Origin of the sequence: Solimonas fluminis, from assembly GCF_002930645.1 — a bacterium.
Lineage (GTDB): Bacteria > Pseudomonadota > Gammaproteobacteria > Nevskiales > Nevskiaceae > Solimonas_A > Solimonas_A fluminis.
Genome location: NZ_PSNW01000008.1, coordinates 167,662 through 225,332 on the forward strand (window position 1 = coordinate 167,662; position 57,671 = coordinate 225,332).

47 protein-coding genes (2 of these 47 only partly in view) are annotated in these 57,671 nt (G+C 68.7%); 27 read left to right on the forward strand and 20 right to left on the reverse strand.

Features of this window, described 5'->3' with window-relative positions:
- The 7 genes in view from C3942_RS15165 to gspG are tightly spaced (at most 21 nt apart) and all read right to left on the reverse strand, a layout consistent with a single transcriptional unit that may run on beyond the window.
- Positions 1 to 147, reverse strand: partial view of a type II secretion system protein M gene (locus C3942_RS15165; protein ID WP_104231196.1) — the beginning only. The gene continues 345 nt to the left of window position 1, outside the view; only the first 147 of its 492 coding nucleotides appear in the window; it begins with the start codon at positions 145 to 147; its stop codon lies beyond the left edge, outside the window.
- Entirely contained in the window at positions 144 to 1,352 is a 1,209-nt protein-coding gene (gspL, locus tag C3942_RS15170; protein WP_104231197.1) for a type II secretion system protein GspL, read from the reverse strand. The genes C3942_RS15165 and gspL overlap by 4 nt, the downstream gene beginning before the upstream one ends.
- 21 nt (positions 1,353 to 1,373) lie before the next feature.
- Entirely contained in the window at positions 1,374 to 2,318 is a 945-nt protein-coding gene (gspK, locus tag C3942_RS15175) for a type II secretion system minor pseudopilin GspK (RefSeq protein WP_165797469.1), read from the reverse strand.
- Positions 2,315 to 3,022, reverse strand: a complete 708-nt coding sequence (gspJ, locus tag C3942_RS15180; RefSeq protein WP_104231199.1) for a type II secretion system minor pseudopilin GspJ — start codon at positions 3,020 to 3,022, stop codon at positions 2,315 to 2,317. The genes gspK and gspJ overlap by 4 nt, the downstream gene beginning before the upstream one ends.
- Entirely contained in the window at positions 3,019 to 3,396 is a 378-nt protein-coding gene (gspI, locus tag C3942_RS15185; protein ID WP_104231200.1) for a type II secretion system minor pseudopilin GspI, read from the reverse strand. The genes gspJ and gspI overlap by 4 nt, the downstream gene beginning before the upstream one ends.
- The gene (gene gspH, locus C3942_RS15190) at positions 3,393 to 3,962 is read right to left on the reverse strand and encodes a type II secretion system minor pseudopilin GspH (RefSeq protein WP_104231201.1); all 570 of its coding nucleotides are present in this window, start codon (positions 3,960 to 3,962) and stop codon (positions 3,393 to 3,395) included. The genes gspI and gspH overlap by 4 nt, the downstream gene beginning before the upstream one ends.
- Before the next feature lie 11 nt (positions 3,963 to 3,973).
- Positions 3,974 to 4,426 carry a type II secretion system major pseudopilin GspG gene (gene gspG, locus C3942_RS15195; RefSeq protein WP_104231202.1) on the reverse strand — a complete coding sequence of 151 codons (453 nt, stop codon included), beginning with the start codon at positions 4,424 to 4,426 and terminating at the stop codon, positions 3,974 to 3,976.
- Between the two features lie 63 nt (positions 4,427 to 4,489).
- Here gspG and rrtA point away from each other — a divergent pair, with 63 nt between their 5' ends.
- The 11 genes from rrtA (at position 4,490) to C3942_RS15250 (ending at position 13,748) form a co-directional block, all read left to right on the forward strand.
- Complete coding sequence (gene rrtA / locus C3942_RS15200) at positions 4,490 to 5,074, forward strand: rhombosortase (RefSeq protein ID WP_243393623.1); 585 nt, start codon at positions 4,490 to 4,492, stop codon at positions 5,072 to 5,074.
- Positions 5,075 to 5,119: 45 nt separating this feature from the next.
- Complete coding sequence (gene fabD, locus C3942_RS15205) at positions 5,120 to 6,082, forward strand: ACP S-malonyltransferase (RefSeq protein ID WP_104231264.1); 963 nt, start codon at positions 5,120 to 5,122, stop codon at positions 6,080 to 6,082.
- Positions 6,083 to 6,159: 77 nt separating this feature from the next.
- A complete protein-coding gene (gene fabG, locus C3942_RS15210; RefSeq protein WP_104231204.1) occupies positions 6,160 to 6,885 on the forward strand; it encodes a 3-oxoacyl-ACP reductase FabG in 726 nt (241 codons plus the stop codon).
- A 109-nt stretch (positions 6,886 to 6,994) separates the two neighbouring features.
- Positions 6,995 to 7,237: an acyl carrier protein gene (gene acpP / locus C3942_RS15215; protein ID WP_104231205.1), complete on the forward strand. Its 243-nt coding sequence runs from the start codon at positions 6,995 to 6,997 to the stop codon at positions 7,235 to 7,237.
- Positions 7,238 to 7,285: 48 nt separating this feature from the next.
- Entirely contained in the window at positions 7,286 to 8,527 is a 1,242-nt protein-coding gene (fabF, locus tag C3942_RS15220) for a beta-ketoacyl-ACP synthase II (RefSeq protein WP_104231206.1), read from the forward strand.
- Between the two features lie 31 nt (positions 8,528 to 8,558).
- Entirely contained in the window at positions 8,559 to 9,887 is a 1,329-nt protein-coding gene (locus C3942_RS15225; RefSeq protein ID WP_104231207.1) for an aminodeoxychorismate synthase component I, read from the forward strand.
- Positions 9,884 to 10,702 carry an aminodeoxychorismate lyase gene (pabC, locus tag C3942_RS15230; protein WP_104231208.1) on the forward strand — a complete coding sequence of 273 codons (819 nt, stop codon included), beginning with the start codon at positions 9,884 to 9,886 and terminating at the stop codon, positions 10,700 to 10,702. The genes C3942_RS15225 and pabC overlap by 4 nt, the downstream gene beginning before the upstream one ends.
- Positions 10,702 to 11,703, forward strand: a complete 1,002-nt coding sequence (gene mltG / locus C3942_RS15235; RefSeq protein ID WP_104231209.1) for an endolytic transglycosylase MltG — start codon at positions 10,702 to 10,704, stop codon at positions 11,701 to 11,703. Before pabC ends, mltG begins: the two co-directional genes overlap by 1 nt.
- Positions 11,700 to 12,320 carry a dTMP kinase gene (gene tmk / locus C3942_RS15240; protein ID WP_104231210.1) on the forward strand — a complete coding sequence of 207 codons (621 nt, stop codon included), beginning with the start codon at positions 11,700 to 11,702 and terminating at the stop codon, positions 12,318 to 12,320. Before mltG ends, tmk begins: the two co-directional genes overlap by 4 nt.
- Before the next feature lie 5 nt (positions 12,321 to 12,325).
- Positions 12,326 to 13,333: a DNA polymerase III subunit delta' gene (gene holB, locus C3942_RS15245; protein WP_104231211.1), complete on the forward strand. Its 1,008-nt coding sequence runs from the start codon at positions 12,326 to 12,328 to the stop codon at positions 13,331 to 13,333.
- Between the two features lie 49 nt (positions 13,334 to 13,382).
- Positions 13,383 to 13,748, forward strand: coding sequence for a PilZ domain-containing protein (locus C3942_RS15250; protein ID WP_104231212.1), 366 nt, complete (start codon positions 13,383 to 13,385; stop codon positions 13,746 to 13,748).
- Between the two features lie 71 nt (positions 13,749 to 13,819).
- Here C3942_RS15250 and C3942_RS15255 read toward each other — a convergent pair whose 3' ends face one another.
- The 10 genes from C3942_RS15255 to C3942_RS15300 all read right to left on the reverse strand — a co-directional run bounded on the left by C3942_RS15255 (position 13,820) and on the right by C3942_RS15300 (position 32,448).
- Entirely contained in the window at positions 13,820 to 14,875 is a 1,056-nt protein-coding gene (locus C3942_RS15255; protein WP_104231213.1) for a cyclic nucleotide-binding domain-containing protein, read from the reverse strand.
- Between the two features lie 89 nt (positions 14,876 to 14,964).
- On the reverse strand, positions 14,965 to 17,661 hold the full coding sequence (treY, locus tag C3942_RS15260; protein WP_104231214.1) for a malto-oligosyltrehalose synthase: 2,697 nt from the start codon (positions 17,659 to 17,661) through the stop codon (positions 14,965 to 14,967).
- Positions 17,658 to 19,745, reverse strand: a complete 2,088-nt coding sequence (gene malQ, locus C3942_RS15265) for a 4-alpha-glucanotransferase (protein ID WP_104231215.1) — start codon at positions 19,743 to 19,745, stop codon at positions 17,658 to 17,660. Before malQ ends, treY begins: the two co-directional genes overlap by 4 nt.
- Entirely contained in the window at positions 19,742 to 21,514 is a 1,773-nt protein-coding gene (gene treZ, locus C3942_RS15270; protein ID WP_104231216.1) for a malto-oligosyltrehalose trehalohydrolase, read from the reverse strand. The genes malQ and treZ overlap by 4 nt, the downstream gene beginning before the upstream one ends.
- Complete coding sequence (gene glgX / locus C3942_RS15275) at positions 21,511 to 23,625, reverse strand: glycogen debranching protein GlgX (RefSeq protein ID WP_104231217.1); 2,115 nt, start codon at positions 23,623 to 23,625, stop codon at positions 21,511 to 21,513. The genes treZ and glgX overlap by 4 nt, the downstream gene beginning before the upstream one ends.
- On the reverse strand, positions 23,618 to 25,822 hold the full coding sequence (gene glgB / locus C3942_RS15280) for a 1,4-alpha-glucan branching protein GlgB (RefSeq protein ID WP_104231218.1): 2,205 nt from the start codon (positions 25,820 to 25,822) through the stop codon (positions 23,618 to 23,620). Before glgB ends, glgX begins: the two co-directional genes overlap by 8 nt.
- On the reverse strand, positions 25,819 to 29,091 hold the full coding sequence (gene treS, locus C3942_RS15285; RefSeq protein WP_104231219.1) for a maltose alpha-D-glucosyltransferase: 3,273 nt from the start codon (positions 29,089 to 29,091) through the stop codon (positions 25,819 to 25,821). Before treS ends, glgB begins: the two co-directional genes overlap by 4 nt.
- A 12-nt stretch (positions 29,092 to 29,103) precedes the next feature.
- Positions 29,104 to 31,050 carry an alpha-1,4-glucan--maltose-1-phosphate maltosyltransferase gene (locus tag C3942_RS15290; protein WP_104231220.1) on the reverse strand — a complete coding sequence of 649 codons (1,947 nt, stop codon included), beginning with the start codon at positions 31,048 to 31,050 and terminating at the stop codon, positions 29,104 to 29,106.
- Positions 31,051 to 31,241: 191 nt separating this feature from the next.
- Positions 31,242 to 31,532 (reverse strand): hypothetical protein, encoded by a 291-nt coding sequence (locus C3942_RS15295; protein ID WP_104231221.1) that lies wholly within the window; start codon positions 31,530 to 31,532, stop codon positions 31,242 to 31,244.
- Between the two features lie 232 nt (positions 31,533 to 31,764).
- Positions 31,765 to 32,448: a TetR/AcrR family transcriptional regulator gene (locus C3942_RS15300; protein WP_165797470.1), complete on the reverse strand. Its 684-nt coding sequence runs from the start codon at positions 32,446 to 32,448 to the stop codon at positions 31,765 to 31,767.
- Between the two features lie 139 nt (positions 32,449 to 32,587).
- On the opposite strand from C3942_RS15300, the gene C3942_RS15305 reads away from it, so the two are divergent.
- From C3942_RS15305 to C3942_RS15355, 11 genes are all read left to right on the forward strand, one after another.
- Positions 32,588 to 33,760 carry an acyl-CoA dehydrogenase family protein gene (locus C3942_RS15305; protein ID WP_366516627.1) on the forward strand — a complete coding sequence of 391 codons (1,173 nt, stop codon included), beginning with the start codon at positions 32,588 to 32,590 and terminating at the stop codon, positions 33,758 to 33,760.
- A gap of 87 nt (positions 33,761 to 33,847) precedes the next feature.
- Positions 33,848 to 36,862 carry a peroxisomal multifunctional enzyme type 2 gene (locus C3942_RS15310; protein WP_104231223.1) on the forward strand — a complete coding sequence of 1,005 codons (3,015 nt, stop codon included), beginning with the start codon at positions 33,848 to 33,850 and terminating at the stop codon, positions 36,860 to 36,862.
- Positions 36,863 to 36,893: 31 nt separating this feature from the next.
- On the forward strand, positions 36,894 to 38,075 hold the full coding sequence (locus tag C3942_RS15315) for a lipid-transfer protein (protein WP_104231224.1): 1,182 nt from the start codon (positions 36,894 to 36,896) through the stop codon (positions 38,073 to 38,075).
- Between the two features lie 116 nt (positions 38,076 to 38,191).
- Complete coding sequence (locus C3942_RS15320) at positions 38,192 to 38,509, forward strand: SCP2 sterol-binding domain-containing protein (protein ID WP_104231225.1); 318 nt, start codon at positions 38,192 to 38,194, stop codon at positions 38,507 to 38,509.
- The gene (locus tag C3942_RS15325; RefSeq protein WP_104231226.1) at positions 38,509 to 39,687 is read left to right on the forward strand and encodes an alpha/beta hydrolase family protein; all 1,179 of its coding nucleotides are present in this window, start codon (positions 38,509 to 38,511) and stop codon (positions 39,685 to 39,687) included. Before C3942_RS15320 ends, C3942_RS15325 begins: the two co-directional genes overlap by 1 nt.
- Before the next feature lie 13 nt (positions 39,688 to 39,700).
- Positions 39,701 to 40,021 (forward strand): DUF1330 domain-containing protein, encoded by a 321-nt coding sequence (locus C3942_RS15330; RefSeq protein WP_104231227.1) that lies wholly within the window; start codon positions 39,701 to 39,703, stop codon positions 40,019 to 40,021.
- Between the two features lie 62 nt (positions 40,022 to 40,083).
- Positions 40,084 to 41,178 carry a CaiB/BaiF CoA transferase family protein gene (locus tag C3942_RS15335; protein ID WP_104231228.1) on the forward strand — a complete coding sequence of 365 codons (1,095 nt, stop codon included), beginning with the start codon at positions 40,084 to 40,086 and terminating at the stop codon, positions 41,176 to 41,178.
- Between the two features lie 225 nt (positions 41,179 to 41,403).
- A complete protein-coding gene (locus C3942_RS15340) occupies positions 41,404 to 44,871 on the forward strand; it encodes a pyruvate carboxylase (RefSeq protein ID WP_104231229.1) in 3,468 nt (1,155 codons plus the stop codon).
- A 21-nt stretch (positions 44,872 to 44,892) separates the two neighbouring features.
- A complete protein-coding gene (locus tag C3942_RS15345) occupies positions 44,893 to 45,960 on the forward strand; it encodes a DUF72 domain-containing protein (RefSeq protein WP_104231230.1) in 1,068 nt (355 codons plus the stop codon).
- Between the two features lie 85 nt (positions 45,961 to 46,045).
- Positions 46,046 to 48,229, forward strand: a complete 2,184-nt coding sequence (locus tag C3942_RS15350; RefSeq protein WP_133164318.1) for a peptidase M19 — start codon at positions 46,046 to 46,048, stop codon at positions 48,227 to 48,229.
- 7 nt (positions 48,230 to 48,236) lie between these two features.
- Positions 48,237 to 49,706 (forward strand): hypothetical protein, encoded by a 1,470-nt coding sequence (locus C3942_RS15355; RefSeq protein ID WP_104231232.1) that lies wholly within the window; start codon positions 48,237 to 48,239, stop codon positions 49,704 to 49,706.
- On the opposite strand, the gene C3942_RS15360 is transcribed toward C3942_RS15355, so the two are convergent.
- On the reverse strand, positions 49,695 to 50,726 hold the full coding sequence (locus C3942_RS15360; protein ID WP_104231233.1) for an AraC family transcriptional regulator: 1,032 nt from the start codon (positions 50,724 to 50,726) through the stop codon (positions 49,695 to 49,697). The genes C3942_RS15355 and C3942_RS15360 overlap by 12 nt on opposite strands.
- 99 nt (positions 50,727 to 50,825) lie before the next feature.
- On the opposite strand from C3942_RS15360, the gene C3942_RS15365 reads away from it, so the two are divergent.
- The 3 genes from C3942_RS15365 to C3942_RS15375 all read left to right on the forward strand — a co-directional run bounded on the left by C3942_RS15365 (position 50,826) and on the right by C3942_RS15375 (position 53,235).
- On the forward strand, positions 50,826 to 51,611 hold the full coding sequence (locus tag C3942_RS15365; protein ID WP_104231234.1) for a phosphatidylethanolamine N-methyltransferase family domain-containing protein: 786 nt from the start codon (positions 50,826 to 50,828) through the stop codon (positions 51,609 to 51,611).
- 85 nt (positions 51,612 to 51,696) lie between these two features.
- Entirely contained in the window at positions 51,697 to 52,827 is a 1,131-nt protein-coding gene (locus C3942_RS15370) for an aminotransferase class V-fold PLP-dependent enzyme (RefSeq protein ID WP_104231235.1), read from the forward strand.
- 87 nt (positions 52,828 to 52,914) lie between these two features.
- Positions 52,915 to 53,235 carry an antibiotic biosynthesis monooxygenase gene (locus tag C3942_RS15375; RefSeq protein WP_104231236.1) on the forward strand — a complete coding sequence of 107 codons (321 nt, stop codon included), beginning with the start codon at positions 52,915 to 52,917 and terminating at the stop codon, positions 53,233 to 53,235.
- Here C3942_RS15375 and C3942_RS15380 read toward each other — a convergent pair.
- On the reverse strand, positions 53,220 to 54,230 hold the full coding sequence (locus C3942_RS15380; protein ID WP_104231237.1) for an AraC family transcriptional regulator: 1,011 nt from the start codon (positions 54,228 to 54,230) through the stop codon (positions 53,220 to 53,222). The two genes, C3942_RS15375 and C3942_RS15380, sit on opposite strands and share 16 nt — an antisense overlap.
- A gap of 130 nt (positions 54,231 to 54,360) precedes the next feature.
- Between C3942_RS15380 and C3942_RS15385 the strand changes: the two genes are divergently transcribed.
- Both C3942_RS15385 and C3942_RS15390 read left to right on the forward strand, forming a co-directional pair.
- The gene (locus tag C3942_RS15385) at positions 54,361 to 56,046 is read left to right on the forward strand and encodes a GMC family oxidoreductase (RefSeq protein ID WP_104231238.1); all 1,686 of its coding nucleotides are present in this window, start codon (positions 54,361 to 54,363) and stop codon (positions 56,044 to 56,046) included.
- Between the two features lie 10 nt (positions 56,047 to 56,056).
- Positions 56,057 to 56,728 carry a nitroreductase gene (locus C3942_RS15390; RefSeq protein WP_104231239.1) on the forward strand — a complete coding sequence of 224 codons (672 nt, stop codon included), beginning with the start codon at positions 56,057 to 56,059 and terminating at the stop codon, positions 56,726 to 56,728.
- Between the two features lie 53 nt (positions 56,729 to 56,781).
- Here the strand turns inward: C3942_RS15390 and C3942_RS15395 are convergent, their stop codons facing one another.
- Positions 56,782 to 57,671: the 3' portion of a putative bifunctional diguanylate cyclase/phosphodiesterase gene (locus tag C3942_RS15395; RefSeq protein ID WP_104231240.1), read on the reverse strand. It continues 808 nt past the right edge of the window; 890 of the gene's 1,698 nt are visible here — the last part of the coding sequence; its start codon lies beyond the right edge, outside the window; its stop codon occupies positions 56,782 to 56,784.

The window sequence follows — 57,671 nt, forward strand, 5'->3', positions numbered from 1 at the left end:
CTGCTTCTGGGCCTTGACCAGCGGCTGCCAGATGCCGCCGTAGAGCACGGCGACGGTGACGACGACGGCGCAGAGCAGCACCATCCAGCGCTCGCGCGGGGCGAGCTGGGCGAACCATTCCTTGAGGCGGGCGAGGGCGGCGTTCATGGCGCGGGGCTCAGCTTGATGCGGACCTGCGCGCCTTCGGCGCCGGAGTTGGCGGACTGCACCTCCAGGCTGGCGGCGCGCGGCTGGGCGAACCAGGCACGCAACCCCTCCAGCGGCTGCAGGCTGCTGCCGCCAAGTGCGGCATAGAGCGCCCCCTCCCGGTACTGCACGCTCTGCAGCGTCATGCCGGGGGCCGCCGCCAGGGCATCCGCCAGCACCTGCATCAGCGGCAGCAGGCCGCCGCCGCCCTTGCCGGCCTTGAGCGCGGCGAACTGCTGCTCGACCTGGGCCGGCAGGTCGACGATGCGCGTCTCGGCGGGGAACAGCTGCTGGTAGCGCTGGACATTGGCGTCTTCCTGCTGCCGCAGCTGCTGGCGCAGCTGCCAGCCGGACACGCCGTGCAGCACGGCCGCAAAGCCGATCCACAGGGCCAGCAGCGCCGCGGTGATCTTCCAGGGCTGCCACAGACGCAGCAGGTCCTCGCGCTGCGAATAGCGTCCCTGCAGCAGGTTGATGCCGTTTTCCGGACGCTGGCTCTGCAGCAGGGCTTCCAGCGGCGAAATGAAGCCGGGCAGCAGTTCCACCGGCCAGGCCAGGCGGGTGAAGTCCGGCGAGATGTCGCGCGGCACGACGATGCGCAGCACCGCCTTGCGATCGGGGTCGGCCAGCTGCAGCATCAGTTCCAGGTCGTCCGGGCTGCAGGCGAAGGCGGAGAAGGCGGCGTTGCGGACCAGTACCTGGTCGCGTTCCGCCAGGGCGCTCCAGCGCTCGCCGTCGGCCGGCGCCAGGCACAGGGCGTCGGGCAGCATCAGGTCCGGGACCAGTCCGCGCTCGGTGAAGGGACGCAGCCAGTCGTCCATCTTCGCGCGGGCCACCACCGCGACCGGCCAGCGGCCGTCCTTCTGCTTCGGTCCGAGGGCGAAATGCAGGGTGTCGACATCGTCCGCCAGCTGGTCTTCCAGCGCGTAGGGCGCGGCCTGCAGCACCTTGGCGGCCTGCCGGGCCGGTACCTCCACCGAGGCCAGGCGCACGTCGGCAGCGGGGACCAGCACCACCAGGCGGTGGCCGGCGGCCTTCAGCAGGATCGTCTCCAGCGGCGCATGCTGCACCGGGAACGAGGCCACGGCCTGCGGCGACGCGATGCAATAGGCCGTGTCGGTGCCGGGGTCGGTGGCACGCAGGCGGATGTAGAGCGTGTTGCGCAAGTTGGCCTGGACTGAGTGCTTTTATTCGGTATCGATGCTGCGCGCGTACACGTAGGGCGCGGCGCCCTGGGCGGGCCGATAGTAGAAACTATACAGGGCCAGCCGGCCGCTGCCTACGAAGATCTCGGCCTGCAGCATGAAGTAGCTGCTACTGGTCGCCAGCATGGTCGTATCGGCATCACCGGCCCCGAAGACGGCGTTGGCGCCCCCCGTCAACTCACCGATGTTCTTGGCCGGTTTCCTGACCCGCTCCTCCAGGAACGTCTTCTGCAGCGGCCCCGGCTCCCGGGCCAGCGCGAACAGCACCGGCTCCGGCGCGGTGTTGGCGTTGATGGGCGTGCCGACCTGGGGCAGGGCCGTGACGTAGGGACGCAGCTTCACGTACAGCTCGCGCGTCACGCCCTTGACCGCCAGCAGCTCGGTGGGGCTTTCCATCAGCCGGTTGGGCACGCGGTAGGGCGGATTGAAGCCCAGGTACTCGGCATCCTCGCCGCCGTCGTAGCCGGTGGGGCTGGTGTCGGTGTCGATCCAGTCGCGGATCGCGGACGCCAGGCCCTGGGCCTGGAAGCTGTCGATCTCCAGGTAGCGCAGCAGGCGCAGGAACACGGCCTGCTGCCGGTCGAAGGCCTGCTTGTCCGGCACCGCGAGATTGTTGAGGTTGAAGCGCCCCTGCAGGTCCACCATCTGGCCGCGCGCGGCGCCCTCGTCGATGGGCAGGTAGTCCACCGGCTTGGCCCAGATATCCCCCAGGCCGTCGTACTGGTTGTCCTGGATGTCGCGCTCCAGGATGGTCAGCAGCCAGGACTCGATGCCGTCGGCGTACCACCAGGCGCGCTCCGAGTCCTGCAGGTTGGCGGCGCGGTGCACGGCGATGTTGGCCGAGGTCAGGATCGCGGTGGCCGCCACGGTGGCCAGCGCGACGACCAGGATGGCGGTGATCAGGGCGATGCCGCGCTGCCGCTTCACTGCGTAGTCTCCTCGGGAGCCGGATCCGGATTGGTTCCGGAACCCGCGCCGGAGCCGTTCGGCGTTGCACCACCGGCGGGCGCTCCCTGCGCTGGAGACACCTTCTTCAGGCCCAGGCGGAACAGGAACTGGAGTTCGCCCCAGCCTTCGCTGTCCAGCCGGATCTCCACCGCGATGGGAATCGGCGCATCGGCCCGGGCTCCGGTGCTGCTGGTCGGAGGCCAGCTCTCGTGCCACTCGCGGTTGTCGTCCAGGAAGCGCCAGCGCAGCTCGCGGACGTCGTCGAACAGCACCAGTTCCACCGGCTTGGAATCCTGCGCCTGGTCGAGCACCCGCCAGCTTTCGCGCTTGAGCTTCTTGCCGTCCAGGCGGTAGCTGACGCGCTCCAGTCCGGGACGCGGCAGCAGCAGCGGGTTGCGCCATCCGCCGCGGGTCAGCTCGACGCGGGCGTCGCGGGTGACGTGGATCGGCGGCTGCAGGTCGCCATAGGCATCGCGGGCAGGGCGGTTGCGCACCTGCTGGAAGTCCTCGCGCAGGCGGATGTAGGCCTTCTGCACGGCGGCGGTCTTTTCCATCGCCGCCTCGACGCCGGCACGGGTCTGCAGCACCGAGTCGAGTCCGCCGTAGGCCATCAGCGCGAACACCGCGAAGATCGCGATGACGACCAGCAGTTCCAGCAGGGTGAATCCGCGGACCGGCCTCATTGGCGCCCCGAGTCGGCGAGGAAGGCCGAGAGGCTGGCGACGGCGTCCTTGTTGCGCGCCTTGGACGGGCGCACGCTGATGTCGGCGCGGCGCAGGTGCGTATCGGGCGTGGCCTTGACCTCCACTTCCCATTTCCACTTCACGCCGGCCATCTCGACCTCGCCGTCGGACTTGCCGATGTCGGGCCAGGCCCGCTGCAGCGAGAGCTCGGTGAGGCGGTTGTGCGCCACCCACAGGGCCACGGTCTTCTCGCGCAGGCGGGCGGCGTTGTCGGCGTAGCGCGCCATGCCGGAGATGATCGCGCCCATCGCGATCGCCAGCACGGCCACCGCCACCAGCATCTCCAGCAGGGTGAAGCCGGCGGAACGCCTCATCGGCGCCTTGCCTTGGCTTCGCCGGATTCGAAGCTGAACTTGCCCAGCGCGTCGGACTCGACGGTATAGCGGGTCTGGCTGCCGTCGGCGCCCACCACCAGGCGGAAGGCGGTGACCTCGCCGCTAGGCAGCAGCAGGATCTGCGGCTTGGGCTCGGACTCCGCGTCGCCTTCCTCCACCTCCTGCGCCGGCGGCACCACGCGGTCCTCCACGCGCAGCTGCATGCCCAGCGGCGGCGCGAAGGGATGGGGGCGGAAGGGACCGCTGCCGGGGTAGGGTTCCCACTTGCCGTCCTTGCCCATGCCGAGGAATTCGTAGCGGTCGGGCAGGTAGCGGAAGCCGATCAGGATGCCCTTGATTTCGGCTTCCTCCAGCGCGAAGCGCAGCGTGCGGTCCAGCCGGCGCGCCTCGAACTCGATGCGGTCATCCACCGAGCGCCCGCCGAAGGGCAGCGTGGCGAACGTGAGCATCACGCCAATGATGACCATCACCACCAGCAGTTCGAGCAGGGTGAAGCCCCGCAGCGCGGCGGGGACGGCCGGACGGCCGGCGGGCCTGCGGCGCAAGGCGGCAGGACCTACTGGCGCGCGGCGTCCCAGTTGCCGACGTCGGCCGCCGAACCCTCGCCGCCCGGACGGTTGTCCGCCCCCAGCGAGAAGATGTCGAACTCGGCGTTCTTGGTACCGGGCGCGAGGTACTGGTAGGGGTTGCCCCAAGGGTCCTTGGGCAGCGACTTGATGTATCCGCCCGTCTTGTAGTTGCGCGGCTCCGGCTCGCCGGACGGCTTGGTCACCAGCGCCTCGAGACCCTGCTGCGTGCTGGGGTAGTAGAAGTTGTCGAGCTTGTACATGCTCAGCGCCGACTCCAGCGCGCGGATGTCCTGCTTCGCCTTGACGATGCGGGCCTCGTCCGGCTTGTCCATGATGTTGGGCACGACGAAGGCGGCGAGAATGCCGAGAATGACGACCACCACCATGATCTCGATCAGGGTGAAGCCGCCCTGGCGGCGCGCGGCGGAAGCTTGGTGCATGGGGATCGGAAGATGTCTGGAACAGGCCTGGATCGGCCGCAAAAAATGATAGCAGACTCGATTGTGCGTTCCGGTGAACGCTGGGCCGTCCCGGCCGGCGTCGCGCTGCTGTGCCTGCTGCTGGCCCTGGGCGGCGACCCCGTGCGCGACGCGCTGGCCTACCAGCGCGAGGCGGTTGCGGCGGGGCAGTGGTGGCGGCTGCTCGGCGCCAACTTCCTGCACCTGGGCTGGTATCACCTGCTGCTGAACCTGCTGGGCCTGTGGACCCTGCTGCTGCTGTGCCCCGAGCCGCTGCCCGCCAGGACCTGGCTGCTGCGCCTGCTGGTGCTGGGCCTGGCGGTGACGCTGGGGATCCATGTGCTGGCGCCGCAATGGCGCAGCTACGTCGGCTTCTCCGGCATCCTTCATGGCCTGTTCCTGCTGGGCCTGCTGCCGCAGGCGCTGCGGCGCGACGGCATCGCCCTGGCGGCCCTGGCCTGCCTGGCCGCCAAGCTTGCCTGGGAAGCCTTCAGCGGCACCCCGATTTCCGATGAACAGGCACTCGGTGGTAGGGTGGCGCAGGAGGCGCACTGGTTCGGCATCATCGCCGCCCTGTGCTACGCCGCCATCGCCGGCCTGCTCCGGCAAAGACGCCCCGCCGCGGCCTAGAGTCCGCGGTTGTTCCCACTCCGAAAAAAGAGCAAACCCCCAGGAATCATGCAATACGCAATCGTCTTCCCCGGCCAGGGCTCCCAGGCCGTCGGCATGCTGTCCGGCCATGCGGACCCCGTGATCGCCCAGACCTACGCCGAGGCTTCCTCCGTGCTGGGCTGGGATCTGGCCGCGCTGGTGGCCAACGGGCCGGCCGAAGAACTCAACCGCACCGAGCGTGCCCAGCCGGCCCTGCTGGCGGCCGGCATCGCCGCCTGGCGCCTGTGGCAGAAGCAGGGCCTGCCGCCCCCGGCCGCGCTGGCCGGCCACAGCCTGGGCGAATACAGTGCCCTGGTCGCGTCGGGCAGCCTGGACTTTGCCGATGCGCTGAAGCTGGTGGAACTGCGCGGCCAGCTGATGCAGGCCGCGGTGCCGGCCGGCACCGGCGGCATGATGGCCATCCTCGGGCTGGAGGACGAGCAGGTGGAGGCCGTATGCAGGGCCTACCCGGGCTCCGAGGTGCTGGAGCCGGTCAACTACAACTCCCCCGGCCAGGTCGTCGTGGCGGGCCAGAAGGCGGCGCTGGACTGGCTGGCGGCCAATGCCAAGGCGCAGGGGATCAAGCGCGCGCTGCCGCTGCCGGTTTCCGTCCCCTCGCACTGCTCCCTGATGCGCGGCGCGGCCGAGAAGCTGGCCGAGACGCTGGCCCTCACCACGGTCCGCGCCCCCTCGATTCCCGTGTTTCACAATTTTGACGCGCAGAGCCGTCAGGATGCCGGATCAATCCGCGAAGCACTTAAAGTACAGTTGTACTGCCCGGTGCGCTGGACCCAGACCATCCGGGGGCTTTCCGGACGGGGAATCGGGGTGTTCCTGGAGTGCGGTCCGGGCGAGGTGCTGGCGGGTTTGTGCAAGCGGATTGGCAAGGAGCTTGCAGCCGCTTCGCTGTCGGAGCCGGCGGGGCTGGAAAAGGCCCGCGGCCTGGCCTCCGGCGAAGCGGCGGTTTGCAGCCCGTCTGCCGCTTGATATATCATGCAAGTCATTGATCGCATTAGTAAAATAAACAGTCGTTCACGGATGGGCGGGATTTGGGAGTCAGGATCATGAAGTTGCAGGGCGAAACCGTCCTGGTCACCGGCGCCAGTCGCGGCATCGGCAAGGCCATCGCGGAACGGCTGGCGGCCGAGGGCGCCAAGGTCACCGGGACCGCCACCAGCGCCGCAGGCGCCGAGGCCATCCAGGCCTGGCTGGGGCCGCTGGGCGGGCAGGGCAAGGTGCTGGACGTGCGCGATGCCGCCGCCTGCGATGCCCTGATCGCGGAACTGGGCGCGGTGTCGGTGCTGGTCAACAATGCCGGCGTCACCCGCGACACCCTGCTGCTGCGCATGAAGAACGAGGACTGGGCGGACGTGCTGGAAACCGACCTCAGCTCGGTCTTCCGCCTGTCCCGTGCGGTGCTGCGCGGCATGATGAAGGCCCGCCACGGCCGCATCATCAGCGTGGGCTCGGTGGTCGGCACCATGGGCAACGCCGGCCAGGCCAACTATGCGGCCGCCAAGGCCGGCCTGATCGGCTTCTCCAAGTCGCTGGCCCGCGAGATCGGCTCCCGCGGCATCACGGTCAACGTGGTGGCCCCTGGATTCATCGACACCGACATGACGCAGAAACTGGGAGAAGATGCACGCACGGCGCTGCAGAACCAGATTCCGCTCGAACGACTCGGAAAACCGGAAGATATCGCCGCCGCGGTGGCCTTCCTGGCCTCGAAAGATGCCGGTTACATCACCGGCGAAACCCTGCATGTGAATGGTGGAATGCTGATGGCCTGACACGGGCTTTTCTGCAATGTCAACTGGCTTTGCAGGCTTGTGTTTTTGCCGCAACGCACCACTACAATACGCCGTCTCTCAAACAAACAGATTTACCCAGGAGTGATGCATGAGCACGTTGGAAGAGAAAGTAAAGAAGATCATCGCTGAGCAGCTGTCGGTCAGCGAAGATCAGATCACCCCCACCGCCTCTTTCGTCGAGGACCTGGGTGCCGACTCGCTGGACACCGTCGAGCTGGTGATGGCGCTGGAAGAAGAATTCGAAATCGACATCCCGGACGAGGAAGCCGAGAAGATCGTCACCTTCCAGGACGTCCTGAACTACATCAAGGCCCACACCCAGCAGGGTTGATGGCGCCGGGTACACCCCGCAAAAGAAACCCCCAAGCAGGAATCCTCTATGAGCCGCAGACGCGTCGTCGTCACCGGCCTGGGCATCGTCTCGCCCGTCGGCAACACGATTGATAGCGCATGGGAAGCGATCCTGGCCGGAAGGTCGGGCATCGGCCCCATCGAGTACTACGACGTGTCGGCCTATACGACCCGCTTCGGGGGCATGATCCGGAACTTTCGGGCCGAGGATTTCCTCGGCCCGAAGGAAGTCCGCCGCACCGACCCCTTCATCCACTACGGCGTCGCTGCCGCCAAGCAGGCCGTGAAGGACTCGGGGCTGGAGATCACGGATGCCAACCGTGAGCGGATCGGCATCTGCATCGGCTCGGGCATCGGCGGCATCGGCAGCATCGAGGCCGAGTGCGCCACGCTGCACAAGTCGGGGCCCAAGCGGGTCTCGCCGTTCTTCGTTCCCTCGTCGATCATCAACATGATCTCGGGGTATGTCTCGATCGACCTCGGCATCACCGGGCCGAACCTCGCCACGGTCACCGCCTGCACGACGGCGACCCACGCGATCGGCATCGGCGCCCGCCTGATCCAGGCCGGCGATGCCGATGTCTTCATCGTCGGCGCCGGCGAAGCCGGCTCCGCCCCCGCAGGCCTCGCCGGCTTCTGCCAGGCCCGCGCCCTGTCCACACGCAACGACGATCCGACCCGTGCCAGCCGGCCCTGGGACAAGGACCGCGACGGCTTCGTGCTCGGCGACGGTGCCGGCGTGCTGGTCCTGGAGGACCTGGAGCATGCCAAGGCCCGCGGCGCGAAGATCTATGCCGAGTTCATCGGCTTCGGCATGTCGGGCGACGCCTTCCACATCACGCTGCCGCCGGAAGACGGCAACGGCGCGCGCCGCTGCATGCAGGCCTGCCTGCGCAATGCCGGCCTGAACCCGGAAGACGTCCAGTACGTCAACGCCCACGGCACCTCGACCCCGGCCGGCGACATCGCCGAGACGCTGGCGGTGAAGGGCGCCTTCGGCGACCACGCCTACAAGCTGGCCGTGTCCTCGACCAAGTCGATGACCGGACACCTGCTGGGCGCCGCCGGCGGCATCGAGGCGATCTTCAGCGTGCTGGCCCTGCGCGACCAGGTCATCCCGCCGACGATCAACCTCGAGAATCCCAGCGAAGGTTGCGACCTGGATTACGTGCCGCACACGGCGCGTCAGGCCAAGCTGGAGGTGGCGATCTCCAATTCCTTCGGCTTCGGCGGTACCAACGGCACCGTGGCGTTCAGGCGTTTCGCCTGACGCGGAACGGGATGGCGTACACTCCGCGCGCATGAGTTTGCGCGCTGAAATCGCTGGTTCCATTGACCTTTTCGAAGTGCACCGGCAGGCGCCGGAGCGCTATCCCTTCCTGCTGCAGAGCGTCGCCGGGCACCCCCAGTCCGGCCGCTACGACATCCTCTTCGCCTTTCCCGGTCGCAGCCTCGCGGCCCAAGCCGCGGCGGGCGGCGATTTCTTCGGCGAACTGTCCCGATCGATCCGCGAGGAAGCCGCGTTTTCCGCGGCGCCCGAACTGCCGTTCTGCGGCGGCTGGTTCCTGCTGCTGGGCTACGAGGCGGCGCGCTTCGTGGAGCCCAGCCTGCGCCTGCCGGGCTCGCCGCACCGGCTGCCCGACGCGTTGGCCGTGCGCTGCACGGCGGCGGCCATCCACGATCGCGAGCGCGGTGTCACGACGCTGCTGGCCGAGCGCGACCCGGCACAGCTGGAGCAATTGCGCCGGGATGTGGATAAGTACTTTAACAATGATCTACAAGACATTGATTTAAAATTGATATCGTCTGTGGAAGAAGATCCGGAGGAGCGCTTCCTGGAGGGCGTCCGGCGCATCCTGGACTATCTCCAGGCCGGAGATATCTTCCAGGCCAACCTGTCCCGCGCCTGGCGTGCACAGCTGGCGCCCGGCCGCGGCTACGTGGACCTCTACCGCAGCCTGCGGCGCCGCAATCCGGCGCCCTTCGCGGGCCTGGCCTGCTGGGGCGGCAGCGCGGTGCTGAGCTCCTCGCCGGAGCGCCTGGTGCAGATCGACGCCGGCTGGGCGCAGACCCGGCCCATCGCCGGGACCCGGCCCCGCAGCGCCTCCGCCGCGGAGGACGAGCGGCTCAAGCAGGGCCTGATCGGCAACCTCAAGGAGCGCGCCGAGCATGTCATGCTGATCGACCTGGAGCGCAACGACCTGGGCCGTGTCTGCGAGCCCGGCAGTGTCGAGGTCAGCGAGCTGATGACGATCGAGAGCTACGCCCACGTGCACCATATCGTCTCCAACGTGCGCGGGCGGCTACGCGCCGGCCTGGGGCCGGCCGAGGTGCTGCGGGCGGTCTTTCCGGGCGGCACGATCACTGGCTGCCCCAAGGTGCGGGCCATGGAGATCATCGCGGAACTGGAAGGGGTGGGGCGCGGGCCCTACACCGGTGCGATGGGCTATCTCTCGCATGGCGGGCGGCTGGACACCAACATCCTGATCCGCAGCCTGGTCTGCGAGGGCGACCGCGTCAGCTTCCGCACCGGCGCCGGTATCGTCGCCGACTCGAAGCCGGAGGCGGAGCTGGCGGAAACACGCGCCAAGGCACGCGGTCTGCTGCTGGCTTTGGGAGCCGCGGCATGAACGGCGCCTTGTACAACGGCGCCGGCAGCAGCGACGAAGTGCTGCTGTCACGCGGCCTGCACTACGGCGACGGCGTGTTCCGCACCATGCTGCTGTGGCAGGGCGCGGTGCCGGACCTGCGGCGCCAGCTGGACGTCCTGGAGCGCGACGCGGCGCGCCTGGCCCTGTTGCCGCCGCCGCGGGAGGTGCTGGAGAAGGAGATCGCCTCGCTCTGCGCCGACGAGGAGGCCGGCGTGGTCAAGCTGATCCTCAGCCGCCGCGCCGGGGGGCGCGGCTACCGGCCCGCGGGCGACGGCTGCGACCGCCTGCTGCTGCGCCTGCCGGCGCCGAAGTATCCGGCCGCCCACTGGGAACAGGGCATTCGCTGCGGACTCAGCCCCGTGCGGCTCGCCGACCAGCCGCTGCTGGCGGGCATCAAGCACCTGAACCGCCTGGAGCAGGTCCTGGCCAGCCGCGACTGGCCGGAAGGTGCCGAAGAACTGTTCGTGTGCGATGCTCGGGGGCTGGTGGTCTCCGGCACCCGCAGCAACCTGTTCAGCATGTCGGAAGGATGCCTGCGGACCTCACCGCTGGAACGCTGCGGCATCCGCGGCATGATGCGCGAAAAGATCCTGGAGCTGGCCGAGCAACTGCAGATTCCCGTGTACTTCGATGAACCCACTCCCGACCTGCTGCGGCAGGCGGACGAAATCTTCGTCAGCAACAGCCTGATCGGCCTCTGGCCGGTGCGGGACTTCGACGGCACGGCGCTGGCGGCGCCGGGCCCGCTGACACGGCGGCTGGCTGCCGCCCTCAACCATCCGAAAATGCTCTGATGCGTACCTTCTTCGCGCTGCTGCTGCTGCTCCTGGCCGGTTCGGGAGCCGTCGGCTGGGACGCCAGCCGCCTGCTGCAGGCCCCGCTGCCGCTGTCGCGGACCGAATCGCTGGAGATCGCGCCGGGCAGTTCGCTGACCACGGCGCTGAACGGCTTGCAGGAGCGCGGCATCGTGCAGCCCCAGCGCCTGGCCCTGTACCTGCGGCTCTACGCCCGCTTCACCGGTGTCTCCGGCCAGATCAAGGCCGGCGAGTACGCGCTGCAGCCGGGCCTGAATCCGCTGGACCTGCTGGCGCTGATGGTGGAGGGCAAGACGCGCCTGCACGAACTGCGCCTGACCGAGGGCTGGACCTTCGCCCAGGCCGTGAAGCTGATGCGAGCGCATCCGGCGATCCGCCAGACGCGGCCCGAGGCCACGTCCGAGGAGCTGATGGCGGCGATCGGCCGCGCGGGGGTGCATCCGGAAGGCCGCCTGTTCCCGGACACCTATCGCTTCCCCAAGGGGACGACCGACATCGACTTCCTGCGCCGCGCCGCCGATGCGCTGGACAAGGCGCTGGCGCAGGAATGGGAGACGCGCGAAGCGGACCTGCCCTACGCCACGCCGGAAGAGGCGCTGACGATGGCCTCGATCATCGAGAAGGAAACCGGTGCCGCCTTCGAGCGCCCGCAGATCGGCGGGGTGTTCGTGCGCCGCCTGCGCATGGGCATACGCCTGCAGACCGATCCGACGATCATCTACGGGCTGGGCGAGGGCTTCGACGGCAACATCCGCAAGGCGGACCTGCTGGCCGACAATCCCTACAACAGCTATACCCGCGACGGCTTGCCGCCGTCGCCGATCTGCCTGCCCAGCCGCGCGGCGATCAATGCCGCGCTGCATCCGGCGCCGGGCACCGCCATCTTCTTCGTGTCCAAGGGCGATGGCACGCACCAGTTCTCCGACACGCTGGCCGAGCACGAGGCCGCGGTGCGCCGCTACCAGCTGGGGCGCCCATGAGCCGCGGCCGCTTCATCACGCTGGAAGGCGGCGAGGGTGCGGGCAAATCCACCCACGCCGCCGCCATCCGCGACTGGCTGCAGGCACGCGGCCGCGAGGTCGTGCTGACCCGCGAGCCCGGCGGCTCGCCGCTGGCCGAGGAGATCCGCCGCGTGGTGCTGCAGCCCTGGGCCGAGGGCGTGGGCGCCGAGAGCGAGGTGCTGCTGATGTTCGCGGCGCGCGCCGCGCACCTCAAGGCCACGGTGCTGCCGGCACTGGCGGCGGGCAGGGACGTGGTCTGCGACCGCTTCATCGACTCTTCCTACGCCTACCAGGGCGCCGGCAAGGGCCTGGGCGAGCAGCATATCGCCGCACTGGAAAGACTGGTCCTCGGGGACTTCCGCGCCGACCTGACCCTGGTGTTCGACCTGCCGCCGGAACAGGGCCTGGCACGCGCGCGCGGACGCGGCGAAGTCAACCGCTTCGAGGACGAGTCGCTGGCCTACATGGGACGCGTGCGCGAGTGCTTCCTGCGCCGCGCGGCGGCGGACCCTCGACGCTGCGTGGTGATCGATGCGGCACCGCCGCTCGAGCGGGTGCGCGAGTCGCTGCATGCCGTGCTGGAGGGCCGCCTGTGAGCGCGATGGCGCAGCCGCTGCCCTGGCAGAAGGAACTCTGGCTGGACGTCAGCGCCCTGGTGCTGCAGAACCGCCTGGCGCATGCGCTGCTGCTGACGGGGCCCCAGGGCGTGGGCCGCCGGACCTTCGCCCGCGCGCTGACCGCCTTCCTGCTCTGCGAGCAGCGTTCGGGCTATGCCTGCGGCCAGTGCCGCAGCTGCCAACAGCTCGCGGCGGGCAACCACCCCAACGCGCTGCTGCTGAGCCGGGAGGGCCTGCACGGCCTGGCCCTGACCCCCAGCGGCCGCCACGACCAGGGCCTGGCGCACTGGACTCCCGACAAGGACAGCAAGAAGCGCGACATCGCCGCCGACGCGGTACGCAAGATGATCGAGATGCTGTCGCTGTCCACGCACTACCACGGCTCGCGCGTGGTGGTGTTCGATCCCGCCGAGGCGCTCAACGAAGCCAGCCTCAACTCGTTGCTCAAGACCATCGAGGAGCCGCCGCCGGGAACGCACCTGCTGCTGGTCTCCGAGCGTCCGCAGGCCCTCAAGGCGACGCTGCGCAGCCGCTGCCAGCGCCTGCGCTTCGCCACGCCCGCGCAGGACCAGGCGCTGGAGTGGCTGCGTGCGCGCAAGCCCAAGGCCGATGCGGCGCTGTTGCAGGAGGCGCGCGGCGCGCCGCTGCGGGCGCTGGAACTGGACGAGTCCGACGAGCGCGCGCGGGCGCGCGACTGGTCGGAGCTGCTGGCCGGCGTGCTGCAGCTCAAGCAGGAGCCGATCGCCGCGGCGCAGCGCATCGGCAAGGACGACGCCGGTGCCTTCCTGGCCTGGCTGCTGGGCTGGCTGACCGGGGCGCTGAGGCAGGCCCTGGGCGGCAGCGGCCTGCTGCCGCCGCCGGAGCTGCACCGCCTGATCCAGGAGGCCACCGACGCCCGCCGGCGCCTGGAGGGCAACGCCAACCCGCAGATGCTGCTGGAAGCCCTGCTGGTGCTGGCCTCGCGCCAGGCCCGCGCGCAGCGGCGCACCTGACGGGCAAATCAGGTACATTGGCCGCATACCGACAACGAGGAGGGGGAGTGTGAGTACACCGGCACCACGTCCAGGCGGCGCCCAGCCCGGCATCCTGACCTTGAACATCAAGGACAAGTCGGCGCTGTACGTGGCGTACATGCCGTTCGTGAAGAACGGCGGGCTGTTCATTCCGACGAACAAGGAATACCGGCTCGGCGACGAGGTGTTCATCCTGCTGACGCTGATGGACGGCGCCGAGCGCCTGCCCGTTGCAGGCAAGGTGGTCTGGGTGACGCCGCGCGGCGCGCAGAACAAGCGCCTGCAGGGCATCGGCGTGCAGTTCAGCACGCAGGACGGAGGCACCACGCAGAAGAAGATCGAGACGCTGCTGGCAGGCGCCCTGGGGGCCGACCGCCCCACGCACACGATGTAGGGCCGCCCCCTGCCGCAACGCAAAAGCCCTCCGCGAAGGAGGGCTTTTTGCGTTGCGGCGACGGACGGGGCTCAGGCAGCGGCCGGCGGCGGAATGCCCTTGTCCAGCACGTAGGCGTCGTAGCCCTTCTGGGTCAGGATGAATACCGCCACCGAGCTGCGGCGGCCGGTGTCGCAGCAGACGATCCAGGTGGTCTTGGGATCGACCAGGGTCAGCTTCATGCGCAGCATGTACAGCGGCAGGTTGAGGCTGTCGGGCAGGCTGTGGGCCTGGAATTCGCTGGGCAGGCGCACATCCAGGTACTTGGCCTGGCCGCTGGCCACCAGCTTCTGCGCCTCCGCCAGGCTGATCTTGCGCGCCAGCGGCTCGTTCAGCAGCTTGCGGAAGTCGTCCTTGGACAGGCGCATCAGGCTGCCGCGGGTCAGGGCCGTAACCGTGGCGTTGCGCTTGGCGTCGGAGATCAGTGCCTCCTCGCCGAAGCAGGATCCGGTTTCCAGCTCCGCCAAGCGCACGGCCTTCTGGTTGGGCTGCTCGCGGGTCACCATGCAGCGGCCCGACATGATGACGTAGAAGAAGTCGCCGTCGTCGCCCTGCTTGACCACGACCTGGCCGGGCTCGACCTTGACCTCCTGCATGCGCATGAACATCGCCTGCAGGTTGGACGGCGGAATCATCTGGAACGTGCGCATCTGCAGCAGCTTGGCCATCCAGTCGTCGCCGGATGCGCTGTCGCCGGTCTGCAGCTCCCCGACCTCGAAGCTGCCGGTCTGGTCCCAGGTGAGCATCACGTCGAGCAGGCCGGCGTCCACGGTGAAGTACTGCACCGGTCCGTTGCAGCGGGCGGAGACCTTGCGCGGCGACTGGTGCGCCACGCGGTGGTGGGCGGTGGGATCGCCGGCGCGCAGGCGGGCGATCGGCTTGCCGCTGGCGTCTTCCAGGTGCAGCTCGCCGCTGATCAGGAAGATCGCGTTGGTGGCCGAATCGCCGATCTTGAACAGGTAATCGCCGGAACGGCCGGTGGTCACCACGGCCTTCTTGGCCAGGTCCGCGCGGCTCTCCGGCCGCAGTGCATTCAGCGGCACGTAGTTCGCGAAGACGGCGGGGTCGATGGCCGTGCCCGTACTCATGGACGTATCAGGATGGTCGGTTTTATGGGTCGTTATGGGGCAATGCTAGCACGCAGCCCCCCTGTGACAATGTTTTGACCGGGCGGCCGTCACAATCCCAGCAATGCCACGGGGGCCTGGGCGAACAGGCGCCCCGGCTGCAACCACGCCTCCAGCGGGGGCTCCGGAGTCCCCGCCAGCAGGTCGCGGACCGGGCGGCGCAACTCCGCCGGGATCCGGATGGCGGTGTCGCCCCAGTCCGCGCGCCGCAGGTCGGGCTGCGCCGGATCCGGAAGCAGGGGCAGGCTGCGCAGCGGCACGGCGACCAGTACCGCTTCCTCGCCGAATCGGCGGGCGAAGGCCAGCAGGCGGTCCGCATGCCGCCCCCGGACCTCCAGGGGCCGGTAGTCGCCCACGGCGAACAGCGCCGGCTGCCGCCGCCGCAATCCCAGCGCGGCATGCACCAGCCGCTGCTTGATGCGTCCATCGCGCCAGCCGCGCAGCAGCTCCGGGAGAGCCGCTTCGGCGCGCAGGCTGCCGGCCCTGGCGTCGAAGTCCACCGGGCGGCGATTGTCGGGATCCACCAGGCTGAAGTCCCAGCATTCCGTACCCTGGTACAGGTCCGGCACTCCGGGCGCGGTCATCCGCAGCAAGGCCTGCGACAGGCCGTTGACCGCCCCGGCCGCGGCGATGTCCTGGACCAGCGCATGCAGGCCGGCGACGAAGGCGGCGTCGCCCAGCAGGCGCTGCAGGAAGCCGCGGCAGTTGCCTTCGTAGGCCAGGTCGGGCTCCAGCCAGCTGCTGTGGCGCTTGGCTTCGCGCAGGGCCTTGAGCTGCCAGGCCGCGACGCGCTCCTCGAAGGCGCCGAGGCCTTCACGGTCGTCCGCGGACAGGTCCAGTGGCCAGGCACCGGCCAGGGTCTGGTAGAGCATGAGCTCGTCGGCGGCATCCGGACCGGTGCTGCCGTGGCGGGCAGCGTTGCGGGCGCGCCAGCTTCGCAGTACCGCTCCCCAGCGCTGCGGCAGCTCGCTGAGCACCGCCAGGCGCGCACGCAGGTCCTCGCCGCGCTTGTGGTCGTGCGTGGCCGTGGCCAGCATGGTCAGCGGATACCGCCGGTGGCGCTCGCGCGACAGGCGATGGAACGCGGCGGCATCCAGGGCGAAGCGCGAGGGGTCCGCGCCCACCTCGTTGCGCGAGAGCAGGCGGCCGTGCCGGTAGAACACGGTGTCTTCCACCGCCTTGGCGGCCAACGGAGCCGTCAGCTGCTGGAAGCGTGCGATGGCACGCAGCCGCAGGCGCCGCGCGGATGCGCCCCGCAGCTGCCGCGGGGGTTCGCCTCCGAGCCAGCGGTCGATCCGCTCCAGCAGGGGACGCTCGGAGGCCGGCAGCTTCGGCGCCGCGGCGGCGACCACGCCGCGCATGATCGCCTCGTCGGCCTTGCTGCGGCCGCGGCCGTCGGCATAGGTGCGATACACCGGGAACTGCACCAGCAGTTCGGACAGCACGCGCCGGATCGCCGGCAGGGTCCAGTCGCGGGTGCCGGGCTCGCTGCGGGCGATGCGGTGCAGGGCATGGGCGCATGCGTTGAAGTCGGCGGTGAACAGGTCCTGGGGGATGCTGCGTCGCGCGCGGGCTTCCTCGGCACCGTAGCTGCCCCGGCCCGAGAGTTCGCGCCAGAGCTCGCCCAGGGGCGCTTCGCCCGCCGGGTCGTGGAGCAAGGCGCCGACGTCGTTCATGAAGGCATAGCCGCTGCTGCCGTCCACCTGCCAGTCGCGCGCCAGTCTCTCGCCCGGGCCGAGGATCTTTTCCACCACGATGTAGGCATGATCTTCCCTCAGCTCCGCGGGGCGCTGCGCGGCCAGTTCCGCCAGCCTTGCCCGCAGGCGCCGGCAGTAGGCGCGCGGATCGGCCAGCCCATCGACATGGTCGATGCGCAGGCCGTCGATCAGGCCCTGGGCGTAGAGCCGGAAGATGGTGGCGTGCACGGCCTCGAACACCTCCCGCTCCTGCACGCGCAGGCCCGCCAGCTGGGTGATGTCGAAGAAGCGCCGCCAGTTGATCTCGTCGCCGGCGCAGCGCCACCAGCTCAGGCGGTAGTGCTGGCGCTCCAGCAGCCGGTGCAGCCGCCGCGGATCGGCATGCGCGTCGAGGATGGCCTGCAGGGCGGCAGGCCGCGCCCCGAATGCGGCGCCGAGTTCATGCCGGGCTGCCTCGAGGTCCCGGCCCGCCCGGAACAGGGCGGCTGCCTCCGGCATGCCGGCCTGGCTCAGCAGCGGTGCATAGTCGCGCGGAGCCAGCGGGAAGCGATGCCCGTAGTAGGAAAACTGGAAGCGCGAGTCCTCGAAGCGCAGCGCGATCTCGCCGGCCGCCAGCGACTCGCCGTAGGGCTTGCCGAGGACAGGGGCCAGCACCCGCCCGCGCAGCAGCGGATCGGTGGAATCCCAGTCGATGTCGAAATAGCCTGCGTAGGCGCTGTGCGGTCCGTTCTCCAGCACGTCCTGCCACCAGGGATTGTCGGCTTCGCCGACGGCCATGTGGTTGGGGACGATGTCGACAACCAGGCCCATGCCGCGCGCACGGAGGCCGGCCACCAGTTCGCGCAGGCCCGCTTCCCCGCCGAGTTCGGGATTGACCTGCGTGGGGTCCACCACGTCGTAGCCGTGCATGGAACCGGCCCGCGCGCGCAGGATCGGCGAGGCGTAGAGATGGCTGATGCCGAGCGCCTCGAAGTAGGGAAGCTGGCGCAGCGCATCGGCAAAGCGGAAGCCGGCATGGAACTGCAGACGCAGCGTGGCGCGAACGGTCATGCCGGGCCGCGCTCGTCCCGCAGGATCGCCAGGCGCCGCATGGCTTCCGGCTGGCGCAGCAGATGCTCGGCAGGCTCGGGCAGCCGCCGCCGCCAGTTGGGGTGCTCATCGACGGTCCCGGGCAGATTCGGCTGCTCCGCCAGACCGGCAATGTCCTCCAGCGGAATCATCGCCAGCTCGCAAGGCGTGCGTGCGACGAAGCGCAGGGCGGGCTCCAGCGCGGCGGCGGCGTCCTCGGCGGCGGGCCTCGCCGCCGCCGCGATGCCGGCGTGCTCGAAGGCGCCCCAGAGCATGCCCCGGTCCGCCTCCCGGGTCTCGCGCTCGCGGGCAGCATCGGCACGGCTGCCCTGGCCAGCCGCCTCGCGCGCATCGATGTCGCGGCCGAGCCACCACCCCCGCGTCGTCGGCAGGTCGTGCGTGGAGGTGGTGGCCATCGCCGCAGGCGTCCAGCGCGCCGGCTCGACGAAATAGCCGTGGTCGCGTTCGAACCAGAGCACGCGCATTCCGAGCAGTCCGGCCTGTCGCATGCGCTCGCGCAAGCCTTCCGGCACGGTGCCGAGGTCCTCGCCGACGATCAGGGCCTGGCTGCGCCAGGATTCCAGGATGATCAATCGCATCAGATCTGCCAGGGGGTAGCTCAGGTAGGCGCCATCGGCCGCGGTGCCGCCATCCGGGATCAGCCACAGGCGCTGGAGCCCGAGGACGTGGTCGATGCGCAGCCCGCCGACGTGGCGCAGCGCCGCGCGCAGCATCTCCAGGAAAGCCTGGTAGCCGCGGGCCTGCAGCGCGCGCGGCGAGAAGGCCGCAAGACCCCAGCCCTGGCCGAGCGCACTGATCGCATCCGGCGGCGCGCCGATGGTGAGGCCCGGCAGGAGGTCCTGCTGGCGCATCCAGGCCTGGCTGCCCCCGCCATCGCTGCCGACGGCCAGATCGCCGATCAGGCCGATCGACATCCCGGCCTCGCGCGCGCTGCGCTGCGCGCCGGCCAGGCCGCGCTCGGCCAGCCACTGCAGGAAGACATGGAAAGACACCTCGTCCTGATGCCGGGCGGCGAACTCGGCCACGGCGGTGCCGGCGGGATCGCGCAGCTCCGCCGGCCAGTCCCGCCAATGCCAGCGTCCCTGAGCGAACTGCGCGGCATGCAGGGTCTCGAAGCGGGCGTGCGCTTCCAGCGCTGGCCCGCCGGTGCTGCGGTAGCGGCGCCATTCGTCCATCAGCGGGTCGGGTGAACCGGCGTCGCGCTGCCGCAGCAGGTTCCAGGCTGCCCGCAGCAGCTGCAGGCGCAGCCGCTGCGCACGCGGCCAGTCGATCAGCGGGGCGGCCTCCAGTTCCGCAAGGCCCTCCGCGATGCCGCATTTCTGCGCCAGGCCTGCCATCAGTTCGGCGCCCAGCAGTGCCGCCGGATCGCCATGCATCACGTTGTAGAACAGCCGGCTCGAAGGCGCGTAGGGGCCGTAGCGGTGGAGGTCGGCGCTGAACTGCGCGTGCACGGGGCTGACCGCCACGGCGTCGGCGCCGGCAGCGGCGGCCTGCCGTACGAAGGCCTCCAGGCTGCTGAAATCGCCGATGCCGCCGTCACCGGGGCGGCGCAGGCCATAGAGCTGCACGGCCAGGCCCCAGATGCGCGAACGCGTGGCGAGGTCGGCGACGCCGGGGGCTCGCCCGGGAGCGACGGCCAGCAGGATCTCGCGGTCCGCAAGTTCCAGGCGGTGATAACCCGGCTGGGTCACCGGACGCAGCCGGGCCCGCCCGCCGCCGATGTCCTCCGGCGTCAGGTCCAGACGCTCGCCGCGCTCCAGCACCAGGCGCAAGCGGCGTCCCGGCGTCAGTTCGGCGGCCGGCCCCTCGAAGCCCGAATCGCTCGCGGCGGTCACCAGCGGCGGAAGCCGCGCGCGTGCCTGTTCGCCGCGCAGCTGGGCCAGCGCGGTGGACAACGCCGGGGCGTTGCCGCAAGGCAGGCCCAGCGCCCCCAGGATGCGGCACAGATTCTCGGGCGAGACCACGCGGCGCTCGCCGCGCCAGTCCTGCCAGTGCGGCGCGACGCCGGCCAGTTCGGCCAGTTCATGCAGGGACTCGAGATTCATGCCGGCTCCTGCAGATACACCGCGCAGCGCCGACCCGGCAGTTCGCCGGCCGCCATCGCGGTGGCAAGATCCGGTGCCGTGCCGTAAAGGAGCATGCCTGCCTGCGGCGGCACCGCTACCGGGGCTTCATGGAGATTGACCCAGGCCTGCAGCGCCGCACCGTCGCCGAGGCGCCAGGATGCATGGACCGCCCCCGCCGAAAGGCGCTGCGCACCGGTGCTGCGGCTGCCATGCAGGCGCGGCATCAGGCGATCGCGGCGCAGCGCCAGCAGGCGGCCGACTTCGAGACGGCGCGCACGTTGCGCCGGATCGCTCGCTTCGGCCGGATCGGCGATGGAACGCCGGAATGTCGCCTCGTCGTTGGGATCGGGGATGGCGGCCCGGGCCTTGTCGCTGCGGAAGGCACTGAAGGCGGCGAATTCGCGCCGCCGCCCCTCGCGGACCGCCTCGGCCAAGGGTCCCTGGAAGTCGGTGAAGAACAGGAAGGGGCTGCGGCTGCCCCATTCCTCGCCCATGAAGAGCAGTGGAATCTGCGGACTCAGCAACTGCAGGGCGATCGCAGCTCGCAGGGATTCGGGATGCGCCAGCACGCTCAGGCGCTCGCCCAGGGCCCGGTTGCCGATCTGGTCATGGTTCTGCAGGAAGAACACGAAGGAATAAGGGGGCAGCCCGCGGCTGTCGCTGCCACGCGGTGCGCCGCCGTGGGATGGCGAGGGCTGTCCCTGGTAGGCGAATCCCTCGGCCAGGCAACGCGCCAGCTGCGCGGCCGGATCGTCGGCATAGTTCGCATAGTAGCCCTCGCTCTCGCCGGTGAGCATGACGTGGATGGCATTGTGGATGTCGTCGTTCCATTGCGCCGAAAAGCTGCCCTGAAGATGCCGCGCCTCGTTGCGTTCGTTCTCCAGGACCAGGTGGATATGGCGGGCGGCACCGACGCGCTGGCGCAGCAGCGCGCCGAGCTCGTCGACGAAGTCGGGATCCTGGATGGCATGCACGGCGTCGAAACGCAGGCCATCGAAGCGGTACTCCTCCAGCCAGTACAGCGCGTTCTCGACATAGAAGCTGCGCACCTCCGGCCGGCGGAAGTCGATCGCGGCTCCCCAGGGAGTCTGGCGGTCGCCGCGAAAGAACTGCGGCGCATAGGCCTGCAGGTGATTGCCCTCCGGCCCGAAGTGGTTGTAGACCACGTCGAGCAGCACCATGATGCCCTGCGCATGGGCGGCATCGATCAGCTGCTTGAGCTGCACGGGATCGCCGTAGGCCGCATCCGGCGCAAACGGCAGCACGCCGTCGTAGCCCCAGTTGCGGCGGCCGGCGAAGTCGGCGAGCGGCATCAGTTCGATCGCCGTGATGCCGAGTTCCGCCAGGTCCGGCAGGCGCTCGCGCACGCCGTCGTAACCGCCGCAGGTGCCGGCATGAAGCTCGTAGATCACGGCTTCGGTCCAGGGGCGGCCGATCCAGTCCTCCTGCTGCCAGTCGTAGGCCCGCGGATCGATGACCTCGCTGGGGCCGCCGACGTCGCGCGGCTGGAAGCGCGAGGCCGGGTCGGGCACCTCGCGCCCGTCCGGCAGGCGGAACAGGTAGCGGGCACCGGCGCCGCAGGATGCCTCCAGGGCCACCCAGCCATCGGGTTCACGGCGCATGGCCTGCGGCGGCTGGCCGTCGACCAGCAGTTCCACCGTATCCACTCCGGGCGCCCACAGGCGGAACGACGTGAGTCCGTCGGACAACAGGGTGGCCCCGAAGGGCAGGCGATGCTCGTGCCTCATGCCGCGGGCTCCTGGGGATGGAACTGCGCGAGAAGCAGCACCAGGCTGCGGCGGTAGACGTCGTAGTGCTGGTGGTTGAGGGCGGCCTCCGGCTTCGACGGCTCGCGGGTGTCCAGGACCAGGCGCCAGGACAGGGCCGGCTGCGGGAGGTGGAAGCGGTGCTCGGCGATGTCGGCATTGCTCAGCAGCATCATGGCTTCCACGCCGCCATCCTCGCGGCGGCGCGCGCGCCGCACCGCCAGCAGGCGCGCCATGCCGTTCTTCCAGTCGTCACCGGCCAGTTCGTTGCCGCTTTCGTCGAACCAGTCCACGTCGCGCAGCCCCGCCACGACCTCGCCCTGGGCATGCTGGTAGTAGTCAGCACGCAGCAACGGGTACTGCCGCCGCAGGCCGATCAGGCGCATGACAAAATCGTGCAGCGCGCGACCATCCTCCTGCTCCAGCAGGGACCAGTCCAGCCAGGCGATCTCGTTGTCCTGGCAATAGGCGTTGTTGTTGCCGCCCTGGGTCTGGCCGAACTCGTCGCCCGCCAGCAGCATCGGAGTGCCGTGCGCGAAGAACAGCGTGGCGAGCATGCTGCGACGCAGGCGTTGCCGGCGCAGCAGCACGCGCGGATCCTGCGTGTCGCCTTCCGAGCCCCAGTTATGGCTGTCGTTGTGGTCGGCACCGTCGCGGTTGTCCTCGCCGTTGGCTTCGTTGTGCTTCTGCGAGTAGCTCAGCAGGTCGGTCAGCGTGAAGCCGTCGTGCGCGGTCACGAAATTGATGCTGGCCCAGGGCCGGCGGCGGTGATGGTCGAACAGGTCGGCAGATCCCTGCAGACGCGCCGCCAGCGCCGCCCGCTGGTTGGGGTCGCCGCGCCAGTAGCGCCGCAGGTCATCGCGGAACAGCCCGTTCCACTCACCGAAACCGGCGGGATGCTGTCCGATGCGGTAGCCGCCCGGGCCGACGTCCCAGGGTTCGGAAATCAGCTTGACGCGCGACAGGACGGGGTCCTGCAGCAGCGCATCGAAGAAGCCCGCGCCAGGGTCGAATCCTCCCGGCTCGCGGCCCAGGCTTACCCCCAGGTCGAAGCGGAAGCCGTCGACATGGAACTCCTGCACCCAGTAGCGCAGCGAATCCATCGCCAGCTGGATGACGCGGGATTGCGAGAAATCCAGTGTGTTGCCGCAGCCGGTGTCGTTGATGTGGTAGCGCGGGTCCTCCGGCATCAGCCGGTAGTAGACGGCGTTGTCGAAGCCGCGCAGCGACAGGGTCGGTCCCAGTTCGTTGCCCTCGCAGCTGTGGTTGTAGACCACGTCGAGCAGGACCTCGATGCCGGCGGCATGGAGCTGCTTCACCGCCCATTTGATCTGGCCCAGGGTGCCGTCGGACAAGTAGGCCGGCTCCGGCGCGAACCACGACAGGGTGTTGTAGCCCCAGTAGTTGGTGAGGCCACGCTCCAGCAAGTAGCGGTCTCGCGCGAAGGCGTGGACCGGCAGCAGTTCCACGGCGGTGATGCCGAGCTGCCGCAGGTAGTCGACGGTGGAAGGATGCCCCAGCGCGCCGAAGCTGCCGCGGTCATGCTCCGGCAGATCGCCGCGGCGCATGGTGAAGCCGCGCAGGTGCATCTCGTAGATGACGGTCTCCTCCCAGGGAATGCGCGGCGGGTGGTCGTTGCCCCAGTCGAAATGCTCTTCCCAGACCACGCCCTTGGGCATGTGGCTGGCGCTGTCGCGGCGGTCGAAGGACAGGTCCGCGCGCGGCGAACCGATGTGGTAGCCATAGAGCGCGTCATGCCATTGCAGCTGCCCGTGCAGGCGGCGCGCGTAGGGGTCCAGCAACAGCTTGTTGGGATTGAAGCGGTGGCCCTGCCGGGGCTCGTAGGGACCGCTGACGCGGTAGCCGTAAAGCTGCCCGGGGCGGGCATTGGGCAGGTAGCCATGCCAGACGCCGTCGGTGCAGTCCGGCATCGGCAGGCGTGTGGTCTCGTGGCGGCCGTTGCCGTCGAACAGGCATAGCTCCACTTTCTCGGCATGTTCGGAGAACACCGAGAAACAGGTGCCGCGGCCGTCGAACTGGGCTCCCAGCGGGCTGGCATGACAGCGTTCCAGGCGATCCGGCAGCTCAGACATGCGGCGGCGCCTCCTGCGGATCCCAGGCCAGCAGCAGGGTCGCCAGTGGCGGCAGGGTCAGGGCCAGCGAGTACGGCTGGCCATGGCTCGGCTGCTCGTCGGCCTGCAGTTCGCCGCCGTTGCCGACGCCGGAGCCGCCGTAAGCCGTGGCGTCGGTGTTGAGGATCTCACGCCAGCGGCCGGCACGCGGCGCGCCCAGCCGGTAGCCGTGGCGCGGCACCGGCGTGAAGTTGCAGATCGCGATTACCGGCGGCGCGGCGAGATGGCCGGCCCGGTACCAGGCATGGACGCTGTTCTGCCGGTCGTCGCCGACGATCCAGTGGAAGCCGGCTCCCTCGCAATCGCCTTCGTGCAGGGCCGGCTGCATGCGATACACCCGGTTGAGATCGCGCAGCAGGTCCTGCACGCCCCGATGCAGCGGGTCGTCCAGCAGGGCCCAGGCCAGGCTCGCGTCGTGGTTCCACTCCTGCGGCTGAGCCAGTTCGCCGCCCATGAACAGCAGCTTCTTGCCCGGGTGAGCCCACATGAAGCCGTAGTAGGCGCGCAGGTTGGCGAAGCGCTGCCAACGGTCGCCGGGCATCTTGCCCAGCAGCGAGCCCTTGCCATGCACGACCTCGTCATGGGACAGCGGCAACACGAAGCGCTCGGAGAAGGCATAGACCAGACCGAAGCCGATGCCGTCGTGGTGATGCGAGCGATGCACCGGATCTTGCTGCATGTAGTGCAGCGTGTCGTGCATCCAGCCCATGTTCCACTTGTAGGAAAAGCCGAGGCCGCCGTCGGCGAGCGCATGGGTGACGCCGGGCCAGGCGGTGGATTCCTCGGCGACGACGATGGCGCCGGGACAGCGGGCGGCCACCATTTCGTTGAGGTGCCGCAGGAACTCCACGGCTTCCAGGTTCTCGCGGCCGCCGTAGCGGTTCGGAACCCACTCGCCGGGCTTGCGCGAGTAGTCGCGGTACAGCATGGACGCCACGGCGTCGACACGCAGGCCGTCGAGATGGAATTCCTGCAGCCAGTGCAGCGCGCTGGCGATCAGGAAGCCCTGCACCTCGCGGCGTCCGAAGTTGTAGATCAGGGTATTCCAGTCCTGGTGGAAGCCCTCGCGGGGATCCTCGTGCTCGTAGAGGGCGGTGCCGTCGAAGCGCGCAAGGCCGTGCGGGTCGCTCGGGAAGTGCGCCGGCACCCAGTCGGCCAGCACACCGATGCCCGCCGCATGCGCGCGATCGACCAAGCGCTTCAGCCCCTCCGGCTCGCCCATATCCGCCTGCGGCGCGAACATGCCGAGCGGTTGGTAGCCCCAGGAGCCGCCGAAAGGATGCGCGGTGATCGGCAGCAGCTCGATGTGGGTGAAGCCCAGGTCCTGCACATAGGGAATCAGTCGCTCGGCCAGCGCGTCCCAGTCGGGAGTCTCGCCCCGGCGCCAGGAGCCGGCATGCAGTTCGTAGATCGTGATCGGCGCCTGAGGCGACTGGCGGCTGCCCCGTGCGGTCATCCAGGCGTCGTCCCGCCAGTCATGAGGGCGTTCCGCGGCGACCACGGAGGCGGTCTGTGGTGGCCGTTCGGTCTGCAAGGCCAGGGGATCGGCCTTGTGCAGCAGGTGACCTTGCGCATCCAGGATCTCGTACTTGTACAGGCTGCCGGCGGGCAGCCGCGGCAGGAACAGTTCCCAGATGCCGCTGCCCTGGCGCAGGCGCATCGGATGCCGCCGTCCGTCCCAGTGGTTGAAATCGCCGATGACGGAGACCCGTCGCGCGTTCGGCGCCCAGACGGCGAAGCGGACGCCGGGCACGCCGTCGACGGCCTGGTGCTGGGCGCCGAGGCAACGGCCGAGACGGTAGTGCCGGCCTTCCCCGATCAGGTGCAGGTCCAGGTCTCCCAGCAGCAGGCCGAAGGAGTACGGATCTTCGGTTTCCTGCGGCGCGCCGCCGGGCCAGTGGATGCGCAGGCGGTAGCGGCTGCCGCGCGGGATGCGGCCCGCGAAGAGCCCGGCAACCTGCAGCGGCTGCAGTACCGCGAGCACGCCGTTTCCGTCGATCGCCGCGACCTCTTCGGCTCCGGGCAGGAAGCATCGCAGCACCAGCCGGTCTCCGGCCTCATGAGGCCCCAGCGCCGCAAAGGGATCGCCGCAACGGCCCTCCGCCAGTGCCTGGGCCTGGCCGGCCGGGAGGAACAGTGCGTTGTCGCGCGGGTTCATCGGGATACCCCCACGCGCTGCACCAGGGATGCCAGGCCGCGAAGCGGAACCGGCAGCCAGTCGGGGCGATTGGCCGCCTCGTAGCTCAGTTCGTAGGCCGCCTTCTCCAGGGTGAAGAGATCGATCAGCGCGTTCTCGGCTTCCGCCGATGGCCAGCGATGCGCAATGCCGGCCGACGCCCCGCGATAGGCCTGCAGGAAGACCTCCGGGACCTCGCGGCGGAAGCGTTCCAGAACCGGATCGCGGGCCGCCGGCTGCTCGGCGGCGGAGGCGGCCACCGCGGCCGCATAGTCGAAGGACCGCAGCATGCCGGCAACATCGCGCAATGGACTGGTCAGGCGGCGGCGCTCGGCCAGCGGACGCGCCGGCTCGCCCTCGAAGTCGATGAAGTAGGCATCGCCCTGCGCCACCAGCACCTGTCCCAGATGCAGGTCGCCGTGGGTGCGCGTAAGCAGCGAGCCCAGGCCCTGCGCGGCGAGCGACGGCACGGCCGATTGCAGCGCCGGGCGCGCCGCCTGCAACTGCTGCGCCAGCGCCCGGTCGGCTTCGGAGAGCCCGGCCGAATGGCGGAGCGGGTCCAGCGCCGACTCCACCCTGGCGAGCACCGCGTCACTCCACTCGCGGCGATCTTCTTCCCCGGCGCGGCGCGGCGCGAAGGCCGGATCGTCGCTGTCCTGCGCCAGGACCGCGTGCAGCTCGCCCAGGCGGCGTCCCAGCAGGGCCGTGAAGGGCAGGTATTCGCCCAGCGTGTCCACCGGCGGATCGCGAGGCGTGGCCGCGTCGGCGAAGGCGCGCTCCAGCAGGTTGAGGGTCCAGGTCCAGGCATCGCCCTGGTTGTGCATGAAGCCTTGCAGCACCGCCAGCACGCGCGGCTGGCCGCCGCGGTCCACATGGGTGACTTCGCCCAGCAGCGGCGCGATGTTGGCGTAGCCGCGCTCGGTCAGCAGCCGCCCCATCTCGGCCTCGGGATGAAGCCCCGGCTGCAGGCGGCGGATCAGCTTCAGGATGACGCTCTCGCCAAGGATCAGCGAGCTGTTGGACTGCTCCGCCGACAGGCGCCGGACCTCGGCGTCGGGAGGCACGGTCATGGCCTCCATGCGCGAGGTGGGCAGGAAGCGCAGTTCGCCGTCGTCGGTCGGCAGCACCGCGCCGGCGCGCATGTGATCGAGCAGCCCGCGCGCCAGGGCATCCAGCGTGAAGGCGTCGGTGAGATACCCCACCTTGGGGCCGCGGCGCACGCGGGCCAGGGCCAGCTGGTGCGGCAAGGCGGTGACGGCTTCCTCTTCCGGCAGGAAGCCCAGCGGCAGCTGCCAGCGTTCCGGAGAATCGCCCGCCGTTTCCACCTGGGCCATCAGGATCGGTCGCGCCGCACCCGGCAGCATGGTGGCCGAGACGATCCGGCAACCGTCGAAGCGACGGTCCTTGGCGGAGAACCAGCGGCGCTTCGGCAGGTAGGCGGGCAACACCTCCTGTTCCAGCAGCTGGCGCGACGGCGGCTGCAGCAGTTCTCCGACCTCGCGCCGGAGCACGAATGTGCGGAAGTCCGGCATCGGTTCCGGTGTGGGTTGGTGCCAGGACGGCATCTGCGCCTCGGTGGCCAGCAGGAACCAGTAGAACCCATGCGAGGGCAGGGTCAGCAGATAGGGCAGCTGGCCGATCGGCGGAAAGGCCGATCCGCCGACCATCTCCACCGGCACGCGCCCGGCGAACACCGCAAGATCCAGTTCCACCGCCTGGGCATTGCGGCCGACGTTGGCCACGCAGAGGATGGTTTCGCTGCTCCCGTCTTCTCCGCTGTATTCGCGCAGGTAGGCCAGCACTCGGCGATTGCGGGGATAGAGCAGCTTCAGGGTGCCGCGCCCGAAGGCCTTGTGCTGTCCCCGGATCCGCAGCATGCGCCGTGTCCAGTTGAGCAGGGAGTGCGGATCGCGGTCCTGGGTCTCGACGTTCACGGCCTGGTAGCCGTAGAGCGGATCCATGATCGGCGGCAGCACCAGGGCCGCCGGATCGGCGCGCGAGAACCCGCCGTTGCGGTCGACCGACCATTGCATCGGCGTGCGCACGCCGTCGCGGTCGCCGAGGTAGATGTTGTCGCCCATGCCGATCTCGTCGCCGTAGTAGATCACCGGCGTGCCGGGCATCGACAGCAGCAGCGAATTGAGCAGTTCGATGCGGCGGCGATCGCGCTCCACCAGAGGCGCGAGGCGGCGACGGATGCCGAGATTGATGCGGGCTCGGCGGTCGGCCGCATAGGTGGTCCAGAGATAGTCGCGCTCCCGGTCGGTGACCATCTCCAGGGTCAGCTCATCATGGTTGCGCAGGAAGACGGCCCACTGGCAGTTGGCCGGGATATCGGGCGTCTGGCGCAGGATGTCGGTGATGGGGAAGCGGTCCTCCTGCGCGATCGCCATGTACATGCGCGGCATCAGCGGGAAATGGAAGGCCATGTGGCATTCGTCGCCCTCGCCGAAGTACAGATTGGTGTCCTCCGGCCACTGGTTGGCCTCGGCCAGCAGCATGCGGTCCGGATACGCGGCATCGATCTCGGCGCGGATGCGCTTGAGGATCGCATGGGTTTCCGGGAGGTTCTCGTTGTTGGTGCCCTCGCGCTCGATCAGGTAGGGAACGGCGTCGAGGCGCAGGCCGTCCACGCCGAGGTCCAGCCACCAGCGCATGGTTGCCAGAACCTCCTTCATGACCCGCGGATTGTCGAAATTGAGATCCGGCTGGTGCGAATAGAAGCGATGCCAGAAATACGCACCGGCCACCGGATCCCAGGTCCAGTTGGACTTCTCGGTATCGAGGAAGATGATGCGCGTGCCCTGGTACCTCTGGTCGCTGTCGGACCAGACGTAGAAGTCGCGCGCGGCGCTGCCGGGCCTGGCGCGGCGCGCGCGCTGGAACCAGGGGTGCTGGTCGGAGGTATGGTTGATCACCAGCTCGGTAATCACCCGCAGGCCGCGCTCGTGAGCCTCGTCGATGAAGCGCCGCGCATCGGCCATGCGGCCGTAGTCACTGTGCACCGCGCGGTATTCGGCGATGTCATAGCCATCGTCGCGGCGCGGACTGGGGTAGAAGGGCAGCAGCCAGACCGCAGTGACGCCCAGGCCGGCGATGTAGTCGAGCTTGTCGATCAGGCCGGCAAAGTCGCCGATGCCGTCGTTGTTGGCATCGTAGTAGGACTTGACGTGCAGCTGGTAGACCACCGCGTCCTTGTACCAGAGCGGGTCGACGTTCGGGGTCCTGTCGTTCTTCGGCTTCCTTGCCATGGTCGTTTTCGCCTATGCGCGAGGCCGCACGCGCCAGATCGCGAACGGCAGTTCCTGCGGGATGAAGCGCCAGTGCTGCATCTTCCCGAACCAGCTGAAGCGGCTGCCGCGCATCAGTTCCTCTACCTCCAGCACGCCATGGTCCGGTAGGCCGAACTCCCACATCGGCGCCTCGAACTGCGTTTCCTGGACGCCGTGCGGGTCGAGGCTGATCGCGCAGAGGATGAAGTTGGAGCGGTCGGGCGTGGCCTTGCCGAAGTAGAGGACCCGGTCGTTGAAGGCGTTGTAGAAGCGGATGCCGAGATGGCTGTGCAGGGCCGGATTCTCGCGGCGGATGCGATTCAGCCGGGTGATCTCGGCGATGATGTTGCCGGGTGCCTGCCAGTCGCGCGGACGGATCTCGTACTTTTCCGAGTCCAGGTATTCCTCCTTGCCGTGCAGCGCGGCGGATTCGCAGAGTTCGAAGCCGCTGTACAGGCCCCAGAGGCCGGAGAGGGTCGCCGCGAGCGCGGCCCTGATCATGAAGCCCGGGCGGCCCGAGGTCTGCAGGAACCGGGGATTGATATCCGGCGTGTTGACGAAGAAATGCGGCCGGTAGAAATCCCTCGGCGGTCCCTGCGTCAGTTCGGTGAGGTACTGCGTCAGCTCTTCCTTGTCGTTGCGCCAGGTGAAGTAGGTGTAGCTCTGCTGGAACCCGATCTTGGCCAGGCGGTACATCATCGCCGGGCGCGTGAAGGCTTCCGACAGGAAGATGACCTCCGGATGCCGCGAACGGATGTCGGCGATCAGCCACTGCCAGAAGGGCAGTGGCTTGGTGTGGGGATTGTCGACCCGGAAGGTCTTCACGCCCTCGTCGACCCAGCCCTGCACGACATCGCGCAACGCCAGCCACAGCGCCGGCCTGGCGCCCGGCGCGTAGAAGTCGACGTTGACGATGTCTTCATATTTCTTCGGCGGGTTCTCGGCGTAGCGGATGCTGCCGTCCGGCCGCCAGGAGAACCATTCCGGATGCTGTGTCAGCCAGGGATGATCGGGCGAACACTGCACGGCGAAGTCCAGCGCCAGCTCCAGCCCCTGCTCATCGGCGGCCTTGCGCAGCCGGCGGAAGCCCTCGATGCCGCCGAGCTGCGCATGCACCGCCTCGTGGCCGCCATCGACGTTGCCGATGGCATAGGGACTTCCGGGCTCGTCCGGGCCGGCCCGCAGCGCGTTGTTGCGCCCCTTGCGATGCCTGGTGCCGATCGGGTGGATCGGCGGGAAGTACAGCACGTCAAACCCCATGGCGCGGATCGCCGGCAAGCGCTCGATGACGTCGTCGAAAGTACCGTGGCTCCTCGCGTCGCGGGTCTGCGAACGGGGAAAGAGTTCGTACCAGCTGGCGAAGCCCGCGCGCTCGCGTTCCACGTCCACCGCGAACTCGGCGGAGCACAGGAAGGGACGGGAATCGGCCGCGGCGACCTGTTGGGCCAGGCCGTCGTCGAGCAGCAGGGACGCGGCATCGGCGGCATCGCGCAGCCGGGACAGCCAGGCCTCGAGCACCGCTCCGCCCGGCTCCTGAGCGATCTGCTCCAGCAGGGCGATGCCTTCCTGTGCTTCCAGCCGCAACGGCAGGCCGGCTTCGCGCTTCTTCGTCAGCTCCTGCCGGAACCCCTCCCAGCGATCCATCCAGGCTTCGATGCGCCAGCGCTGCGCGCCGAGGCCCAGCGGCACGATCAGGGCGCGCCAGCGGTCGTTGCCCAAGGGACGCATCGCGAGCTGCGCCTGCGGCGTCACCAGCCGGGCCGCGACCTGGGCATGCCCATCGATGAAGATGTCGGCCTCGACGGTCACCGGCTGGCGCAGGCTGGCCTTCGCCGGCCAGCGCCCCTCGTCGACCTGCGGTGTGATGCGCTCGATGGCGATGCGTGGAGCTGCTATCGCGGCCAGCACCGAAGCATGTCCGTTCCTGTTTTTTGTCATTCGTTCTCCTGCGGCATGGGGCCCATCCTCCCGCGCTGCCGCGTCAGGTCTCGACGGCTGTCAGGCAAAGGGCAGGCCAGCGAAAAAAAGCAGGTTTTCCAGGCAGATGGGAGCGCTGCGCGGCCCCCGGCGAAGGCTTTGCGCCGCAACTTGCATGGCCCTTCATGCAGGCTGCACGGGTAGGGCGCCGGCTATCGGGGCGTCGCCGCAGGCATCCAGTTCCAGATGTCGGGAAGATTCCCCAGCCAGGCGTGCGCCGCGCGCTTGCTGGCATGGTCGTCTTCCTCGATCGAGAACACCGGGCCGAAATCCTTCTGGTCCGCTGCCACGGCATAGCCGGCCCGCTGCGCCTCGTCCTTCAGGAATTCAAGGTAGCCGGCGATGTTCCGGTCGTAGGCGCGGGCGGCTTCGGGTTCCTGCGGCTGCAGCTTCAAGGCTGTGGCGCGATGCGCCGGCAAATGCAGCACGATGGTCGCCGTCATCGCCGCGGCTCCCGCTGGGGCGCCCGCCCATCGTCCGGCGTATCCGGCTGGGGATGTGAACTATCCGCCTCGATCACCGGATCGGGCGGGGGTTCCTGGGAGCGCGGCGGGGGATCCTTCACGGGCACCGGTTTGCGCGGCTCCCGGATGCCCGGGTGACGTTCCTTGTCGCGAGCCATGGGGCCTCCTTCCTGGAGAATGCCCCCTTTGGACTGCCCGATGTCCTGCGGGTTCAGCCCTTGGATTCGAGGACGCGATCCCAGGAGGCCGGGCGGGGCGGCGGACGGGTGACGCCCTTGCGGGCGCGCAGGATCGGCGAGGCCTGCCGCACCCAGCCGTCGAGCTGGGAGCGGATCACGGGCGCACTCAGCAGCGTGGCTTGCAGGCCAAGGCCGCTGAGCAGGCAGCTGAGCTGCAGGAACATGTCGGCAGGCCGCAGCTTCGTGCCGCTGGTCTCGAAATAGTAGTTGGCGGCAGGCTCGAACAGTGCCATCACGCGCTTGAGCATGGCTCCCAGCGCCTGGGCCAGTTCCTCGTCACGCTGGCTGGCGGCCACCAGTTCGCAGTAGGCGCGATACAGCGGCGTGGCGAACATCTGCTCCCAGCAGGCATCCACCAGGGCCTGGAGACGGTTGTCTTCCTCGGAGATCGACAGCAGCAGCGCGCCGAGGCGGCGATAGGTGCGCTTGAGCAGGTCCTCCGAGGCGTCCAGCAGCAGGGCCTGCTTGTTGGGGTAGTGGTGCACTTGGGCGCCGCGCGATACGCCGGCGCGACGCACGATGGAGCTGAGGGTGCTGCCGGCATAACCATCTTCCGCCAGGCTTTCCAGGGTGGCCGCGAGCAGGCGCTTGCGCATGGCGTCGCTGCGCTCCTCCTGGGTGCGGCGTCGCGGTTTCTCGGTAACGGCGGTTTTCATGGCGGGCGCGATTCTGGGCATCCCGGAACCTCTCGGCAAGAAATTTTTAATCTCGTGAAGGGCTTGGGCCGCAGGGTTCGCGGCGCGGTTGACAGCCCTTCCGTCCGGACCACTATGATACAGTCCAGACTGTATGTAAATGATCCATTTTTCCCTCCTGGAGCCCCCGATGATCCCGCGTAGCCTTTTCACGGCCGAGCACGAAGACTTCCGCAAGACCGTTCGCCGCTTCTTCGCCGAGGAGGTCGTTCCGCACCGCGAGGCCTGGGAGGCCCAGCAGCACGTGGACCGCCAGCTGTGGAACAAGGCCGGCGAGATGGGCCTGCTCTGCGTCACCATGCCGGAGGAATACGGCGGCCTGGGCGTGGATCGCACCTACAGCACGATCCTGATGGAGGAACAGTCCTATGCCGGTGACTCCGGCGTCGGCTTCTCGCTGCACTCCGACATCGTGGCTCCGTACATCAACAACTTCGGCACCAAGGACCAGAAGGCCCAGTACCTGCCCAAGCTCGCCACCGGCGAGATGGTGGGCGCCATCGCCATGACCGAGCCGGGCACCGGCTCCGATCTCCAGGCGGTGAAGACCACGGCCGTGCTGGATGGCGACGAGTACGTCCTGAACGGCTCGAAGATCTTCATCACCAACGGCTACCTCTGCGACCTGGCCATCGTCGTGGCCAAGACCGGCAATTCGGGCGAGGGCGCCAAGGACATTTCCCTGCTGCTGGTGGAGGCCAAGAGCCCGGGCTTCAGCAAGGGCAAGCCGCTGCGCAAGATCGGCATGCATGCCCAGGACACCTGCGAGCTGTTCTTCAAGGACGTGCGCGTGCCCAAGGCCAACCTGCTCGGCGCCAAGGAAGGCATGGGCTTCATCATGCTGATGCAGGAGCTGGCCTGGGAGCGACTGATGATCGCGATCACCTCGATCGCCGGTGCCGAGGCGGCCCTGAACCACACCCTCGAATACACCCGCGGCCGCAAGGTCTTCGGCAAGCCGGTGGCTTCCTACCAGAACACGCGCTTCAAGCTGGCCGAAATGAAGGCTGAACTGGCCATCGGCCGCGTCTACGTGGACCGCTGCATCGAGCTGGTGGTGAAGAAGAAGCTCGGCGTGGACGACGCCGCCACCGCCAAGATGTGGACCTCGGACCTGATGTGCAAGGTCATCGACCAGTGCCTGCAGCTGCACGGGGGCTACGGCTACATGCTGGAGTACCCGATCGCCCGCGCCTGGGTCGATTCGCGCGCCCAGCGCATCTACGGCGGCACCAACGAAATCATGAAGGAGCTCATCGCGCGAACTCTTTGAGTTCGCGGCGCGCACGTCCATGTGCAGACCGGGCCATCCCTGGCCCGGGATTTCAAAACAAGCTAGAGAGTTCTGGAGAAGCTTCAAATGGCAGATCAGCTTCGCTACGACGGCAAGGTCGTCATCGTCACCGGTGCCGGCAACGGCCTGGGCCGCCAGCATGCGCTGATGTTCGGCGCCCGCGGCGCTCATGTGGTGGTCAATGACCTCGGCGGCAACATCCATGGCGGCGGCAAGTCCTCTGCCGCGGCCGACAAGGTGGTCGAGGAGATCAAGGCTCTGGGCGGCAAGGCCGTCGCCAACTACGACTCCGTCGAGGACGGCGCCAGCATCGTCAAGACCGCCGTCGACGCCTTCGGCACGGTCGACATCGTCATCAACAACGCCGGCATCCTGCGTGACACCAGCTTCCACAAGATGACGGTGGACGACTGGAACCTGATCGTGCGCGTGCACTTGAACGGCTCCTTCGCGGTATCGCATGCCGCCTGGCCGATCATGCGCGACAAGGGCTACGGCCGCATCGTGATGACCACCTCCGCGGCGGGCATCTACGGCAACTTCGGCCAGGCTAACTATTCGGCCGCCAAGCTGGCCCTGGTCGGCCTGGCCAATACCCTGGCGCAGGAAGGCCGCAGCAAGAACGTCCACGTCAACACCATCGCGCCGATCGCCGGCAGCCGCCTGACCGAGACCGTGCTGCCGCCGGAACTGATCGAAGCGCTGAAGCCCGAATATGTCAGCCCGCTGGTGGGCTGGCTCTGCCATGAGGACTGCAGGGAGACCGGCGGCCTGTTCGAGGTCGGCGCGGGCTACCACGCCAAGCTGCGCTGGGAGCGCACCCGCGGCCACTCCTTCAAGCTCGGCCGCGGCTTCGGACCGGACGAGGTGGCCAAGAACTGGTCCAAGATCGTCGACTTCAAGGACGGCGAGTATCCGACCAACATCAACGAATCGATGGCGCCGCTGCTGACCAACATGAACTCGAAGTCGCTGGGCGGCAACGAGTTCATCGACCTGGACGAAGCCTCCCGGTCGGAGGTGACGCTGGAATCCTCCTACGACCAGCGCGACCTGGCGCTCTACGCCCTGGGCGTGGGCGCGGCCAGCAATCCGCTGGACGACAAGGAGCTGGCCTACGTCAACGAGCTGAAGGGGGACAAGTTCTACGCGCTGCCCACCTACGCGGTGATGCCGCCGATGAACGCCATGCTGGCGCTGGCCAAGGAAGGCAAGCAGCCGGTCAAGGGCTTCAACTTCGGCTTCGAACGCGTGCTGCACGGCGAGCAGTACACCGAGATCAAGCTGCCGCTGGCGCCCAAGGGCAAGCTCAAGAGCACGTTCCGCATGAAGGCGGCCTATGACAAGGCGCCCAATGCGGTGGTGATCATGGCTGTCTCCACGACCGACGAGAGCGGCGAGGAAGTGGCCTACAACGAGATCACCACCTTCGTCCGCGGTGCAGGCGGCTGGGGCGGCGACCGCGGCCCCTCGCAGGAGGTCAACGTGCCTCCGGCGCGCGAGCCCGACGCGGTGGTCGAGGAAAAGACCGACCCCAGCCAGGCCCTGCTGTACCGACTGTCCGGCGACTGGAACCCGCTGCACGTGGATCCGGCCTTCGCCAAGGCCTTCGGCTTCGACAAGCCGATCCTGCACGGCCTCTGCACCTACGGGCACGTAGGCCGCCACGTCATCAAGGCCTTCCTGGACAACGATCCGCGCCGCTTCAAGAGCATCAAGGTTCGCTTCGCCGAGAGCGTCTTCCCGGGCGAGACCCTGGTGACGCGCATGTGGAAGGAATCCGAGACCCGCATCGTGTTCGAGACCAAGGTCAAGGAACGCGACAAGGTCGTCATCAAGGGCGCAGCCGTGGAACTGTACGAGCAGGTTCCGCAGCGCAAGCCCGCGGCCAAGGCCGTGGCCGCTGCCTCGGCGCCGGTTGCCGCCGGCGGCCCGGTCTCCGCGGACGTGTTCGGGGCGATCGGCAAGCACCTGGCGGCGAACAAGGGCCTGGGCGACCAGATCAAGACCGTGTTCCAGTTCCAGCTGAAGTCGCCCGATTCCAGCTGGTATCTCGACCTCAAGTCCGGCGATGGCGCCGTGAAGCAGGGCAACGCCGCGGCGGCCGACGTCACGCTGGAACTGAGCGAGGAGGACTTCATCGCCATGTCCACCGGCAAGGCCGACCCGAACAAGCTGTACTTCGGCGGCAAGATGAAGGTCAGCGGCAACGTCATGGCCTCGCAGAAGCTCGGCTTCCTGCAGAAGCTCGATCCCAAGCTGCTGGAGGACGCGGTGAAGGCGCGCGCCGGCGCCGCACCGGCCGCCGCTGCGACGCCGGCGGCGGCAGTCCCGAGCGGCCCGAACTCGGCCGACATCTTCGCCGCCATCGGCAAGCACCTGGCTACGGCCAAGGGCCTGGGCGATCAGGTCAAGACGCTGTTCCAGTTCAAGCTCACCGGCCCGGACAGCAGCTGGCACCTGGACATGAAGTCCGGCGACGGCTCGGTCAAGCCCGGCGACGCCGCCAACCCGGACGTCACACTGGAACTGAGCGAGGAAGACTTCGTCGCCATGTCCACCGGCAAGGCCGACCCGAACAAGCTGTACTTCGGCGGCAAGATGAAGGTCAGCGGCAATGTCATGGCCTCGCAGAAGCTCGGCTTCCTGCAGAAGCTCGATCCCAAGCTGCTGGAAGACGCGGTGAAGGCGCGCAGTTCGGGCGCCGCCCCTGCCGCCAAGGCGCAAGCTGCTGCTGCCCCCGCGGCCGCCAAGTCCGGCCGCGGCGCCGAGGTCTTTGCGGCGCTGCAGAAGAAGGTGTCGGGCGGCAAGGTCGGCTGCGGCCTGCAGGGCCAGATCCTCCGCTTCAACCTCAAGGCCCCGGAAGCGACCTGGCTGGTCGACTTCTCCGGCAAGACGCCGAAGGTGGAGCAGGGCGCGGCCGGCGAGGCCCACGCCGTGTTCGGCATCGCCGACGACGACCTGGTTGCCCTGGCCAAGGGCGAGGCGCAGATTCGCGACCTGTACCAGCGCGGCAAGCTGCGCGTGGACGGCGACGTGAAGCTGGCGCAGGAACTGTCCCTGCTGGACAAGCTGATCTGACCCCCCCGATAACACCATCCCGGAGAAACACATGAAACGTCGCGTCAATGTCATCGGCGTGGGCATGACCAAGTTCGCCAAGCCCGGCGCCAGCCCCGAGTACTACGAGATGGCCAAGGAGGCCGGCACCAAGGCCCTGGCCGATGCCGGCATCGCCTACAAGGATGTGCAGCAGGCCTACGTCGGCTACGTCTACGGCGATTCCACCTGCGGCCAGCGAGCGGTCTACGAACTGGGCCTGACCGGCATCCCGGTGGTCAACGTCAACAACAACTGCTCCACCGGCTCCACGGCGCTGTGGCTGGCGCGCCAGGCCATCGAGAGCGGCGCCGCCGAATGCGTGCTGGCGCTGGGCTTCGAGAAGATGGAGAAGGGCGCGCTGGGCAACAAGTTCGATGACCGCGAGCCGCCGATGGGCCGCCATGCGCAGGTCATGATCGACGTGCAGGGCATCAGCGCCGCGCCGCCGGCCGCGCAGATGTTCGGCGGTGCCGGCCGCGAGTACCGCTTCCAGCATGGCACGAAGAAGGAGACCTTCGGCAAGATCTCCGAGAAGGCCCGCGACCACGCCAGCCGCAATCCCTACGCGCTGTTCGGACAGAAGCTGAGCCTGGCCGAGATCATGGCCTCGGAAGAGGTGTTCGATCCGCTGACCCGCTTCCAGTGCTGCCCGCCAACCTGCGGCGCCGGCGCCGCGATCCTGTGCTCCGACGAGTTCGCCAGGAAGCACGGGATCAGCAAGCCGGTGTACATCGCCGCGCAGGCCATGACCACCGACTTCGCCAGCAGCTTCGACGAGCGCAGCATGATCAAGATGGTCGGCTACGACATGACCAGGGAAGCCGCGCGGCAGGTCTACGAGGCCAGCGGCATCGGCCCGGGAGACGTCAAGGTGGTGGAACTGCACGACTGCTTCACCGCCAACGAGCTGCTGACCTACGAAGGCCTGGGCCTATGCCCGGAGGGCGGCGCCGAGAAGTTCATCTGGGACGGCGACAACACCTACGGCGGCAAGGTCGTGACCAACCCGTCCGGCGGCCTGCTGTCCAAGGGCCACCCGCTGGGCGCCACGGGCCTGGCGCAATGCACCGAGCTGGTCTGGCAGCTGCGCGGCACGGCGGATGCCCGCCAGGTGCAGGGCGCCAACATCGCCCTGCAGCACAACCTGGGCCTGGGCGGCGCCTGCGTCGTGACCATGTATCGCCGCGATTGATGCTCATGTAGGAGCGGCCGTTGGCCGCGACCGGGTGGTTTTCACGACGACCGGTCGCGGCCAACGGCCGCTCCTGCAACAGATTTCCCTTTTCCTTACCAACTTGGAGTATCCCCATGAGCGCCTCCGCGTTCCTCAAGAAGCTGCCCGCCGCCTTCAATGCCGATGCCGCCTCCGGCACCGACTGCACCATCCAGTTCAACATCTCCACGCCGGCCCATGTCGTCATCAAGGGCGGCAGCTGCAACGTGGTCGACGGCACCGCCGCCGCCTCGGACCTGGCCGTGACCATGGAAGACGACGATCTGGTCGCCCTGCTGAAGGGCGAGCTGAACGGCATGACGGCCTTCATGACCGGCAAGCTGCAGGTGGATGGCGACCTGATGCTGGCCCAGCGCATGGGCAATTTCTTCGACGCCTCGAAGCTGGCCTGATGCCGACCGGCGCCACCGCGGCAGAGGCCTGGTGGCAGCGCCTGCCGGAGGATTTCTTCCGGCAGGCGGACGGCACCGAGCTGGACGCCGAGCACCGCATCAAGGTCTCGGCCAGCGCGGCACTGGACCGGGCGCTCCGCTCGGTGCTCGGCATCGCCGTCACCGCGGCCCTGGGCCGCAGTTTCCTGACGCCCGAACGCATCCATGAGCAGATGCGGCTGATGAAGCCGCATGAAGCCCTGGCCGACAGCGGCGACAGCGAGGCGGTGTTCGGCCGCCCGCGCAAGGGCATCCACGTGGAGCAGCTCAGGCCCCGCGTGCTGTCCTACCGGCCTTTCGGGGTGAATTACCGGCTGCTGCGCTTCGACAGCGGCCACCAGCCGCTGAATCCGGAATTGGCGCAGCTTTATGCACGCAGCTTCCGCAACCGCAGCGCCTATGCCCAGTACTGGTTCCACCGCGGGGGCCCGCGTCCGACCCTGGTGATGGTCCACGGCTTCGGCGTGGATGCCTACTGGTTCAACGCGCAGATGTTCTCGCTGCGCTGGTTCTACAAGCAGGGCTACGACGTCCTGCTCTATACCATGCCCTTCCACGGCTATCGCGTGGAGAAGGGCGACTGGTTCAGCGGCTACGGCCTGTTTGCCAATGGCCTGCCATGCTTCAACGAGGCCATCGTCCATGCGGTGCGCGACCTGCGCGTGCTGCTGGACTTCCTCGAGCGGCGCGGCGCGCCGAAGATGGGCGTTTCGGGCCTGTCGCTGGGAGGATACACCTCGGCCCTGCTGGCCACGGTGGACCCGCGCCTGGCCTTCTGCATTCCCAATTCCCCGGTGGCGAGCATCGTCGACATCGCGCGGGAATGGCAGCCCACCGGCACGCTGATGGGCGCCACGCTGGAACGCGCCGGCGTCAGCCTGGCCGACCTGCGCCATGCGCTGGCGGTGCACAACCCGCTCAGCTACGCGCCGAAGATCGACAGCGACAAGGTGCTGGTGATCGGCGGGGCAGGGGATCGTTTCACGCCGCCGCGCCACGTGCGCCTGCTGCACCGGCACTTCCCCGGCAGCCACCTGCACTGGTTCCCCGGCAACCACCTGCTGCACCTGCACCAGGGCCAGTACCTGCGCCGCATGAAGGTCTTCATGGACCGGCACTGCGGTGTCGGCGGCCATTGAGGGAGAGTCGCACATGAAGTGCTATGCCGTGGCCGAGATCGTCGTCACCGACCGCGTGTGGGTCAAGGACTACATCCAGAAGGTCACGCCGATGGTCGAGGCCCATGGCGGCCGCTACCTGGCGCGCACCGGCAGGGTGGAGAAGCTGGAAGGCGAGCGGCCGCTGCCCCATACCTTCCTGATCCTCGAGTTCCCCTCGCGCGAGGCGGCCCGGGGCTTCTACGAAAGCCCGGAGTACCGGCCCTTCCGCGAGGCCCGGCTGGCCGGGTCCATCGGCGACTTCGTGCTGGTGCCGGGCGAGGATGCCAGCGGCGTGGCGCGGGTCCCGGACTAACGATGCGATGATGCACGCCGCATTCCTACAATCATGTTGAAAGCAAACCCATCGGAGTCCCCATGTCGCTGAACCCCCTGCTGGCCGGCATCCGCGTGCTGGACCTGTCGCGCCTGCTGCCCGGCCCCTTCGCCACGCTCTACCTGGCCCAGCTCGGCGCCGAAGTGATCAAGATCGAGGAGCCCAACGGCGGCGACTACGCGCGCCTGACGCCGGAGATGTTCGAGGTGGTCAACGGCGGCAAGAAGTCCGTGACCCTGGATCTGCGCAAGGCAGAGGACGTGGCCGCGTTCAAGGAGCTGGTCAAGAGCGCCGACGTGGTGATCGAGTCCTTCCGCCCCGACGTGATGGGCAAGCTGGGCTGCGATTACGAGACCCTGCGCGCCATCAACCCGAAGCTGGTCTTCGCCTCGCTGACCGGCTACGGCCATACCGGCCCCTACCGCAACCGTCCGGGCCATGACATGAACTACCGCGGCTATGCCGGCGAGCTGAGCCAGACCGGCGCGGCGGGCGATGCCCCCTCGGCCGGCAACTTCCAGGTGGCCGACCTGGCCGGCGGCGCGCTGACCTGCGTGGTCGGCATCCTGGCCGCCGTGATCGGCGCCCGCGCCTCCGGGCAGGGCAGCTTCGTGGACGTGGCCATGATGGATGGCACCCTGGCGCTGCAGGTCCTGACCCTGGCCGGCATGCGCAGCACCGGCAAGCCGGCACCCCGTGGCGGCGACATCCTGTCGGGCGCCACCCCCAACTACCGCATCTACGAGACCGCGGACGGCAAGCATGTCGCCTGCGGTGCGCTGGAGTACAAGTTCTTCGCCAACGTCTGCCAGATGGTCGGCCGCCCGGACCTGCTGAAGCTGCCTTTTGCCGTCGGCCCCAAGGGCGAGCCCCTGCGCCAGGGCCTGGCCGAGCTGTTCAAGTCCAAGACCCGCGACGAGTGGGAGGCCCTGCTGGCCGACGGCGACTCCTGCGTCTCGGCGATCCTGGACATGGACGAGGTGCTGGCCAACCCGCAGGTCCAGGCCCGCGGCATCGTGCAGCAGCAGAACGGCAAGCCGGTGTTCGCCAACCCGATCCAGTTCAGCCACGCCAGGACGCTGAATGGTGCCAGCCCGAAGCTGGGCGAGCACAACCAGGAAATCCTGGGGCGGTAGGAGCCCCAGGGCTTCCCGCAGCAGCCGTCGTGCCGGCGGAAGCCGGTATCCAGTCGTTCACCGGGTGGCTCCAGCCCGGGACGGGTACCGGCTTCCGCCGGCATGGCCACGGCTCCCTCCGGGGCGCGACAGTTGTACCCCGAGGGGACAACCCGTCTTAACGGGTGGGGCAGGTGGCACGGAAGCTGTTTATGCTTTCGGGTCCGCTCATAAGGAAAATCCGCCATGCCGAACTCCCGGCCGTTCCAGCGCCTGCTTGTCGCCAACCGCGGCGAGATCGCCATCCGCGTGATGCGGGCTTCGGCGGAGCTCGGCATCGAGACCGTGGCGATCTACTCGGAAGAGGATCGCTTCGCGCTGCACCGCTTCAAGGCGGACCAGAGCTACAAGGTAGGGCAGGCCGGCAAGCCGCTGGCGGCCTACCTGGATATCGAAGGCATCCTGGCCGTGGCCCGCGAGGCGGGCGTGGATGCGATCCACCCCGGCTATGGCTTCCTGTCCGAGAACCCGGACTTCGCCGAGGCCTGCGCGCGCGACGGCATCGTCTTCGTCGGGCCGTCCCCGGAGGCCATGCGCCGCCTGGGCAACAAGGTGGCGGCCAAGCAGCTCGCCGACGGCGCTCAGGTGCCGACCATCCCGGCCACCGGCCCCCTGCCCAGGGACGACGATTCGATCCGCCAGCTGGCCGCCGGCGTCGGCTACCCGCTGATGTGCAAGGCCAGCTGGGGCGGCGGCGGTCGCGGCATGCGGGTGATCGAGACCGAGGCGGACCTGATCCCCTCGGTGACCGCGGCCCGCCGCGAGGCCGGCGCCGCCTTCGGCAACGACGAGGTCTACCTCGAGAAGCTGATCCGCCGCGCCAGCCATGTCGAGGTGCAGATCCTCGGCGACCGCCACGGCGGCCTGGTGCATCTCTACGAACGCGACTGCTCGGTGCAGCGCCGCCACCAGAAGGTGGTGGAGCGCGCCCCGGCGCCGTACCTGGAGAACGACCCGGCGAACCGCCAGGCGCTCTGCGAGGCCGCCCTGCGCATCGGCCGCGCCGCGCAGTACAGCAACGCCGGCACGGTGGAGTTCCTGTTCGACCGCGACAGCGACAAGTTCTATTTCATCGAGGTCAACCCGCGCATCCAGGTGGAGCACACCGTCACCGAGCAGGTGACCGGCGTGGACCTGGTGAAGGCGCAGATCCTGGTGGCGGGCGGTGCCAAGCTGGGCACCCCGGCCTCCGGCGTGCCGCCGCAGGAACAGATCAGGCTCAGCGGCCATGCCCTGCAGTGCCGCGTCACCACCGAGAACCCGCAGAACGGCTTCCTGCCGGACTATGGCCGCCTGCTGGCCTACCGCAGCCCGGCCGGCTTCGGCATCCGCCTGGACGGCGGCACGGCCTATTCCGGCGCGGTGATCGGCACCGCCTACGACTCGCTGCTGGTGAAGGTCACGGCCTGGGGCGCGGAGTCTGATGAGGCGATCCGCCGCATGGACCGCGCGCTGCGCGAGTTCCGCATCCGCGGCCTGTCCACCAACCTGCAGTTCCTCGAGAACGTCATCGCCCACCCGCTGTTCAAGTCCGGGGAGTGCACCACGCGCTTCATCGACGAAACGCCGGACCTGTTCAAGTTCCCGGAGCGCCAGGACCGCGCCACCAAGCTGCTGAGCTACCTGGGCGATGTGATCGTCAACGGCCAGCCGGAAGTACGCAGCCGCGTGCGGCCCGCGAGCATGCCGGTGGCGCCGCTGCCCAAGGCGCTGCCCGACACGATCCCCGACGGCAACAAGCAGCGCCTGCAGCAGCTCGGTGCCGAAGGCTTCGCCAGGTGGCTGCGCGAGCAGCCGCAGGTGCTGTTCACCGACACCACGATGCGCGACGCGCACCAGTCGCTGATCGCCACCCGCATGCGCACGCATGACATGCTGCGCATCGCCCCGTACTACTCGCGCCTGCTGCCGCAGCTGCTGTCGCTGGAGTGCTGGGGCGGCGCCACCTTCGACGTGGCCCTGCGCTTCCTGCACGAGGATCCCTGGGCCCGCCTGCGCGAGCTGCGCAGCCGCATGCCCAACATGCTGCTGCAGATGCTGCTGCGGGCCTCCAACGCGGTGGGCTACAAGAACTACCCGGACAACGTGGTACGCCACTTCGTCGCCCAGGCGGCGAAGGAGGGCATCGACGTGTTCCGCATCTTCGACTCGCTCAACTGGGTCGAGAACATGCGCGTGGCGATCGACGCCGTGCGCGAGTCGGGCGCCCTGGCCGAGGCGGCGATCTGCTATACCGGCGACATGCTGGCCAAGGGCCGCAACAAGTACGACCTGAAGTACTACGTGAGCATGGCCAAGGAGCTGGAGGCCGCCGGCGCCCATATCCTGGGCATCAAGGACATGGCCGGCGTCTGCCGCCCGGAGGCGATCCGCCTGCTGGTGAAGACGCTGCGCGAGGAAACCGCGCTGCCGATCCACTTCCACACGCATGACACCAGCGGCATCAGCGCCGCCAGCGTGCTGGCCGCGGCAGAGGCCGGCTGCGACGCGGTGGACGGCGCCATCGGCTCCTGGAGCGGCCTGACCTCCCAGCCCAACCTGGAATCCATCGCCGCCGCCCTGCGCGACGGTCCGCGCGATACGGGGCTGGACACGCAGGCCCTGCGCGAAGTCTCGCGCTACTGGGAAGTGGTGCGCCAGACCTACGGCGCCTTCGAAAGCGAGATCCGCAGCGGCACGGCCGACGTCTACCGCCACGCGATGCCGGGCGGCCAGTACACCAACCTGCGCGAGCAGGCCCGCAGCCTGGGCGTGGAGCATCGCTGGCCGGAAGTGGCCGAGGCCTATGCCCAGGTCAACGAGATGTTCGGCGACATCGTCAAGGTCACGCCCACCTCCAAGGTGGTCGGCGACATGGCGCTGTACATGATCAGTTCCGGCCTGACGGCCGAGGACGTGGTGAACCCGGACAAGGAGATCAACTTCCCGGAGTCCGTGGTGGAGCTGTTCCGCGGCGAGCTGGGCCAGCCGCCGGGCGGCTTCCCGGCCGCCTTGCAGAAGAAGATCCTGAAGGGCGCGGCCCCGGTCACCGCGCGCCCCGGCGCGCACCTGCCGCCGCAGGACCTCGATGCGGCCCGCAAGGAGACCGCCGCGCTGCTCGGCACGGCCACGGCGAGCGAGACGGACGTGGCCTCCTGGCTGATGTATCCCAAGGTCTTCACCGAGTACGCTCAGCACCGCAAGAACTACGGCGACCTCAGCCACCTGCCGAGCCAGCAGTTCTTCTACGGCCTGGGCGAGCATGAAGAGCTCAGCGTGGACCTGCAGAAGGGCAAGACCCTGGTGATCCGCTACGTCACCACCAGCGCCGCCAACGACAACGGCGAGCGCAAGGTGTTCTTCGAGCTCAACGGCCAGCAGCGCGTCGTCAGCGTCACCGAGAAGGCCCATGCCGGCGCCGCCAAGCAGCGCCGCCGGGCCGAGCCGGGCCAGACCAGCCATATCGCGGCGCCGATGCCGGGCGTGGTGGTCAGCGTGGCCGCCAAGGAAGGACAGAAGGTGGAGCTGGGCGACCCGCTGCTGGCGATCGAGGCCATGAAGATGGAGACCCTGCTGACCGCGCCCTTCGCCGGAACGGTGAAGGAAGTGGTCACGCCCAAGGGCACGCGCATCGAGGCCAAGGATCTGCTGCTGGTGATCGAGCCCACGGAGTAAGGGGAAGGGTAGTATCGCGGGATGCAGGACTCCCTGTTCCCCGACACCGATCCGCCGCCGGAATCGCCGCCGCCCCCCGCGCGCAAGCGCGGGGCCAAGGTGCAGCCGGCCGCGCAGGATCCGGCGCTGCGCGAGCTCGCGGCCGCGCTGCCGCCGACACTGCGGCTGGGCACCTCGTCCTGGACCTATGCCGGCTGGATCGGCACGGTCTGGGACCAGGAGTACTCCGACCCGATGCTGTCGCGCCATGGCCTGGGGGCCTACGTGCAGCACCCGCTGTTCCGCACCGTGAGCCTGGACCGGGCCTTCTACCGTCCGCTGGACATCGGCCAGTACGGCGCCTATGCCTCGCAGGTGCCGGAGGACTTCCGCTTCGTGGTGAAGGCGCCCAGCCTGGTGGCCGATGCCCAGGTGCGCGACGAATCGGGCCGGGGCCTGCAGATGAACCCGCAGTTCCTCGACCCGGCCCTGGCCCTGCGCAGCTTCGTGGAGCCGGCCACCGAGGGCCTGGGACGCAAGCTGGGAGCCCTGGTGTTCCAGCTCAGCCCCTTGCCCGGCCACCTGCTGCTGCGCATGCCGGAACTGGTGGACGGCCTCTACGGGCTGCTGCGCGCCCTGCCGCGGACGCAGGGAGTCGCCGTAGCGGTCGAGGTCCGCGACCGCGAATGGCTGACGCCGGACTTCGTCGCCGCCCTGAAGGCCACCGGCACCAGCTACTGCATGGGGCTGCACGCCAAGATGCCGCGCATCGACGAGCAGCTGCCGATCCTGCGCCAGCTCTGGCCGGGCCCCCTGGTCTGCCGCTGGAACCTGAACCCGCTCCACGGCGCCTTCGGCTACGAGAATGCCGCGCGCCTCTACGAGCCCTACGACCGCCTCCAGGACCCGGACCCGGGAACACGGCAGGCGCTGGCCAGGCTGATCGCCGGGGTGACAGGGAAGGGACAGCCGGCCTACGTCACGGTCAGCAACAAGGCGGAGGGCTCGGCGCCGCTGTCGGTGCAGGCGCTGGCGGAGGCGGTCAGGGCGGTCGGGGAAACCGGAGGGCCGGCCGTGGCGGCAAGGCGGGATATGGGAAATACAACCTAGGCGTTTTCACTTCCCTAGGCCGCGGAGCGCCCCTGCATTTAGCATCTGAGCTTAGACGCAGTTTATACGCGGGGGAGATTGCATCTTGGTTTCACATAAGACGGCGGCACTGGCAGTACTGGCTTTGGCAACCCTGGGCGGCTGCGGCAGTTCCGACCCCGTCAGCGGCACGGCCGGCCATCCCAATCCCGCGCCCAAGACGCGCTACGACCTGGCCAACCACTGCTACGTGCTCAAGTCCACGGGCAATGGCTACGTGAAACGCGATGGCGCCGGCTACTCCGCCACCGCACCGGACGCGGCCTCGGCCGAACCCTTCTACATGAAGCCGACGGCCCTGGGCCGTTACCTGTTCCATGACCATGGCTCGGCCATCCTGACCGCCGCCGACGGCCAGGTCGGCACCGTGACCCGGGCGGTCGATGGCTCCGACTGGACCATCGACACCACGGCCCCGGGCCGGTACACGGTCAGCTCCGCCAGCGCCGGGCAGTCGCTGGCGACGGACGCCGCCGGCAAGCTGATGCTGGCCTCGGCCCCCGCCACCTTCACCTTCGAGCCCGCCACGGGCTGCACCGCCTACCCCGAGATCAGCACCGACTCGGTGGGCGACACCTACCGCGGCCGCGGCGTGAACAAGCCAGTGGTCGGCTTCGCCGAGGTGCATACCCACATGGCCATGGGCCACGAGATGTCCGACGGCAGCCAGCATGTCGGCCCCTCGGCGGGCGGCGTGCTCTACGGCCAGATGTACAACCGCTTCGGCGTGCCGGAGGCCCTGGACAACTGCGAGGCCTACCACGGCCCCAACGGCATCCGCGATCCCGAGGCCCTGATCCTGGACCTGACGCCGCTGGTCACGCACGACACCAAGGGCTGGCCGGACTTCGTCGACTGGCCGGGCCATGTGTCGCAGCTGCACCAGGCCATGTACTACAAGTGGGTGGAGCGCGCCTGGAAGGCGGGCCTGCGCGTCATGGTGTCGGAAGGCACCAACATCGCCGCGCTCTGCGAGGTCGCCCAGCTCTACATGGTCACGGTCCGGCCGGGCGAAGCGCTGACCTACGACTGCAACGACATGAACCTGGGCATCAACCAGGTGAAGTACCTGAAGACCCTGCAGGACTATGTGGACGCGCAGGAGGGCGGCCCGGGCAAGGGCTGGTTCCGCATCGTCGGCGACCCGGCCCAGGCGCGCGAGGTCATCAACCAGGGCAAGCTGGCCGTGGTACCGGGCCTGGAGTTCTCCAACCTGTTCAACTGCACCAGCAAGTCGGTCCTGGGCCTCGGCGAACAGGCTGGCTGCACCAAGGAAGACATCGACCAGCAGATCGAAGAGGTCTGGGACCTGGGCGTGCGCGAACTGTTCCCGTACCACGACGTCGACAGCGCCCTGGGCGGCACGGGCATCTTCAACGGCCTGGTGCTGAACCTCGTGGGCTTCTGGGGCACCGGCCACTTCTGGGATACCTACGACTGCCCGGACGGCGGCGAAGGCGAGACCTACTTCTACGACGCCGGTGCGGTGATGACCACGGCGATCCCGGGTACCGGTGCCGATCCGCTGACGCAGTTCGTCCTGAACACCGTCGGCGGCACGCTGCCGCTGTATACCCCCGGCAAGCGCCAGTGCAATGCGCGCGGCATGACCGAACTGGGCCGCTACGCCGTCCAGAAGCTGATGGACAAGAAGTTCATCATCGACATCGACCATGCCGAACTGTCGATCAAGAGCGACATGATCGAGATGGCCAAGCAGCAGACCCCGCCGTATCCGCTGATCTCCGCCCACGGCGGCCATGGCGGCATCTCGATCCAGCAGGCCAAGGATATCCTCGACCTCGGCGGCCTGATCTACCCGTTCAAGCCCAACGGCAAGGGCCACGTCGAGTTCATGCAGAAGCTCAAGCCGATCTGGCCGGCGGGCAAGCCGATGGCGGTGGGCTATGGCATGGATGCCAACGGCATCGCCGACCGCGCCGGCCCGCGCGGCGCCGGCAGCAAGCCGGTGGAGTATCCGTTCACGCTGTTCAAGGGCCCGGACTGGGGCCCGCAGTTCAGCGGCGTCAAGCCGGTGACCTTCAACCTGCAGACGGTGCCGGAGAGCGGCAAGACCTGGAACATCGACGAAGTGGGCACCGCGCACTACGGCATGGTGGCGGACTACGTCGAGGAGATCCGCCTGGAGGGCGGGCAGGAGGCGCTGGACGCGCTCTACAACTCCGCCGAGGCCTACCTGCAGATGTGGGAGAAGACGGTCAACCGCTGATCGCGCCGTGATCCACCGCAAGCACAGGAGCGCCGCCCTCGGGGCGGCGCTTTTCTTTCCCGCCGTCGCCCAGGCGCATTCCTTCGGCCGGATCTACAACCTGCCGGTGCCGCTGTGGCTGTATCTCTACGGGGCCGCGGGGGCGCTGCTGCTGTCCTTCCTGGTGGTGGGCTACTTCGTCACCGTGTCGGAAGCGCGGGCGCCCCAGCCGCAGCGCGACCTGAGCAACACGGCCCTGGCGCGGGGCCTGCGGCGAGTGCTGCCGCTGCTCAAGGCGCTAAGCCTGCTGGGGCTGCTGCTGTGCCTGGCCACCGGCTTCCTCGGCAGCCGGGATCCCTACCGCAACTTCAGCATGACGTTCTTCTGGATCGTCTTCGTGCTGGGCTTCAGCTACCTCTGCGCGCTGGCGGGCGACCTCTATGCGCTGCTCAATCCCTGGCGCCTGGTCTCGCGCGGCATCGGCCGCGTCTGGGCCGGCTACGAACGTGGCCGCTTCGTCTATCCGGCAGCCACGCTGGCTTACTGGCCGGCGCTGGCCTTCTACATGGCCTTCATCTGGATGGAGCTGTTCACGCACATGCGGCCGCTGTTCCTGGCCAAGATGCTGCTGGCCTACAGCCTGATCAGCCTTGCCGGTGTGTGGCTGGTCGGTGCCACGGCCTGGTTCCGGTATTGCGATTTCCTCGCCGTGTTCCTGCGGCTGATCGCGCGCATGGCGCCCCTGGACTATCGACCGGCGGAGCAGCCCGGCCAGCGCGGCCGCCTGCTGCTCCGCGCACCCTTCGCCGGGCTGCTGCAGGAGCGCGCGGAGCACGTCAGCCTGCTGCTGTTCGTGCTGTTCATGCTCTCCTCCACGGCCTATGACGGCCTGCACACCACGGTGCCCTGGTACAAGCTGTTCTGGGGGGATCCCACCGGGCTGCTGACGCAGTGGATGGGGCGCTCGCCGATCTACGCCTTCGTGCAGCTGCGGCCCTGGTACGTGCTTTACGAGACCAGCTGGCTGCTGCTGTCACCGTTCATCTACCTGGGCGTCTACCTGCTGTTCGTGTGGATGGCGAAACTGCTGACCCGCAGCGAGCATTCCCTGCACGAGCTGGCGCTGTCCTTCGCATACTCACTGCTGCCGATCGCGCTGGTCTACCACATCACGCACTACTACACGCTGCTGCTGACCCAGGGCGTGAAGATCGCCAGCCTGCTGTCGGATCCCTTCGGCCGGGGCTGGAACCTGTTCGGCACCGCGGGCCTGTTCCGAGCGCCGATCCTGCCCGAGATGGGCACGGTCTGGCATACGCAGGTGGCGCTGATCGTGTTCGGCCACATCGTCAGCGTCTATCTCGCCCACGTGGAGGCGCTGCGCCTGTTCCCCTCGCGCGGGCGGGCGGTGCTGAGCCAGATGCCGATGCTGGTGCTGATGATGCTGTTCACGGTCGCCGGCCTGTGGATCCTGGTGCAGCCCATTTCACCGCGATAGGGCGGCGCGATACTGCCCGGGCGTCCGGCCGGTCCAGCGCTTGAAGGCCTGCTGGAAGCTGCTCTGCTCGGTATACCCGAGCAGGAAGGCCGTATCGGCCAGGGTCACGCGCGGATCGCGCAGCAGGGCCTCCGCGCTGCGTTGCCGCGCACGGTCCAGTTCGGCGCGGAAGGAGGTGCCTTCCCGCTCCAGCCGCCGGTGCAGGGTGCGCGTGGAGAGCTTCAGTGCCGCTGCGCTCTGCTCCAGCGAAACGCGCCCCAGCGGCAGGCCCCGGGTCAGCACGGCATCGAGCTCCCGCAGGAAGGCGGAATCCGTGTCCAGCTCGCGCAGCAGCGCCTCCGCCTGGGCCTGCGCCAGCCGCTGCATCGCCGCGTCCGCCATGGCCACCGGCAGCTGCAGGTAGTCGGCGGGATGGGCCAGCTTGGTCTGCGGCTGGCCGAAGTGCAGGGCGCCTCCGAAGACACGCCGGTAGATGCCCAGGTCCGGCGGCGCCGGGAACTGGAAGTAGGCATCCATGCGCAACTCCGGCAGGCCGGTGAGCCAGCGCCCCATGCCGGCGCAGGCGGCCAGGCGGAACTGCGCGATCAGCGGGCTGGGCAGGCTGCCGTCGCTCCAGGACATGGGCACTTCGAGCTGGCCATTTCGCACCGCGGGCTCGGCACCGCCGATGGCATGCAGCAGGCGCAGGTAGCGGCCCGCCTGGCGGATCGCCTCGCCGACGGTGGCGCAGCTCATCAGCACGTGCCCCAGCAGCCCCAGCTGCCCGGGCTTGATGCCGGCGCCGGCCCGCAGCGCCAGGTCCGGGTCGCCGCTGATGTGGATCGCCGCCTCCATGATCGCAACCCACTCCGACAGCGGCATCTGGGTGCGGGCATCGCTCTGGCGGATCTCGCGAAGCCGGCTCTCCGGCAGCAGGCGGTCCGGCGGGATACCCATCCCACGCAGTTGTTCCAGCAGCCCGGCGCCGAAGCGCGCGGAAATCTGCCCGGCCGAGTTGCCGCTGGAAGGTCTTGCCGACATGGTGGCGAGATTTCCTAATGGATTGGCGACGCCTGTCAAGACATTCTCCCGGCAGGCGCTAACAATGCGTCATCCTTGCCCGACCGAGCCGGTAACGTCATGAACGCAGTCCAATGGCACGAAGCCCTGCTGATCGCGTACTTCGCGGGCTCGCTGTTCGTGTTCGCCACCCTGAGCCTGGTGGCCAAGGCTGCCTATGGCCGCCACAAGGGCGACAAGACGGCCTGGTGGTGGGGGCCGGGGGTGCCGACGCGTGCGTCCTGGATCTTCATGGAGGCGCCTTCGGCGCTGGGCTTCGCCGTCATCTACTTCATGGGCGAGCGTGCCCTGGCGCCGGTGCCGCTGATCCTGCTGGCGATGTGGCAGGCGCACTATTTCCAGCGCAGCTTCATCTATCCCTTCATGCGCCGCGTGAAGCCGGGAGATACCACGCCGCTGCTGATCCCGGCGCTGGCCTTCGCGACCAACCTTGGGGTGTCCTTCCTCAATGCCGCGATCCTGTCCTGGAACGGCATCGGCCAGGCCTACGAACTGTCCTGGCTGGCCGATCCGCGGTTCCTGGCGGGCGCGGCGCTGTTCGCCGCCGGCTGGCACATCAACCGCAAGGCCGACGCGATGCTGGCGGCGCTGCGCAAGCCCGGCGAGACCGGCTACAGGATTCCCCGCGGGTGGCTCTACGAGCGCGTGAGCTGCCCCAACTACCTCGGCGAGTTCCTGGTCTGGGCCGGCTGGGCGCTGGCCATCTGGTCGGCGGCGGGTGCGGTCTTCCTGCTCTGGACACTGGCCAACCTGCTGCCGCGGGCGCTGGAGAACCACCGCTGGTACCGACGTACCTTCGCCGACTATCCGGCGCAGCGCCGCGCGGTGATCCCGGGCCTGCTGTAGACGGATTGCCTGGCCACCGGTATCCCCGGACAATGGCCCGCCCGCGCCGTTCCGGCGCGGATCCACCTTCGCGGGGAGCGTGCTGATGTCGCGTCATTTCCGTTCCGTCGATCCCGATGGACTGCTCGAGTATTCGGTGGTCTTCACCGACCGTGCCGTCAACCACATGTCCCAGCTGTTCCAGCAGGCCATGCGGGACATCTCGGCCACCCTGAAGTCGGTCTACAAGGCCGAGGCGGTGGTGGTGGTGCCCGGTGGCGGCTCCTTCGGCATGGAAGCGATTGCGCGGCAGTTCGCCGGAGGCAAGCGCTGCCTGGTGATCCGCAACGGCTGGTTCAGCTACCGCTGGTCGCAGATCTTCGAGATGGGCGGCATTGCGGCGAGCGAAACCGTGCTGCAGGCACGCCCGTCCGGCAATGGCCCGCAGTCGCCCTGGGCGCCGGCGCCGGTCGAGGAAGTGGAAGAGACGATCCGCCGCGAGAAGCCGGACCTGGTCTTTGCGCCCCATGTGGAGACCGCCTCCGGCATGATCCTGCCGGACGATTACCTGAGGCGTGTCGCCGCGGCCGTGCACGCGCACGGCGGGCTGTTCGTGCTGGACTGCGTGGCCTCCGGCGCGGCCTGGGTGGACATGCGGGCCTGCGGCATCGACATCCTGCTGACTGCGCCGCAGAAGGTCTGGAGTTCCACGCCCTGCGCGGCGCTGGTGATGCTCGGTGCCGAGGCCAAGGCACGCATCGCCCAGACCCAGAGCAGCAGCTTTGCCGCCGACCTGAAGAAGTGGCTGCAGATCATGGAGGCCTACGAGGGCGGCGGGCATGCCTATCACGCGACCATGCCCACCGAGGGGCTGCTGCGCCTGCGCGATTCCATGAAGGACACCCTGGCGATGGGACTGGAACCGCTGCGCGAGGCCCAGTGGGCGCTCGGACGGGGCGTGCGCGAAATGCTGGCGGCCAGCGGCTTCCCCAGCGTAGCGGCCCAGGGCTTCGAGGCCCCGGGCGTCGTGGTGTCGTACACCAGCGATCCCGATATCAGCAACGCCAGGAAGTTCGTGGCGCTGGGGCTGCAGAGTGCCGCCGGAGTGCCCCTGATGTGCGGCGAGGGCGGCGATTTCCGCAGCTTCCGCGTCGGCCTGTTCGGCCTGGACAAGCTGGCCGACGTGCCGGGCGCGATCCAGCGCCTGCGGAGCGTGGTGGACAAACTGCGCGCCTGAAGACAGGCCGTGCTTGACCTCAACCGCGCTTGAGGTCCCAGACTCCTGTCGCGCAGGCCTGCCGCCTGCTTTGACAGGAGTCTTTTCATGTCTGCATCCCGCAGCATCCATCGCATCGACAAGTTCGTGGTACCGCCCGAGGCCGTGCCGGTCTTCGTGGCGCAGATACAGCGCATCCAGAAAATACTGCGCACGCTGCCGGGCTGCCTGGGGCAGATGGTGCTGACCCAGGCCGGCGGCAGCGGCGAATTCAACGTGCTGACGTGGGTGGAGTGGCAGAGCCAGGACGCCATCGCGGCGGCACAGGCCGTGGTGCAGGGGATGTTCGCGGCGGAGGGCTTCGATCCGGCGGCCTTCTCGCGCTCGCTGGGCGTGCGTGCCGACCTCGGCTTCTACGAGCGCGCCTGACGCGGCCGCCCGCCGGGCGTGCGGCCGGTCCAGCGCTTGAAGGCGCGGATGAACGCAGAGGGTTCCGAGAAGCCGAGGCGCAATCCGACCTGTTCCACCGGCAGTCCGGCGGCGAGCCAGCCTTCGGCCAGGGTGCAGCGTACCTCGTCGGCCAGGCCGCGGTAGGACGTGCCTTCCGCCTCCAGCCGGCGGCGCAGCGTGCGGCCGGTGATGTGCAGGGCGGCGGCCAGTTCGCCGATCTCCGGCATCCGGCCGTAGGCCTGCAGCAGGCGATCGCGAACCTGCCCGGCGACCCCTCCGCGCAGCCGGCGGCGGTTGAGCAGCATGCGGCATTGCTCTTCGCAGAGCCTCTGGGTCAGGGCATTGGCCTGCGGCAGCGGCAGGTCGAGCACCCGCGCGTCCACCGCGATCAGGTTGCGCTCGGCGCTGAACTCCGGCGTGACGCCGACCAGTTGCCGGTAGCGTTCGGCATGCGGCAGGCGCGGGAAGCGGAAGCACAGCCGGCGCAGCTCCGGCACCCGCCCGAGGATCTCGTGCGCCAGCGCGAAGGCACCGCCGGCCACGCGCTCCATGATGAAGCCACGCAGGTCCTCGGGTACGCCCCGGTCGTCGATCAGGATGCGCATCTCCTGCGCGTCGGACTCGGTGCTGACCTCGCAGTAGGCATAGGCCAGGTCGAGATAGCGCAGCATCAGCGACAGCGCGTCCCTGAGCGTGGCGCTGCTGAGCATGGCGTACCCGAGGATGCCATGCGTGCTCAGCCGCAGCCGCAAGCCCGCGATCAGGCCGAGGCCGGCGATGCCGGGCAACTGCCGCTGCAGGTTGCGCATGACCTGCAGTTCCTGGGCGGCGTCGACCTCGGCGTCCGCATCGAACAGCTGGTTGACGTCCAGTCCGGTCTGTTCCAGGCATTGCGTCGGCATCAGGCCGTGCTCCACGCCGATCTGCACCAGCAGCTGGAGGCTGGCGGCGGCGCGGCGGATGGCGGGTTGCATGCTGTCCTGTCCGTTTTGGTCTATAGACTGTCCGCCGCGATCATACCAGCCGGACCGCCGCTCCCTTAGTCTTGGAGTGAAGGCCCGCCGGCCAGGCATGGCGGGCATGGACAAGAGCGAGGAGAGACGCATGCCGGAAGCCGGGCAGGGCGAAATCTACGATTACCTGATCATCGGCGGGGGCTCCGCCGGCTGCGTACTGGCCCATCGCCTGAGCGAAAGCGGCCGGTACCGCGTATGCCTGCTGGAAGCCGGTCCGCGCGACCGCAATCCCTTCATCGCGATGCCAGGAGGCTTGCTGCCTCTGGTGAATGGCCAGTTCTGCAACTGGAAGTTCTGGAGCGAGCCACAGCATCACCTGCACGGCCGCCGGCTGTACCAGCCCCGCGGCCGGACGCTGGGAGGCTCCAGCAGCATCAACGGCATGGTCTACACCCGCGGCCATCCGCGCGACTACGACCACTGGGCAGCGCTGGGCTGCGAGGGCTGGAGCTACCGGGAGGTCCTGCCGTATTTCATCCGCTCCGAGAACTACCAACCCGACTGTGCCGAGCAAGACCGGCCCTTCCACGGCAAGGGCGGCCCGCTGAACATCGCGGCACGCCGCTCGACCAATCCGCTGAGCCTGGGCTTCGTCGAGGCAGCCCGGCAGGCCGGACACCCGCACAACCCGGACTTCAACGGTGCCGTACAGGAGGGCGTGGGGATCTATCACGTCTTCCAGAAGGACGGGGAGCGCTGCAGCAACGCCCGAGCCTACCTGCGGCCCGCGGAGTCGCGGCCCAATCTCCGGGTGCTGACCGGCGCGCATGTCACGCAACTGCTGCTGGAGGAAGGCCGTGCCGTGGGTGTGCGCTACCGGCAAGGCAGGCATGATCTGCAGCTCCGGGCCGCGCGCGAGGTGATCCTGTCGGCCGGTGCCTTCCAGTCACCGCAACTGCTGCTGTTGTCCGGTATCGGTCCGAAGCAGGAACTGGAACGCCATGGCATTCCCTTGCAGCATGAGCTGCCCGGCGTCGGCGAGAACCTGCAGGACCATCTCGATGTGTTCGTCGAGGTCAAGGCGAAGACGCGCGTCAGCTACTCCTTCCACCCGACGCGCTGGTGGAGCCTGCTGGTGGCGATGCTGCAGTACCTGTTCGCACGCCGCGGCGAATACACCTCCAACATGGCCGAAGCCGGCGGCTTCTACCGCTCGCGGCCCGAAGAGACGATTCCGGACCTGCAGTGGCACTTCCTGCCGACGCCGAATGCAAAGCACGGCCTGGACCTGAGCGGCCCGTTCCGGCGCTACGGCTACGCCGTGATGAACTACGACCTGCGGCCGCTCTCGCGCGGCCGTGTCAGCCTACGCAGCAAGGACCCGCTGGCACCACCGAAGATCGATCCGAACTTCGCGGCGCATCCCCGGGATATCGACCGCCTGGTGGCCGGCATACGCGAGACCCGTCGCGTGCTGTCGCAACGGGCCTTCGACGAGCACCGCGAGGCGGAAGTCTCGCCCGGCCCGGAGCTGCAGAGCGACGAGGAGTTGCGCGAGTTCGTGCGCCGGACGGCCGAGGTGGCCTACCACCCGGTGGGAACCTGCCGCATGGGGCCGGCCGGCGACCCCATGGCGGTGGTCGATCCGCGTCTGCGTGTGCACGGCATTGCCGGCCTGCGCGTGGTGGACTGCTCGATCATGCCCACTGTACCGGGATGCAACACCAATGCCCCGGCGACCATGGTTGGCGAAAAGGCCGCCGCCATGATCCTGGAAGATGCCGCGGGTAGGGCGCAGCCGGCGGGCGAGACCCTAGAATTGGCCGCAGCCTAGGAGAACGACCATCAAGGTTTCAGAAGCCCTGGCGACACGGATCAGTTGTCGCGCCTTCCTCGATACCCCGGTGTCCGAGGAGAAAGTCCGCGCCCTGCTGGAAGCGGCCAAGCGATCCGCGTCCGGCGGCAACCTGCAGCCCTGGCATGTCTACGTGCTTGCGGGCGAGCCGTTGCGCGAGTTCGTGGCGCTGATGGAGAAGCGCTGGCAGGCCAACCCGGCGGGCGAGGGCAGCGAGTACGACATCTACCCGAAGAACCTCGGCGAGCCCTACCGCACGCGCCGCTTCGAGTGCGGCGAAGACCTGTACGGCACGATGGGCATCCCGCGCGAGGACAAGCGCGCCCGCGTGATGCAGGTGATGCGCAACTTCCGCTTCTTCGATGCGCCGGTGGGGCTGTTCTTCGCCATCGACCGCCAGATGGGCATCGACCAGTGGATGGACATCGGCATCTTCCAGCAGAGCATCATGCTGGCGGCGCGGGAGCTGGGCCTGCACACCTGTCCGCAGGAGGCCTGGGCCATCTGGCACAAGACGGTGGCGGAGTTCGTCGGCATGCCGCCGGAACTGATGCTCTGCTGCGGCATGGCCCTGGGCTACATGGACGAGTCGGCACCGGTCAACCGGCTGCGTACCCGCCGCGCGGAACTGGACGAATTCGCGACGCTGCGCGGATTCTGATCACAAAAAAGGGGCGCCGAGGCGCCCCTTTTTCGTTGCGGAACCGATCAGCGTCAGTTGACCGTGGCCATCGCCTTCTCGGCGATCTCGGGCGTCTGGCACCAGGTCATGAAGTCCGGCAGCGGCAGCGCGGGGCTGAACAGGAAGCCCTGCATCATGTTGCAGCCCAGGCCGCGCAGCGTCTGCAGCTGCTCGCGGGTCTCCACGCCTTCCGCCACCACCTGCAAGCCAAGGTTGGCGGCCAAGCCGGTGGTGGCCTGGATGATCATCTCATCCTTGCGGCTGCGGTTGACGCGCGAAACGAAGCTGCGGTCGATCTTGATCTTGTCCAGCGGGAAGCGGTGCAGGTAGGCCAGCGAGGAATAGCCGGTACCGAAGTCATCCACCGACAGGGTGATGCCCATGGACTTGAGGCTTCGCAGCACGCGGGCGCTGTGGGCGGGGTTGCCCATCATGGTGCTCTCGGTGAGCTCCAGTTCCAGGTCCGTGGGGTCGGCATCGATCTGCTCGATGGTCTGCTGGATGGAATCCACCAGGCCCGGATCGTTGAGCTGGCGCGCCGACAGGTTCACGGCGAGCTTCACCGGCGCGGCACCGGACAGGCGCCAGCTCTTGGCATCGGCCAGCGCCTTGGCCAGGCACCAGCCGCCCATGGCGCCGATGGCACCGGTCTCCTCGGCTACCTGGATGAACTCGCCCGGCATCACCAGGCCGCGCGTCGGATGCTGCCAGCGCATCAGGGCCTCGGCGCAGACCACGCGGCCGCTGCTCACATCGAGCACCGGCTGGTAGTGGACGCGCAGTTCCTCCCCTTGAACGGCGCGGCGCAGCTGCGCGATCAGCGCGGTGCGCGAACGCACCTTTTCCGCGATCTGGCGGGTGTAGAACTGGAAGCCGCTGCCGGGATTCTGGCGCGCATGGCTCAGCGCCGCCTGGGCATTGG

Excerpts from the sequence above, each read along its gene's own strand:
- treS (WP_104231219.1), bottom strand. The coding sequence starts at position 29,091 with ATGGCAAGGAAGCCGAAGAACGACAGGACCCCGAACGTCGACCCGCTC.
- gspI (WP_104231200.1), bottom strand. The coding sequence starts at position 3,396 with ATGAGGCGTTCCGCCGGCTTCACCCTGCTGGAGATGCTGGTGGCGGTG.
- C3942_RS15335 (WP_104231228.1), top strand. The coding sequence starts at position 40,084 with ATGTCGCTGAACCCCCTGCTGGCCGGCATCCGCGTGCTGGACCTGTCG.
- gspG (WP_104231202.1), bottom strand. The coding sequence starts at position 4,426 with ATGCACCAAGCTTCCGCCGCGCGCCGCCAGGGCGGCTTCACCCTGATC.
- C3942_RS15365 (WP_104231234.1), top strand. The coding sequence starts at position 50,826 with ATGAACGCAGTCCAATGGCACGAAGCCCTGCTGATCGCGTACTTCGCG.
- treZ (WP_104231216.1), bottom strand. The coding sequence starts at position 21,514 with ATGAGGCACGAGCATCGCCTGCCCTTCGGGGCCACCCTGTTGTCCGAC.
- fabG (WP_104231204.1), top strand. The coding sequence starts at position 6,160 with ATGAAGTTGCAGGGCGAAACCGTCCTGGTCACCGGCGCCAGTCGCGGC.
- C3942_RS15385 (WP_104231238.1), top strand. The coding sequence starts at position 54,361 with ATGCCGGAAGCCGGGCAGGGCGAAATCTACGATTACCTGATCATCGGC.
- C3942_RS15320 (WP_104231225.1), top strand. The coding sequence starts at position 38,192 with ATGAGCGCCTCCGCGTTCCTCAAGAAGCTGCCCGCCGCCTTCAATGCC.
- treY (WP_104231214.1), bottom strand. The coding sequence starts at position 17,661 with ATGACCGTTCGCGCCACGCTGCGTCTGCAGTTCCATGCCGGCTTCCGC.
- tmk (WP_104231210.1), top strand. The coding sequence starts at position 11,700 with ATGAGCCGCGGCCGCTTCATCACGCTGGAAGGCGGCGAGGGTGCGGGC.
- C3942_RS15225 (WP_104231207.1), top strand. The coding sequence starts at position 8,559 with ATGAGTTTGCGCGCTGAAATCGCTGGTTCCATTGACCTTTTCGAAGTG.
- malQ (WP_104231215.1), bottom strand. The coding sequence starts at position 19,745 with ATGAATCTCGAGTCCCTGCATGAACTGGCCGAACTGGCCGGCGTCGCG.
- C3942_RS15300 (WP_165797470.1), bottom strand. The coding sequence starts at position 32,448 with ATGAAAACCGCCGTTACCGAGAAACCGCGACGCCGCACCCAGGAGGAG.
- C3942_RS15295 (WP_104231221.1), bottom strand. The coding sequence starts at position 31,532 with ATGACGGCGACCATCGTGCTGCATTTGCCGGCGCATCGCGCCACAGCC.
- C3942_RS15345 (WP_104231230.1), top strand. The coding sequence starts at position 44,893 with ATGCAGGACTCCCTGTTCCCCGACACCGATCCGCCGCCGGAATCGCCG.
- glgX (WP_104231217.1), bottom strand. The coding sequence starts at position 23,625 with ATGTCTGAGCTGCCGGATCGCCTGGAACGCTGTCATGCCAGCCCGCTG.
- pabC (WP_104231208.1), top strand. The coding sequence starts at position 9,884 with ATGAACGGCGCCTTGTACAACGGCGCCGGCAGCAGCGACGAAGTGCTG.
- C3942_RS15325 (WP_104231226.1), top strand. The coding sequence starts at position 38,509 with ATGCCGACCGGCGCCACCGCGGCAGAGGCCTGGTGGCAGCGCCTGCCG.
- holB (WP_104231211.1), top strand. The coding sequence starts at position 12,326 with ATGGCGCAGCCGCTGCCCTGGCAGAAGGAACTCTGGCTGGACGTCAGC.
- C3942_RS15360 (WP_104231233.1), bottom strand. The coding sequence starts at position 50,726 with ATGTCGGCAAGACCTTCCAGCGGCAACTCGGCCGGGCAGATTTCCGCG.
- C3942_RS15370 (WP_104231235.1), top strand. The coding sequence starts at position 51,697 with ATGTCGCGTCATTTCCGTTCCGTCGATCCCGATGGACTGCTCGAGTAT.
- C3942_RS15330 (WP_104231227.1), top strand. The coding sequence starts at position 39,701 with ATGAAGTGCTATGCCGTGGCCGAGATCGTCGTCACCGACCGCGTGTGG.
- mltG (WP_104231209.1), top strand. The coding sequence starts at position 10,702 with ATGCGTACCTTCTTCGCGCTGCTGCTGCTGCTCCTGGCCGGTTCGGGA.
- gspJ (WP_104231199.1), bottom strand. The coding sequence starts at position 3,022 with ATGAGGCCGGTCCGCGGATTCACCCTGCTGGAACTGCTGGTCGTCATC.
- C3942_RS15310 (WP_104231223.1), top strand. The coding sequence starts at position 33,848 with ATGGCAGATCAGCTTCGCTACGACGGCAAGGTCGTCATCGTCACCGGT.
- C3942_RS15375 (WP_104231236.1), top strand. The coding sequence starts at position 52,915 with ATGTCTGCATCCCGCAGCATCCATCGCATCGACAAGTTCGTGGTACCG.
- acpP (WP_104231205.1), top strand. The coding sequence starts at position 6,995 with ATGAGCACGTTGGAAGAGAAAGTAAAGAAGATCATCGCTGAGCAGCTG.
- C3942_RS15305 (WP_366516627.1), top strand. The coding sequence starts at position 32,588 with ATGATCCATTTTTCCCTCCTGGAGCCCCCGATGATCCCGCGTAGCCTT.
- C3942_RS15290 (WP_104231220.1), bottom strand. The coding sequence starts at position 31,050 with ATGACAAAAAACAGGAACGGACATGCTTCGGTGCTGGCCGCGATAGCA.
- fabF (WP_104231206.1), top strand. The coding sequence starts at position 7,286 with ATGAGCCGCAGACGCGTCGTCGTCACCGGCCTGGGCATCGTCTCGCCC.
- C3942_RS15255 (WP_104231213.1), bottom strand. The coding sequence starts at position 14,875 with ATGAGTACGGGCACGGCCATCGACCCCGCCGTCTTCGCGAACTACGTG.
- C3942_RS15315 (WP_104231224.1), top strand. The coding sequence starts at position 36,894 with ATGAAACGTCGCGTCAATGTCATCGGCGTGGGCATGACCAAGTTCGCC.
- C3942_RS15380 (WP_104231237.1), bottom strand. The coding sequence starts at position 54,230 with ATGCAACCCGCCATCCGCCGCGCCGCCGCCAGCCTCCAGCTGCTGGTG.
- C3942_RS15340 (WP_104231229.1), top strand. The coding sequence starts at position 41,404 with ATGCCGAACTCCCGGCCGTTCCAGCGCCTGCTTGTCGCCAACCGCGGC.
- glgB (WP_104231218.1), bottom strand. The coding sequence starts at position 25,822 with ATGAACCCGCGCGACAACGCACTGTTCCTCCCGGCCGGCCAGGCCCAG.